Below are 43,167 nucleotides of genomic sequence, written 5' to 3'. Positions count from 1 at the left end.
GGGGGGGGGGCGGTTTGTGGTCGTAGGGGTGTAGCCAAGGCCACTGTGACCATATTGGCAAAACCCGGCCGTTCGGATAGTTTGGCGCCCGCCAAGGACGGTAGGGGGCCGCCTTTCGATGACTGCGATTTCAAGCGCGTTGATCGCGCTGGTGGCTATGGCGGGGGCATCGACGGTAGCCGGTGGTACAGCGCCGGGCGTCGTCGGCGAGTCGCGTCCGGCCAGTGTTACGGCTCTTGGCGAGGCGCCGTTGTCGCCCGCGGATCGGGCCGGCTCGGCTGACGCGGCGGTCGATACGGCGGTCTCTTCCGCGTCTGCAGCTGCGCCTGCTTCCCTGTCTGCTGCGGGCATTCCCGCCAACACCCCCGTCACGCTGGAAATCGCGGCCGCATTGAGTTCGGCGAAAGCCAGGCGCGGCGATAGGTTTCCGTTGCGCCTGGCGCAACCGCTGGTCCTGGCTGGAGCGACGGTGCTCCCGGCCGGCACGCCCGGCATCGGCGAGGTCGTGCATGCCGCGCGTCGCGGCGCCAGCGGCAAGCCGGGCGAGTTGCTGCTGGCGGCGCGCTATCTCGAGCATCAGGGCCGACGCGTGGCCTTGCGCGGTTTCAGCCTGGGCGGTATCGGCAAGAGTCGCGAAGGCGTGGCGGTGTCGGTCGGCATCGCGCTGGGTATCCCCGGCCTGTTCGTGACCGGCGGCGAGATCGAGATTCCGGCCGGTACCCAGGTCGGTGCGCGTACGGCGCGAGCCGTCGACTCGGAGCGAAGCGCTGCGCCGGCCGCCTCAGATTCCATCATCCCCGCAACGGCCGCGCCGACTGCGGGGGCCTCCATGTCCGCTGCATCATCCATTACCGGGGAAGTCGTTCAATGAAGTCGTCGTCGCTGCGCGTCCTGCCGTTCGTCGTACTGCTGCCGCTGTCTGCGGCGGCCACTCCGGCAGGTTGGAGCTACAAGGCCGTGGACCCGGCCAAGCAGGTGCAGGCGCAGAGCGCGCCGGTGGTGCCGGTGGCGTCGAAGGGCGATTCCGCGCGGGCTGCCGCGCCGATGGCCGCGCCGGCGCCCGGCGCGGCCACGACTGCGCCGGCGGCGACCGCCGACAACGCAGTGCAGACGTACGCGCTCGAAGGCGAAACCGAAGCCGAGCCGGCCGCGAGCGAGTCGGCGCCGGCGGCCGCTCCCGCAGCGGCCAGCGCGCCTGCGCCGATCGCCTACGCCGCTCCCACCGTCTCCAGCGGCCGGATCGCGCCGCCGCCGGCCGGCAAGGGCCAGGTGGTCTTCTTCCGTCCGTCGAACTTCGTCGGCGGCATGATCGGCTTCAAGGTCCGCGAAGGTAAGACCGAGCTGGGGAAGCTGCGCAGCGGCAAATACTTCGTCGCGGCGGTCGAGCCGGGCGCTCACGAATACGTCGTGCATTCGGAGGCCAAGGACGTGCTGAACCTGGAGGTCGAGGCCGGCGAAACCTATTACGTACAGGGCTCGATCACGATGGGTCTGCTGGTCGGCCGCCCCAACTTGTCGCCGTCCGATCGCGCCGCGTTCGAAGCGGTGGCCGACAAGCTCAAGCTCGCCCAGTAAGCCGCAGCCACGGAAGGCCGGAAACGCAAACGCCCCGCCTGGGCGGGGCGTTTGGTTTTCTCAGCGAGACGGCCAGGGACGGCCGTCAGGCCGGTTCGCGCGCGCCCTTTTTCCCGCGCTTGGCCCGGTACATCGCCTGGTCGGCTTTCTCCAGCAGTTCGCCCAGCTCCTCGCCGTCGTCGGGATAGACCGCATAGCCGATGCTGGCGTCCAGCGGGATTGGGCGGTGCTCGAATTCGAACGGCGGCTGCAGCGACTCGGCGAAGCGGCGGGCGCGGGTTTCGGCGCTGTCGCCGCGCTCCAGGCGCGGCAGGATCACCGCGAACTCGTCGCCGCCGACCCGGGCGACGGTGTCGCCGGCGCGCGAGCTGCGTTTCATGCGCTGGGCGAACTCGCGGATCGCGGCGTCGCCGGCGCGATGGCCGTGGCGGTCGTTGACCGGTTTGAGTCCGTCCATGTCCAGATTAAGCACGGCGATGCGGCAGGCGTCGCGCTGGGCCAGGGCCAGGCTGTGGCGCAGGCGGTCGTAGAACAGGGCGCGGTTGGGCAGACCGGTCAGGGCATCGTGAGTGGCCTGGTGGAACAACTCGTTGGTTTCGTACTTGGCGGCGTGGTACATGGCCGCGGCGATCAGCCCGGACATCAGGTCGAGGATATGCAGATCGGCATCGTCGAAACCGGCGACGTGCGCCGACATGACCTTGAGCACGCCGACCGTCGACTCGTGATGCTTCAACGGCACCACGATCATCGAGCGCAATCCGACCGCACGGCAGGCCGCGCGGTCCACCCGTGGATCGGTTTCCGAATCGTCGCAGCGCAGAGGCCGGCCTTCGGCGACGCACTGGCCGGACAGGCTGGCGCTGCGCCGCAGGCGCATGCCCAGGCTGGATTCGGCGATGCCGGCGGCGGCGCGATAGACCATGTCCTCGCCCTCGGCCAGTTCGACTACGGCGCCGATCGCGCCGGTCAGCGCCTGGACGCGCACCGCGACCAACTGCATCACGCCGCCCAGATCCAGGCCGAGTCGGGCGATGTCGGTCTGGGTCTGGATGACCTTGAGCAGGCGCTCGGAAGGGTCTTGCACGATCGGGTCCTGCATGTTCGCTACGCTGCCCGGACGACGGCCCAGTATAGACCGCGGGCTCGGCAGCGGAGGCGCGGACGCTGGGCCACATTCGGGCTGCGGCGTTCCAGGTAGGGGGTTGCGGCCGCCGTCGCACGCTCAAGGTGCACCAGCGCCAAGAAAGCACATTATCCGGGACGACGGACGGCGGTCTCCTGGCGCCGAATGGAAGGGCGGTGCGCGAGTGGTGGCGTTGAGTCGCCGCCGAGTGCTCGACCTGAGACTTGCCGGGGCGCGTTTGGCGGCCGGACAGAGTTCACACGGGATCTGGCTGCGCCGTGCCGCCCGCGACCTTCAAGCGCAGGCTCCCATGCACGCAGCCGGCCCGTAAGCGACGGGCGCTGCTGGCGGTATCGAAGGCGCAGCGATGCAAAGCTCGCCTGCGATCTTGCTCAATTTGGCGAAAGCAGGCCGGATTCCGCGGGCGTCTTCAAAAGCATCGCTGGACCGGCGAACCTTGGCCAAGGGAAAAGGGGCCGACATCCGTCTTCTATCAGGCCGGTGCGCCTGGCCGGTGCCGATCGGGCCTGGACGAAGTGGATTGAACGATACGCGCCGCGATCAGCGGCAGCGCGGCGCACGCCGCAACCGGAGAAGCACCGCAAGGACACAGCGACATGCCCGCCCCATATCGATAAACCTGACTTCGGCCGCCGTGTCGTTTGGCCTCCGCGCGTTTGTGCGCCTCGGCGGCGCGCGTGCGGCTGTGGATCGATCCGTCTCGGCCCGGCGCCGCTTCGCTGGCCGAGTTTTCGTATAGCTCAGTGAAGGACTCCACGTGACTTCCACACTTCGCCTGTCCGCCGCGGTCGCCGCCGCGCTCGCATTCGGACTCGCCGGGGCCGGCGGTGCCCGCGCCGAAATATCCAGTCCGACCGTGATCGAGGATTACGACGGTCTGACCAAAGGCGTGGCCGTGACCGCGCTTACCGCCGACGGCATGTTCGGCGACAGCACGAGCCTGTTCGATGGTGCGACCACGTTTACCGCGACCGATGTGGCGCTGAAGACCAACAGCGCGCTGACCGTGAGTATCGGCCGCAAGCTCAGCAACGCCGGTCTTTCGCTCAATACCTGGGCCAATACCGATCCGGACAAGGCGGTGTTCGGGCGCTACTGGGTGCTGGATATCCCCCATATCCACGGGGTTTTCGACCGCCGCACCGGTTGGGTTGTGCGCGATCGCGAATACCAGGGACCGGATTTTCCCGATAGTTGGCGAGGTTCGACCCAGCGCTGCAGCGTGACCGACTACACGCCCCCGACCGTGCCGGACAATGTTTCCAGCGGTCCGACCAAGACGCCGTCCTACGGCCCGACCGATTACTGGGCCGGCAACACGATCAATATTCCCGGGGCGGGCGAGGAACTCGTGCAAACCCTGTCTGGCGCTCACCTGCGACCGAGCGATGGGCTGGCTTACTACGGTGGCACCAAGTCGAACTGGAAGGTTTCCTGCCTGCCGAGCATCCGCAATGGCGCGGGCGAGGGATTCCTGGCCGTGCTGCCTAACGGCCACCGGTATGCGTTCGACTGGATGGTGGTGCGCAAGAGCAAGCGGATCATCGGTATCCCGACCGACACGACCGGATCGGTCGGCATCGACCGCGACGAAATTTTCCTGTACGCGACCCGGGTCGAGGATGGCCTGGGCAACTGGCTGAGCTACGAGTACGACCCGGCCAACCCGCACCGCCTGCTGTCGATCCGTTCCAACGACGGCGTCGAGGCCAGGCTGGGTTACAACGCCGCCGGAAAGATCGAGACCATTTCCAGCGCAGGACGGACCTGGACCTATGAGTACAGCAAGTACGGCAGCAACCCGGACGCCAACTATCTACTCGCCGCAGCGGTGCTGCCCGACGGAGGACGTTGGGGCTACCAGTACAGCGATCAGTTCGAGATCGTCAACGCCAACGTCAAGAACGTGTGGCAGCAGTGCTGGCCGAACGTAGGCACGATGAGTTCGGACAAGCAGCCGGGACCGGCCGAGACCAGTTTCTTGACCGTCAGCCACCCTTCCGGCGCGGTCGGCGAGTTCAAGTTCCGCAAGCTCATGCACGGCACCAACCGTACCGTGGGCAGTTGCATCACCCGGCAGGAGGCCAGTTGGCTTTCGGTGCGCCTGGTGGGGGCGCCGATGGCCTATACCGTGGAGTCGTTGTACTCGAAAACCGTGACCGGTCCCGGCATTGCGCCGCTGAGCTGGAACTATCGCTACAAGCCGTCCTGGAGTTGGCAGGCCGATTGCCAAGTGCCGGGCACCTGCTATGTCCCGTCCGAAACCACGGTGGTCAACCCGGACGGATCGATCAACGCCTACAAATTCAACAACGACTACACGTCCAACGTCGGCGAGTTGATCGAAGCATCGATCAAGGACGCCGGTGGCAGGGTACTGCGCACGGTCACGAACGCCTATGTGGAGAGCACGGAGGGCCAACCCTTCCCGGCGGCCAACGCGAACATTCCGGCATCGAATTCCATTTCGGGCAGCAAGGGCTATCTCGCCAACCGGCCCCTCAAGAGTCGCCAGATCGTCCAGGATGGAGTGACCTTCGTCACCGAGAACCAGATTTTCGACGGCCTGGCCCGGGTCCTGCGATCCACTGGGTACAACACGCTCGGCTATAGCCGCAACGAGGGAACCGAATACTACGACCATGCCGGCAAGTGGATTCTCGGTCAGGTATCGGCCACGTCGGTCAACGGCGTCGAGACCGCGCGTGCGGAATTCGATCCGGCCACCGCGTTGCCGATGCACGCTTTCGCCTTCGGCAATCTGAAGAGAACATTCGGCTACCGCGCCGACGGCACCCTGGAGTCGGTCAAGGACGGTAACGGCCATGTCACCTTCTATGCCGACTGGAAACGCGGCGTGCCGCAGAGCATCCGCCGGCCGGCCACCCCCGAGAGCCCGGCGGGCGCGACTGAAAGCGCGGTGATCGACGACCGCGGCTGGGCGACGTCTACGACTGACGAAAACGGATTCACCACCCAGTACAGCTACGACGGCATGGGGCGCCTGGCTGGCGTGGTCTATCCGCAGGGCGACACCGTCGACTGGCACCCGATGACGCAGGAGTTCGTGCGCGTCGCGACCTCGGAGTACGGTCTGGAAAGCAATCATTGGCGCCGGGTGTCGGTGTCCGGAAACCGTCGTAGCGACACTTACTACGACGCGTTCCTGCGGCCCGTGCTGGAAATGGAGTTCGATCTGGGCGATGCCAGCCGCAATACCCAGAAGCAAGTGTTTACGCGTTACGACAACATGGGGCGGGTCGCGTTCAAATCCTTGCCGACCCGGCACGTCGGCGACTTCCGCCAGTCGATGCCAGGCACGTCCTACGCCTACGACGCGCTGGGGCGCCAGACCGCCGCCGTCCAGGACTCGGAGTTGGGGCCTTTGACCACCTCCACCGAGTACCTGTCCGGCTTCCGGCGCAAGGTCACCAACCCCCGTGGCTTGGCGAGCGTAGAGACTTTCCAGGTCTTCGGCGAGCCTGGCTACGACGCTCCGGCGGTGATCGACGCCCCTGAAAGCGTGCGCACCCTGATCATGCGCGACGCCTACGGCAAGCCGCTGGAAATCCAGCGTACGTCGGTGGCTCAGTGAGGCCGCGCCATGGATAGCATCCGAGCGAACAGTAAAAACCGCTCCGCCGCCGCGCGTGGGGACCTGGTCCGAGTGGAGAACAAGGCGTTGAATTCTGCAGGAGTATTGGAGTGGGCGACCAACGCCAGGTCGTTGGCGTCGGCATGGTTGTTGGCGCTGCTGTCCGCGTTGCCGTCCTTGGCGACCGCGGCGCCGGCATGGATCAAACTCACGCCGCCGGTCCAAAGCAGCTATACGGTCCCGGTGTCGTACGAGATCGTGGCTTCCTCCGGCAACGGAACCAGCGGGTCGAGTGTCGAATCGATCGAGAACATCACGATCTATCGCAACGACCAGCCGGTAGCCAGCTACCGCAGGGGCGGAACCCTGGTCGAAGCCGGGCTGGCGCCGGGCACGTACACCTATCGGGCGACCGGCAAGGCCGTGAGCATCTATCAGGGCGAGGATCGGACCCGTAACCTGGCGACCCAGTCCTTCACCATTACGGTCAACCCGCCGCCTGCGTTGTACAACGAGGCCGAATTCGTATCGCAGACCTTCTCCGACACCTCGCCGACGATGTACTCGGGCGAGACCCGGACCCTGAGCGTGCAGATGCGTAATACGGGCACGACCACCTGGTCGCCGTCGCGCGCGTATGCGCTGGGTTCGCAGAACCCTCGCGACAACGGCAACTGGGGCATGGGGCGGGTGTATCTTCCGCACGACGTCGCACCCGGCCAAACCGTCGCGTTCAACATGACCTTGACCGCTCCGCAGGTCAGCAGCCGAATGGTCGGCTACTACGTGCAATGGCGGATGGTCCAGGACGGGGTAGAGTGGTTCGGTCAGCAGACGACCGCTCAGCATGTGTACGTCAATCCGGTTCCGACCGGCTCGTTGAGCGCGCAGCCCAATCCCTGCGAGTTGGGCAAGGGCGCCACCAGCTGCGGCACCACCTTGAGCTGGCAGGCCGTGGCCGGCTTGCCGGAGTTGTGGCGCAGCGACATCAACGGCAATGGCGCGGTACGGCTTCTGGCTCAGCCTGGAACCGGCGAGATCAAGACGTCGATCGCCGACATCACCGAGTCAGGCAGCCGCTTCGAGGTGCGCGGCGACGGCCGCGTACTCGCGTCCATCGATGTCTACGCACGTCGCCCGCAACCGGTGATCACCGGCAATATCGACGGCTTCACCGCCGACGGCAGCGCGTTGCTCGGTTGGGCCTGCGCGACCACCTACCAGGCGTCGGTGAACGTGCAGATGTACGTCGGCGGTCCCGCCGGTGCGACCGGCTCTGCACTGATCGGCACCTATCCCGCAAATCAGGCCAGCGAGGCGGGCGTCGCCGCGGCGTGCAAGGTCGATGGCGGCAGCTATCGCTTCGCGATTCCGATCAGCAATGAGCTGCGCAGCCAATACGCAGGCCGATTGGTCTACGTCTACGGCGTATCGCCGGTGGGCGGCGAGAACCTGGCGGTAGCCGCATCGGGCCGCTTCGGCGTTCCGGCGCCGCAGGTCCCGGTAGCCCAGCCGAACACCCGCCGCTACGTCTACGACGCGCAACAGCGCCTGTGCAAGGTCATCGAGCCGGAAACCGGGGCGACGGTGACGGACTACGACGGCGAGGGCAACGTCGCATGGTCGGCTTCCGGCCTTGACCTGCCGGCCACCGACAGCTGCAACCGCAGCGAAGCCGCGGCGTCCGGCCGCGTCGTTTCGAGAACCTACGACGCGCGCAACCGGCTCAAGGACCTGGCCTTCCCCGACGGGCGCGGCAATCAGAGGTGGGAATACACGCCCGACGGCCTGGCGAGCAAGGTCGTGACCTATAACGAACCGGACAACGGTGCGCCGGTCGAGAATCATTACAGCTACAACAAGCGCCGCCTGCTGATCGGCGAGGCGGTGGCGCAGCCGGGCTCGCATCGTTGGGACCTGGGCTACGGCTACGATCGAATCGGCAATCCGGCCAGCCAGGTCTACCCGACCGGTCTGGCGGTGACGTTCGAGCCGGATGCGCTGGGGCAGCCCAAACGAGTCAGCAGTCCTGGTGCGGTATACGCGTCGCAGATCGATTACTACCCGAACGGAGGCATGCAACGCTTCGTCTACGGCAACGGCGTGGTGCACACCATGTCGCAGAACCTGCGTCAGCTGCCGCAGCGCAGTACCGACGCCGGCGTGATCGACCTGGAAACCGTGTACGACGCCAACGGTAATGTCGGCGCCATTTACGACCGGGCACGAGGGGACAACTACAGCCGGACGATGGAGTACGATGGCCTCGACCGGCTCAAGTCGGCCGGCTCATGCAGTTTCGGCGGCGATTGCTGGCACCGATTTACCTACGATGCGCAGGATAATCTGCGTTCTTGGGTGTTGCCGGGGAGCAAGGACTATTCCGCCTACGTCTACGACGAGCGTTCGAGATTAACGAACGTTCGCAACAGTCGAGGCGAATCAATCGTTGGCTTGGGCTACGACCCGCAAGGTAACTTGGAGAACAAGAACGGGCAGGTCTATGCTTTTGACTATGGCAATCGCCTGCGCGTCGTTGCCGGAAAGGAAGGATACCGGTACGACGCCAACGGGCGCCGCGTTGCCAGTTTGTCGATGGCGAGCGCCGTGCGGGCGGTCTTCATCTACGATGCCTCAGGGCAGCCAGCGTACATCGAGAACAATGCCGCGGGCGCGACCAGCGTCAATATTTTCCTGGGCGGTAGCCTACTTGCTGCTCGCGAACTGGCGGGGGGCGTCGAAAGTACGAAGTACAGCCATAACGACGCATTGGGCAGCCCTGTGGCCGTGACTGCGGCGACCGGAGAGGTGCTTCAGCGCACCGACTACGAGCCGCTCGGTGAGACAATCGGAGATACGATCTACGATGGCATCGGTTACGCGGGGCACGTGATGGACGGGCTGACGGGCCTGGTCCAGATGCAGCAGCGCTACTACGACCCGCAGCTCGGGATATTTCTCAGCGCAGATCCCGTGTCTGCTCTGAGCGATCCTGTCGGAATGTTCAATCGTTACAGATACGCAGCAAGCAATCCCTACTCGTATGTCGATCCCGATGGACGTCAGTGTCAGAAGATAACCGGATCCAATATTTGCGGGGGAGAGAGCTGGGGCAAGCTCTCGATTACTCAGGTTAATCCAGCGGGCGAAGGGGAGGCGCAAAAAGGCGGTTCTTCGGCAGCCAACCAACGCACCGAAGCCGCGTCGCTCGCTAGGGCATCGTCTGGTGCACCGACTTCCGACGGCAGGATTCCGGTGCCGGGCGTTGTTGGGTGGAAGACCGGCGAGTACGACATGTCGAGGACTCCCGAACAGTTGGATTCCTCGGGCATGGTCATTACAGCGGCGGCAGCGTTAGGCGCAGGGGCTATGGCGTGGGAGGCCGGAGCCCCTTACGCCGCCGCGGCGACGAGCGGACTGATTTCCAGCGCCAAAGGTCTCTATAAGAACCTATCGTTTGATGGCCCGTCGGCGGGCGCTTGGCATGCTAATGGCCGGTTGTTCGGCGTTCGCTGGAAACAAAGCCAATGGGGCGCGCGTCTCGATCTGCACCCGCTCAAGCACAGTGGCAAGACTCCTATACTGCATATCAACTTTGGTCCTCCGTCGCGGGGCGAAGCGGCTCACCTGATTCTGTTCGATCCTCGTTGGATTAGAAGGGAAGGAAAATGACTGTTCAGGAAATCAAGCGGCAGCTCATCGCGATCGTGCGGGAGTTGTTGGATACCGAACCTGCCTCGAAAGCGGAAATGAAGGACTGGTACGAGAAGGCTCGCGAGGCTAAGGCCTTGATGGAGCTTGATGTCGGCGAGTTGGACGTGCCGCATGCGCTATGGCACTACTTGGAAGATGCCGATATTCGTCTGAAGGATCCGGAGTATTCGAAGGTGCAGATCGCCCATATCGAGGAAACCATCCGGGATTGGGCGACCAGGAGTTGATTGAGGCGACAGCGAGCGAGGACGATCGATAGGGGCCGTCGCCACCACATGACGATGATCGGGTCTTGATCAGGCATTGCAAACACAAAGGCCCCGCGCGAGCGGGGCCTTCGGTTCGAGCGAGATGGCTGCCGACGCTTACGCGGTTTCCTCTTCCTTGTACGCATCCACCGGGATGCAGGCGCACATCACGTTCTTGTCGCCGTAGACGTTGTCGACGCGCGACACCGGCGGCCAGTACTTCTGCAGCTTCAGCGAGGGCAGCGGGAACGCGGCCAGCTCGCGCGGGTAGGCGCGGGTCCACTCGCTGGCGGTGACCTGGGTGGCGGTATGCGGGGCGTGCTTGAGCGGGTTATCTTCGCGGTCCAGGCGGCCTTCCTCGACCGCGCGGATTTCGTCGCGGATCTGGATCATCGCGTCGATGAAGCGGTCCAGCTCGTGCAGCGATTCGCTCTCGGTCGGCTCGACCATCAGCGTGCCGGCGACCGGGAAGCTCAGGGTCGGGGCGTGGAAGCCGAAGTCGATCAGGCGCTTGGCCACGTCCTCGGCGCCGATGCCGGTGGCGTCCTTGATCGGGCGCAGGTCGAGGATGCACTCGTGCGCGACCAGGCCGTTGCGGCCGGTGTAGAGGGTCTCGTAGTGCGGGGCCAGGCGCTTGGCGATGTAATTGGCGTTGAGCAGCGCCACCTGGGTCGCCTTGCGCAGGCCGGCGGCGCCCATCATGGTGATGTACATCCACGAGATCGGCAGGATCGAGGCCGAGCCGAAGCTGGCGGCGCTGACCATGCCGACCGCGCCTTCGCCGCCGAGCGTGCGCGGTAGGAACGGGGCCAGGTGCGACTTGACCGCGCAGGGGCCGACGCCGGGGCCGCCGCCGCCGTGCGGAATGCAGAAGGTCTTGTGCAGGTTGAGGTGCGAAACGTCCGAACCCCACTTGCCCGGCTTGGCCACGCCGACCAGGGCATTCATGTTGGCGCCGTCGGTGTACACCTGGCCGCCGTGCTTGTGGATGATCTCGCAGATCTCGACCACTTCCTCCTCGAACACGCCGTGCGTGGACGGGTAGGTCATCATGATCGCGGCCAGGCGGTCGCTGTACTTCTCGGCGTTGCGGCGGATGTCGTCGACATCGACGTTGCCGTTGGCGTCGGTCTTGGTGACCACCACGGTCATGCCGCACATCTGCGCGGAAGCCGGGTTGGTGCCGTGCGCGGAGTCGGGAATCAGGCAGATGTCGCGATGACCTTCGCCGCGCGAGCGGTGATAGGCGCGGATCGCCAGCAGGCCGGCGTATTCGCCCTGCGCGCCCGAGTTCGGCTGCAGGCTGACCGCGTCGTAGCCGGTGCATTCCACCAGCATCGCCTCGAGTTCGTCGATCAACTGCTTGTAGCCCACGGCCTGGTCGGCCGGCGCCAGCGGATGCAGATTGCCGAACTCCGGCCAAGTCACCGGGATCATCTCGGCGGTGGCGTTGAGCTTCATCGTGCACGAACCCAGCGGGATCATGGTGCGATCCATCGCCAGGTCCTTGTCGGCCAGCGAGCGCATGTAGCGCAGCAGCTCGTGTTCGCTGTGGTGGGTGTTGAACACCGGGTGCTGCAGGAAGGCGCTCTGGCGGCGCAGGCCGGCCGGCAGGGCATCGGCGGTGGCGGCATCGAGCGCGTCGATGTCGTCGATGCGGGCGCCGAACAGCGCGGCCAACTGGACCACTTCGGCGCGGGTGGTGGTTTCGTCCAGGCTGATGCCGACCCGGTTCGGGTCGCCGGAGTAGTTGAGGTTGATCCGCGCCGCGGTCGCCTTGGCGCGCAGGGCGTCGGCGTCGACGCCGACCACGTCCAGGGTGTCGAAGAAGTCCGGACCGACGGTCAGCCCGGCCTGGCGCAACGCGCCGGCCAGGATCGCGGCCAGGCGGTGGACGCGGCGGGCGATCCGGGTCAGGCCTTCGGGGCCGTGGTAGACCGCGTACATCGAGGCCATCACCGCCAGCAGCACCTGCGCGGTGCAGATGTTGGAGGTGGCCTTCTCGCGGCGGATGTGCTGCTCGCGGGTCTGCAGGGTCAGGCGGTAGGCCGGCTTGCCTTCGGTGTCGACCGACACGCCGATCAGGCGGCCCGGCATCGAGCGCTTGTAGGCGTCGCGGCAGGCCATGAAGGCGGCATGCGGGCCGCCGAAGCCGAACGGCACGCCGAAGCGCTGGCTGTTGCCGACCACGATGTCCGCGCCCCACTCGCCGGGCGCGGCGATCAGGGTCAGGGCGAGCAGGTCGGTCGCGACCGCGACCAGGCCGCCGCGCGCGTGCACGGCGTCGGCCAGCGCCTTGTGGTCGCCGATCTGGCCGTAGGTGTTGGGGTACTGCAGCAGCACGCCGAAGCTGTCGCTGTTCAGCGCTTCGTTGTCGTCGCCGACCTTCAGCTCGATGCCCATCGCTTCGGCGCGGGTGTTCAGCACCTCCAGCGTCTGCGGGTGCACGTCCTTGGAGACGAAGAACAGGTTGGACTTGGACTTGGCCGAGCGCTTGGCCAGGGTCATGGCCTCGGCCGCGGCGGTGCCTTCGTCGAGCAGCGAGGCGTTGGCGATCTCCATCCCGGTCAGGTCGGCGACCATGGTCTGGAAGTTGATCAGCGCCTCCATGCGGCCCTGCGAGATTTCCGCCTGGTAGGGCGTATAGGCGGTGTACCAGGCCGGGTTCTCGAGGATGTTGCGCAGGATCACGTTCGGGGTCAGGGTGCCGTAATAGCCCTGGCCGATGAAGCTGCGGAACACCTGGTTGCGGGTGGCGATGGCGCGGACCTTGGCCAGCGCTTCCACTTCGCTGATCGCGGCCGGCAGGGCCAGCGGTTGGGTCGACTTGATCGAGCCGGGGACGATGGCGTCGGTCAGGGCTTCCAGCGAGTCGTAGCCGACCTGCTTGAGCATGTGGCCGATTTCGGCGTCGTTGGGGCCGATATGGCGCTCGATGAAAGCGTCGTGGTGCTCGAGGTCGCGCAGGGAAGTGGCGTTGTGGCTCATGGGCAGGGGCGTCCGTTGGCAGCGTGCGGTGCCGCACGCGAGGCGCCCCTCTGTCCTTTTGCCTGAGAGTTTGGAAGCGTGCCGCGGCTCAGGCCGCTTGGGGGAGGGGGGCGCTGTGGCCGCTCCTGTCCGCGCTCGCTTCGTGCACCTTCGGCGCCGGTTCCGTCGCGCGTGTCGCGTTGCGGGACGGTCGGTCTCTCCAGAGTTTTGTACCCGGCGGCGGTATGGGGCCTGAGCGATTACGGGCGTTGCGCCTTCGGCAGCGACGGGCCAGGGGGCCGGCCGCTTCTCCCACCGCGGGTTTCAAGCCGACGATTATAGCCGCTGGCGGGCAGCGAGGGGACGGTTCCCGTGCGGCCGCCCGAGGTCCCGCGGGCCGGGGAAAGGCTCCGTGCGCACCGCCTCCCGCGCCGGGGCGCACCGGCTTCGAACGGGCGGCTTGCGGGCGAATCCGCACCGGCGAGCCTGGGCACGCGGTTGCGGACAGATCGAAACAACTTCGGCGGCCATGCGGCGGGCCACGCGGGAGTATGCTGACGGCCCCCATTCATGCGATGAGGCCTGGCGATGTCCGCGCGACCGTTCAGCTTGCTGCAGCTCGACCATGTGGTGTTGCGGGTGCGCGATACCCCGGCGATGGTGGCCTTCTACTGCGACGTGCTCGGCTGCCGCCTGGAGCGGCGCCAGGACGAAATCGGCCTGGTCCAGCTGCGTGCCGGCCTGTCGCTGATCGACCTGGTCGATGTGGAGGGCAAGCTCGGCCGCATGGGCGGGGCGCCCGCCGGCGCCGAAGGCCGCAACATGGATCACCTGTGCCTGCGCGCCGAGCCGTTCGACCGCGCCGCCATCGTCGCTTACCTGGAAGCCCACGGCGCGCGCATCGGCGATTTCGGTTCGCGTTACGGCGCCGAAGGCGAGGGCCCCTCGCAGTACCTGTACGACCCCGAGGGCAACGTGGTCGAACTCAAGGGCCCTCCCGACGAGGTTCCGATCGATACCGACGCATCCAACGCCGCCAGCTGATGAGCGCACCTTCCGAATCCCCCACGGCGCCCGCGCGGGCCTTGCCGCTGTCGCTCCGTCGCCTGGCCTTGCTGCTCGGCGGCCTGGCCATGTTCGGCCCGTTCTCGATCGACACGATCTTTCCCGCGTTCCCGGTGATGGGCGCCGAACTCGGCGCCGACAAGCTGGCGATGCAGCAGACCATCAGCGTCTACCTGGTCGCCTACGCGCTGATGAGCGTGGTGCACGGGCCGCTGTCCGACGCGATCGGCCGGCGCAAGGTGATTCTCGGCGGGCTGGGGGTGTTCACCCTGGCGTCGGCGGCGTGCGCGCTGTCGGAGCAATTGTCGACGCTGCTTTTCTTTCGCGCGATCCAGGGGCTCTCGGCGGGCGTCGGCCTGATCGTCGGCCGCGCGGTGATCCGCGACCTGCTGCACGGCGACGACGCGCAGCGGCTGATGAGCCAGGTGATGATGATCTTCGGCATCGCCCCGGCGATCGCGCCGGTGATCGGCGGCTGGATTCTGGGCTGGGCGCATTGGCCGGCGATCTTCTGGTTCCTGGTCGGTTTCTCGGTGCTGTTGTGGATCGCGGTCGCGGCCGGCCTGCCCGAGACCCATCCGCCGCAGGCGCGGCTGTCGCTCAAGCCCAAGCGGCTGCTGCGCGACTACGTGGCGATCTGGCTCAATCCGCGGTTCCAGCGCCTGACCGCGGTCGGCGCGTTCAATTTCGGCGCGCTGTTCCTGTACATCGGTTCGGCGCCGGCGTTCGTGCTCGACATCCTCAAGCTCAGCGAGCGCGAGTTCGCCTGGTTCTTCGTGCCGACCATCGGCGGCATGGTGCTGGGCTCGTTCGCCTCCGGCCGCGCCGCCGGCAAGATCGGCGGCGACCGCCTGGTCGGCATCGGCTTTGCTTTCTGCGCACTCGCCATCGCCCTGAACCTGGGCTATAACCTGCTGGCGCCGGCGCCGCAGGTGCCGTGGGCGGTGCTGCCGATGTGCATCCTCGCGTTCGGCATCGCCCTGGTGTTCCCGATCGTGACCTTGTCGATCCTCGACATGTACCCGCACCAACGCGGCTCGGCCTCGTCGCTGCAGGCCTTCGGCGGCCTGGTGGTGAACGCGGTGTTGGCCGGCGTGATCTCGCCGCTGGTCAGCGGCAGCGCCATCGTCCTGGCGATCGTGTCCTCGGCGTTGACCGCGGCCGCCTGGGGCTTCTGGTGCTGGGAAGCCTGGGTCTCGCGCAGCGGCCGCTGCGCGCGGGTGCCGGAGGACGCGCCGGTGATCGAGCCGCAGGATTCGCTGTAAGCCGGCGCGCGGCGCGACGCGGATCGCAGAATCGCCGCGGTCCGGCCGGGTTTCCTCGTTTGCGGGGGCGCCTGGGCCCGGCCCTGGCCCCGACCGGCCGAGGCGCGGCTATACTCGGGCTTTCCACCATCGCAAAGGAATGCCATGACGCAGACGGCGATCCCCGACGTATCCCTGGTCGACAACACCGAACAGCGCACGCCGCTGGTGTTGGTGCTCGACTGTTCCGGCAGCATGAACGGCCAGCCGGTGCAGCAGTTGAACGAGGGCCTGAAGCTGCTCGAGCGCGAACTCAAGGACGATGTCATCGCGGCCAAGCGGGTGCGCGTGCTGGTGATCCGCTACGGCGGCTTCGATCACGCCGAAGTCGTCGGCGACTGGTGCGATGCGATGGATTTCGCCGCGCCGGCGCTGGAAGCCGACGGCACCACGCCGACCGGGCGCGCGGTCGAACTGGCCCTGACCGAAATCGAGAACGAGAAGCAGCGCTTCAAGCAGGCCGGCGTCGCCTATACCCGGCCGTGGTTGTTCCTGATGTCGGACGGTTCGCCGACCGATGCCTGGGAAGCGGCGGCCAAGCGCGCGCGCGAAGCCGAATTGGCCAACAAGGTCGCGATTTTCCCGATCGCGGTCGGCGAGGGCTCGCAGGAGCAGGCCATGGGCCAGTTCAGCAGCAAGGGGCTGGCCGGAGTGAAGCGCCTGCACGGTCTGCAATTCCGCGAACTGTTCCTGTGGCTCAGCGCGAGCATGCAGGTGGTGTCGCAGTCGCGGCCGGGCGGACAGGCGCAATTGCCTTCCACGGACACTTGGTCCGCGGTGCCGACCTGAGCGGCGCCGGGTCATGGGCTGGCAGGTACATGCGGCATCGGCGACCGGCAAATCCCACCTCGACAAAGGCATCCCGTGCCAGGACGCGTTCGCGTACCGGGTCGACGGCGAACGCCTGGTCGCGGCGGTATGCGACGGCGCCGGTTCGGCCGCGCACAGCGAGATCGGTTCGCGGTTGATCGCCGATGCGGTGGTCGCGGCGCTGGCCGAACGGTTGGCGGCGCAGCCGCAGTGGTTGCAGGCCGACGAGGACGGCTTCGCCGGGTTCGCGGGCGAGGCCGTCGCATTCGCCCGCGAGGTCCTGGTCGCGCGCGCGCGGCGCGACGGCGCGGCCTTGTCGAGCTACGCCGCGACTCTGGTGGCCTATGTCGGCGACGCGCAGCGCGGCTGGTTCGTGCATGTCGGCGACGGTCTCGGCGTGGCCGAGCCGGCACAGTCCGACGCGCCGGCGCGGATCTCGTTGCCGCATAACGGCGAATACGCCAACGAAACCTACTTCGTCACCGGCGAGGCCTGGCGCGGCTGCCTGCGAGTGCTTGCGGTGAGCGAGCCGGTGGAGCGGGTGGCGTTGATGTCCGACGGCGCGATGCCGTTCGCGATGCAGAAGGGCAATGCCGGTCTGTATCGTCCGTTCATGGACCCGGTCGAGCGCTATCTGCGCACGGTCGACGAAGCCGCAGGCAGCCGCGCCTTGCACGGCACGCTGGACGATCCGCGCACGCACGGCATCACGTCCGACGACAAGACCCTGCTGATCGCGCTGCGGAGTTGAACCGGTGACGACCAGTCCGGTCAGCGGCAGCGGCATCCGCATCGGCGACGGGCGCACCCGCCTGGGGGCGCTGATCAAGAGCGGCGGCGCGGGCAGCGTCTACCTGCTGCCCGAGTTTCCCGACCGGGTGGCGAAGATCTATCACGAGCGGGTCGACCCGCCGAGCTATACCGACCGCGTCGAGGCCATGCTCGAGCTGCGTCCGCAACTGCCCGACCAGTTCGAGGGCGGCAAACGCTACGTGCAGATCGCCTGGCCGGACGCGACCGTGCGCGACGAGCGCGGCCGCTTCGTCGGGTTTTCCATGCCGGCGCTGGACGTGCAGTCGACCTCCGAACTGGAGCAGGTGCTGCAGGAGCGGCAGGCGCGCGCCGCCGGCCTGCCGGTCGGGCTGGGGCCGAAGATCACCCTGGCGGCCAACCTCAGTGCGGTGCTCGCGGCTTTGCACGCGCAGCACCACTACGTGGTCGATCTCAAGCCGGTCAATCTGCGTTTCTACCGCGCCTCGCTGTACATCGCCTTGCTCGATTGCGACGGTTTCAGCATCCAGGGCCGCGGTCGGCGCTACTCCGCGCCGCAGTTCACCCCGGATTACCTGGCGCCGGAGTTCCAGCAACGCGGGCCCGATCCGCTCGGCGAGGAGGCGCAGGATCGCTTCGCTTTGGCGGTGGTGATCTTCCAACTGCTCAATTTCGGCCTGCATCCCTATACCGGCAAGCCCGCGGCCGATCGGGTGCCTACCGACATCCCCAGCCGCATCCGCGAGCGCTACTACGCCTACGGTCTGCGCGCGCACCGTTTGATGGCACCGAGCCCGGTCAGCGCCCACGGCAGCGTGCCGCGCGAACTGCGCGAACTGTTCGACCGCGCCTTCGGCGACGGCGGCGAGCGGCCCAGCGCGGCCGATTGGAGCGCGGCGTTGCGCGATTACGCCAAGCCCTCCAGCGGCAAACTGGTGGTGTGCAAACGCGAGCGCGAGCATCAGCATTACGCCGGCCAGGCCTGCGCCTCGTGCGCGCGCCAGGACTTGTTGGCCAAGACCGCGCGCAAGGCCAAGCCGCGGCCGGTGGTGGAACCGCCGCGCGCGGCGCCGCAAGCCGCGGCCGCCCGCTTGCGTGCGCCGCGTTTGGGCCGGCCGCCGCCGCCGCGACTGACGCCGGCACCGCCGCCGGCGCGCCTGCCGCAACCGGCATGGCTGACCAATCTGCGCCTGGCCACGCAATCGCGCGGCATGCTTGCGATTGCCTTTCCGGTGCTGTTCGCCTTCATCGCCCAGGGTCTGCACCGTCTGTATGCGGCCTTGCAACCGGACCCGGCCAATAAGCCGCTGGAAGCCTGGGTCGACGCGATGCTGATGACCGGATTGGGCGCGGTCTTCCTGGTGCTGTGCTGGGTATTCGCCGTGACCCTGCCGCGAATGCTGAAGAACCGATGATGCGCATCGTCCTGCCGATGCGTCTGCGTCCGTCGTGGTGGTCCTGGTTCAAACTGGGCGTGCTGGCGTTCTTCGTCGTACTGGTGTTGGCGCCGTATACCGGTTGGCTGATGTCGCTGCCGATGTGGGCGATGACCGTGTTCGGGCAATGGTTGTCGCCGCCGCAAGCGTCGAACGGCGAACGCTGGTTCCGCGCCGGTCTGGTATTGGCGGGCGTGCCGAGTCTGCTGGCGGTGGCTTGGCGCGCCTACGAGGACCGCGACCGCGAACTGGCCACGCGCACCGCGATCGCGGCCGCGGTGTTGGGCGCGTTGTTGCTCGGGCATGGCTATATGACGGTGCGGCGCGAGCGCGAGGCCGGGCAGGATGCGGCGCGCTCGCGCCTGACCGCGGCGCGCATGCAACAGGCCGGGGTCACGCCGGCGATCGAGATCGACCCGCCGCCGGGCCTGAGCCAGGCCGACTACGAAGCCGAAAGCGCGCGCCTGATCCGCGAGTCGGCGCGCAACGCGGCGCGCGGCGACGGGTTCTATCGCCAGCAACTGGCGTTGCTCGGCCAGCTCGCCCGCGACCGGCCGCAGTCGGGCGATGCTGCGGAGTATCAAGCGGCGATGGCGGCCTACCAGCGCATGGTCGCCGAAGACGAACGTCGCCCCGGCCGCGATCCGCAAGGCGATGCGCCGATCGAGCGGCAACTGGCGATCGCGGTCGACGCCGATCCGCGCCGCGCGCTGGCCGCGCGCGAACTCGGCATCCGCCGTTTGCGCCGTTTCATGGACGATCTGTCCGCGCCGTCCGAAGCCGGGGACATCGGCTCGCTGAAACCGGCGCGATTGCGGCGCGAGCGCGATGCGGCGCAGGCGCTGTTCGAGCGTGCGTTGCGCGTCGATCCGGACTTCGATGGGGCTTGGCGAGGCTGGGCCTGGACCTGGCTCTACCGGCAGCCGGAGTTGGCGCTGGGGGCCCTGGTCATCGACGCCGAATTGCGCAACGGCGGCAGCGGGTCGCGCAAGCTGCGCGAACGCGTCGACGCCGCCGGCGGCCGTGAGGCGCAGCCGTATTTCGCGATCCTGCAGGCGCAGGCGGAGGTCGTGGCGCTGAAACAACGCCGCTCTTCGTTGTCGCCGGCCCTGCTCGAACAGGCGCGCCGGCCGTTGCCGGCGGCGCCTTCGGCGGCGCGCGCGATCGCCGGCGAAGGCGACGCGGGCAAGCCGGACACCAACGCCCTCAGCCGCGCGCTCGACGATTTTCTGAGCGCTGCGGACGAGGGCGGGCCGAACGTGGTCGAGCGCTTCTCCGAAGCTTGGCAGCGCGGCGCGCTGGTCGTGGCCAGCGACCAGGATCTGTTCCAGTGGCGCGGCTACGGCGAAGCCGCCAAGCGCTTCGACCAGCGCTTCGCCGGCGTGCCGCGGTTCCGCGTGGTGCGCGGCTTCGAACTGCCGGCCGGGCTCGGCCGCAGTACCAGCGCGATCCTGTTCGTGCCGATCGGGGTCGAACCGCCGCGCGGCGATCTCGGCCAGTCGGTGCTGCTGCACGAAGCCAATCACGAGTGCGAGGGCAGCAACTGCCCGCGGGTGTACGGGCGGGGCTGAAGGGGGGGGCGACGCGGCGGCTGCGCCGCTTCCCGGGAATGCAGCGCCGGCGGCGGCGCCTCGTTCCGGGTTGCCGCGCGCCCGTTCCCGGCTCAAGCGTTCGGCAGTTCGCCGACTCCGACGCCGATGATCATCGGCACTTCCGAGGTCGTGGTGCCGGTAAAGGTGCGGGTGGCCGGATCGGCGCACCAGCCGGCGGCCCGGCTGCCGCCTTCGGCTTCGAAGGTGAAGGGCCCGATGCGCAGCCCGGTCGCGGCCTGGAAGGGATAGCCGAAGCGGCGGAAGGTCGAGGTGGTGGTGCGGATGGCGAAGCTGGGCTTGTAGCCGACGTACATCGAGCGTTTGACTAGGCCGAAGAAGCCTTTCTCGCCGAACACCGCCTGGCTGCGCTCGTCGCCGAACGCGCTGTAGCCGTGCGCGAATGGGCCGTCGATCAGGCTGCGGGCGAAGTCGCCGTCGTACCAGTCGCCGGGTGCGATGGCGATGCGGTCGATGGCGCGGAAGTCCAACGACAGTTCGAGCTGGTGGTCGTATTCGAACTCGTCGATGCGTTCCCAGCGGCCGTCGATGCGCAATTGCCAGAACAGCCGGCGGACCTTGTTCTGTCGGCCGGCCCAGGTCTGGCTGAAGTCGTAGGGCGCTTCGCGGTTGCTGAAGCCCAGGGTCACGCCGGCCGGGGCCTCGCCGCGGCGGGCGCGTTCGGTCCAGCGTTCGGCGTGCTCGGCGATGCGCCAGTCCGGCACCTTCGGCATGCGCAGCAAGTCCAGGTCGGCCAGGCGCACCCGATGGGCTTCGTCGCAGCAGCGGCGCTGCGCGGCGCCGAGTTCGGCATGGTCGCACTGCGCGACCAGGGCGGCGTAATGCGCCTGTGCCTGGTTCATCGGCACTTCGGCGGCGACGATGCGATTCTGGTACGGGCGGCCGTCGCGGCTGCCCAGCCATTGACTGAAGCTCGGCGCGTCTTCGCCGCCGCGGGTGGCGTGCACCGATGCGGCCGAGGTCGTGGCCAGGGTGTACTGATTGGTCGCAGCGACCAGTTCGTCTTCGGCGTCGATCAGGTGCCGGCGCAGGCTCGGGTATTCGGTCTGCGTCTGGGCCACGTTGAGGCACTGCTGATAGGCCTGGTGCACCGTGTCGCCGCTGGAGACGAAGGCGGCGATCGCGCTCCATTGCGGCACGGTGGCGCAGAAATCGAACTGGGCGCCGGAAATGAAGCCGGCCTGGGTGCGCTTCCAGTCCCAGGGCTGGGCCGGGTAGATCAGCTGGAAGTCGTCCGGCGAGGCGTACAAGGAATCGATCAGGGCGCGATACAGCAGGCCCCAGGGCTTGTCGTCGAAGTCGACGTTGGCGGCCAGGCCGGCGTCGAGCCGGGCCAGTTCGAGCAGACGCCGGTCCTGGGCGCCGTGGCGGAACTGCGAGAGCGGACCGAGATCGTCCTGCACGTCGAGGGCCTCTTCGGCGTCGGGCGCCAGGTAATCGGACTGGGACATGAGCGGCTCCTTGCTGCTGCCGCGCGGTCGGCGGCCGTGCCCGGCCTCGCGCGCCGGACGGCGGCGCGATCCCGGCGGCGGCACGCGGCGGACCGGTGTCTCAGCGTTGCTTGAACCGGACACGTCCCACCTTACGGCAACCTTACGGTTGCTCTTTTTGAGATGGATCAATGCTTTAGGGGATCGTGCGCGACTGCGACGCCGCGTGCCGGCGATCGTAAGTTGTCGGTAAGGCGCGAGGTGCGCGGCGCCGTCATGGTCGATCTGCGGACGCCGATCCCCGGCGTCGCGGACCGCGCGGCCGGTCCGCTCGCACCCCAGCAGGGAGGCGGCCGTCCTCGTGTGCCGTATGTCGTCGCGCGCTGCCGACCGCTGCAGCGACCTCCAGGAGAACGGCCATGAACGCCAAGCTCGCCACCCCCGTGCTGCTCGCCGTACTGGCCGCAGCGCCCGCCCTGGCCCAGGCCGATGCGGCCTAGCCGCCGGGCTGCCGCAGCCTGCCGCCGGACATCAAGCAAGCCATGCGCAACATGTCGTGCTGCATCGCCAATCCGAATCCGATCCCGGAGTGCGCCCGCGCCGGCATGGACGTGCGTGCAGGTCTGCAACAACGACCCGGCCAAGCTGCAGCGCGCGGCCAGCAGCATTGGGAGGGCAAGATCCGCAAGGACGACGGCGCTGCCGGCGCGCGGCGGCAGGTCTATCTGGTGACCATGGGCGAGCGCAAGAACGTCGTGGCGATGCGCTATTACACGCCCGACCATTACCGGACCTTCTGCGAGATCCAATGATCGACCGGGCTACCGGCCCCAACCCGGGCCCGGCGCGGCTCGCGCCGGGCCTTTCCCGCGTTGGCCCGATGTGGGTCGCGCTGGGCCTTTCCAATGTTCGGGGTAGGAGCGGGCAAGTCGCACCCCCGGGGACGCGTAGATAAACCAGCGCCTTCTCTATCGATCGAAGCCCGAAACCATCGCGGGGTAGGAGCGGCGCAAGCCGCGACCTCGTTCTCGCGGCGTTTGTCGTTCGCAGGTCTGTGAAGCTTCAAAACTATAAGGCTCCAAAGCCAAGCTTCCGTCCGCAAGCGGCCGGGTCACTTTCCTTGTCCAAGGCGACAAAGTCCTGCTGGATTTCCTTCGGTCAAAAGTGACCAAAGAAAACGCCATGGCGGTTTCGGTATGGGACTGGGGTTGCGCAGGGCTGCTCCGCACAGGCCCTCCCTGGCCTGGCTGCGCACGGCCCGCCTCCCTGCGGGCCGCCCTCCGGAGCTCCAGGGCGTTCTCGCAAGTTCGCTGCGGCGCCAAGCTCTTACGGCAACAGCAACAGCAACAGCAACAGCAACGTCCTGGCATCCGGCGAAGGACGCGACGAGGACGACCGAACGCATTCGCCGGGGGGATGGCGATACCGCCTGCGCAAACGGCGACGCCGGCCGGGAGGCCCGGCCGGCGTCGCTTCGGTTTCTCCGCAGCGCGGTCGCGCCGGGTTTGCGCTCAGGGCAGCTTGGAGATCGTCACGCCGATGATCAGCGCCTGGTTCGAGCTGGTGGTGCCGCTGAAGGTCTGGCCGGAGGCGCTCGCGTTCCAGCCGGCATGTTCGCTGCCGCCGGCGGCTTCGAACACGAACGGCCCGATGCGCAGTCCGGTCGCGGAACTGAACTTCTGCCGGAACGAGTCGAAGGTCGACTTGCTGGTACGGATCGTGAAGGCCGGCTTGAAGCCGACGATCATGCCGGTCTTGAGCAGGGTGAAGAAGCCCTTCTCGCCGAACACGGCCTTGTTGCCGTCGCCGCCGAACTCGCTGTAGCCGCGGGTGTAGGGACCGTCCGACAGGCTGCGCACCACCGGGCCGTTGTACCAGTCCGCGGGCTGGATCTGGATCTGGTCGATGGCCTGGAACTCCAACGAGACTTCGAGCTCGTTGTCGCTCTCGAACTGGGTCACGCGTTCCCACTTGCCGTTGACCTGCACTTCCCAGAACCACTGCAGCACCGCCGCCGAGCCGCCGGCCCAGGTCTTCTTGTAGTCGTAGGACGAGTCGCGCGAGGTGAAGCCCATCGTCGCCCCGGCCGGCCCTTCGTTCGCCATCACCGCATCGACCCAATCGGCCGCGTTCTGGGCCACGGCCCAGTACGGAACCATGGGGTAGTTCTGCAGCCCGGGGGACTCCAGGTGCGCATAGAAATCCTGGTTGGCGTACTGCTTCTGCGCTTCGGCCAGGCCGGGCGTGTTGGCTTCCGCGACCAGGGCGTTGTAGGTCGTCTGTGCCTGGGTCAGCTTGGTGTCGGCGGTGGCGAGCTTGGTCGCCCAGCCCTTGCCGGCGAGCGAGCCGAGCCAGTCCGAGAACGAAGGGTCGTTGTCCTTGACCTGGTCGCCGTAGCGGATTTCGGCTTGGCGATAGATGCTGTCGTAGTTGTTGCTCGCCGAGGTCATCTGCTGGTCCGCGTCGCGGATCTTCTGGCGCAGCTTCGCATCGTCGGTCGCGGCGACGATCACGTTGAGGAACTGCTGGTAGGCGTCGTTGAAGCGATCGCCGCTGGAAATGTAATTGCCGACCGCGCTCCATTGCGGCATGGTCGAACAGAAGTCGTATTGCGCCGAACCGATGAAGCCGGACTGGGCGGTTTCCCAGTTCCACTTGGTGAACGGGTACACCAGCTGGAACGTCTCCGGCGTCACGCCGAGCGAGTTGACCAGCGCGCTGTACAGCAAGCTCCACGGCTTCTGGTTGTAGTCGGCCGCGGCGGCGGCGTCGCCGGTGAGCGCGCGCTGTTGCACTCGACGCTCGTAAGCCTGATCGCGGAACGCGGAGACGATTTCGTCGTTGCCGTTGTCGCCCGGTTGGGCGCTGTTGGCGTCCTGAGGTTGGTTCTTGAGCATGGCCCTGACTCCCTGAGCCCGCGCTTGGCGGGTCCGTGCGGATGCCGCGCGCCGGACGGCGCCGCGGTCCCGGATGCGGCACGGCGCCGTCCGAGGACGCCGACTGTGCGCAGTCGCGCCGCGCGGCGCCTTACGGCAACCTTACTGTTCCAATCGGCCCGCGATTTCATGCGCTTGCGGCGATGTCCGCGCGTGTCGGCAAGAAGCGGTGATTAACGGTGATTTCGCGCAACGGCCATTGCGGAAGCGATCGTCAGTTGCCGGTAAGGCGAGGTGCGGTCTGCGTCGCCAAAGTCGCCTTGCGATACCGCCAGGCGGTACGACGCGACGGTGTTGGCCGTCGCGAAATTTTTTGCCGATGAGAGAACTCGCCATGAAAACATTGCGATTGCTGGCGTTGCCGTGGCTGATGGCGTTGGCGACGGCGCCGGTTGCGGCGTCGCCGCGAATCGAGGCGTACGAGACGACGTCGCAGGCCGGAGACAGCGACGATCTGGACAAGAAGGACGTGGAGCGGCGATCCAAGCTCGAGGGCTGCCAGTTGGTTCCCTATGCATCGCGGCGCGATAACTGCGTCACGGAAAGCCTGGGGCTGGACGGGGGGCAGGCCTGCGGCGCCAGGCCGTGCTCGCGCGATACGCCCAAGCTGAATCCGGTCCTGTTGCGGGCGTGGAAGAATTGCGCGGACCGGCGCGGCTTCATCGTCGACGACTACCGCGATACGCTGGCCGCGATCGACCGCTACAAGGCGTCGGCGAAGTACAAGGATTGGACCGAGGACGAGCGCGCCGCCCTCGATATCCTGACCGGCAAGATCGAAACCGCGCGGCGCGCGAATACGAAAGGGCTGAGCAACGCCCACACGATGGCGTTCCAATGCGAGCGCCTGATCCGCGGCAGCGGCGGCTGAGCGCGGCGAAGGGCGTTCCGGGCATTTCCGTGCCCGGAACGCCGCGTACGGCGACTAGTTGGCTTTATTGCCGGCCTTCCTGACCTGGCCCGCCTGCGGAGTGATCTCCGGGTCGTTGCCGACTTGCGGATCGCAGGCCACCAGCACGCCGCGCTTGCCGTCGCGCACCAGCACGGAGAAGAAGATCAGGGTGGGGGTGTCGTTGCGGTTCATCATGCTGACGCTGCGGCCGTCGGAGGCGATCTTGATGTCGTAGATCTGGTTCTTGGCGTCCGAAGTGAGCAGGCTCTCGATCACGAAATGCTTGGAGACGCCTTCGTCGAGTTGGTAGACCATCTGCACCGGGCTTTGGCCCTTGTAAGCCATGACCACGTCCGGCGAGAAGCTGTAGAAGTATTCGCCGCGGCCGGCGTTGCCGCCGAACACGACGTAGGCGACGGTGAATTCGATGACGATGGGGGTCTTGGAGGCGGCTTGGGCCTTGGGCATGGTGGAGCTTCCTAGCGGGTGGATGAACTAGTGGGGGGATGCGTCGTAGAAGGCGATGAAGTCGGGGTGGCGATAGCCGCTGCTGTGCAGCCATTCGAGCTGGCGCGTCGCCGCGTCGCGCGCGCCGAGATGGATTTGCGCGCGGCTCCAGGCATCCAGCAGGGAACGGTCGCTGGAATCGGCGACGCGTCCGGCGACCAGATCGCGCACCCGGGTCCAGTCGTTGCGGGCGAGTTCGGTCTGGCCGCGCGCGGCGAGCCGTTCGCCGCGCCAGGCCAGGGCCCAGGCCAAGGCGGCCAGGCTTTTGGCGTCGCCCGGCGCCTGCGCCTGCAGCGCGGCGAGTTCGGCGACGGCGCGATCCACCAGTTCCGGCTGAGTCGCTGTCTGCGGGTCGACCTCGGCCAGGCGCAGGTTCAGCAGCGCGCCGACCCGACGCCACTCCGGCAAGGGCTCTTGCTCGGTCAGCAGCGGCGCCAGACTGTCGCGCCCCTCGCGCAGCAGCGCGACCGCGCGTTGGCGCGCGCCGCGCAAGGTCTCGATCCGGCCCGCATGCGCATAGGCGTGGGCGAGATCGCGGCGCCAGGTACTGTTGTCGGGTTGCTGGCGGACCAGCGCGCGCAACAGGCTCAGGGTTTCGCCGACTTCGGCCGCGGCCTGCTCGGTATGGCCGCGGTCGATGGACAGGATCGAGGTGCGCAGCAGCGATGTCGCCAGTTTGCGCCGCCAGGCGTCGGCATCGGGTTCGCTGGCGACCAGTTCGCGCAGCATCCGGTTCTGCAGTAAATAGCCTTGCGCGGCGTCGTCCAGTTGTCCGCGCGCCTCCTGCGAACTGCTGAGCCAGGACAGGCTGTCGACCAGATCGAAGCGCAGCGGCTTGTCGTCGGGCTTGTCCGCCAGCAACCGCTGCTTGATCGCCACCGAGCGCGCGAACAGGTCGGCGGCTTCGGCGCTGCGCTGGCGGGTGTGGGCGAGGGTGCCGAGATTGTTGAGCGCGTAGGACAACTCCAACTGCCAGCGCGGGTCGGCCGGCGCGCGCGCGACCAGCGTCTCGCTGGCGCGCAGATACTCGCGCCAGTGGGCTTGCGCAGCGTCGAGGCGCTTTTGCCGGAAGTCGTAATAGCCCTGCCAGTAGGCGACCGTGCCCGATTCGGCCAGCATCTCCGACGAGTCCGGGGTCGCTCGGCGAGCCTGGCGCAAGGCGGCCGCGGCGCGCTCGAAGGCCTGGTGGGCCTCGTCGAAACGCCCCTGGTTCATCAGCACTTCGCCCACCGTGCGCAGGGCGCGCACGTGGCTGAGCAGTTCGCGCGGCTGCATCCGCGCGTCCGGCATGCGCTCCAGATAGCGCAGGGCCTGGCTGCCGACGCTGTCGAGCAGCTTGAGATTGCCGAGCGGCCGCAGTTGCTCGGCCAGGTCGCCGAGCATGAAGCCGACCAATTGCTGGGCCTGGTCGCGATGGCGTTCGGCTTCGCGCCGCGCCTGCCAGGCCTGCAGGCCCAACCCGGTCGCGGTCAAGGCCAGGGCGCCGAGGCCGCCGAGAGCGGCGGTGCGCAGCCAGCGTTTGCGCTGTTGCTGGCGTTCGCAGGCGCGCAGGAACTCGCGTTCGCCGGGGCCGAGTTCGGCCGGCAGCCGGCGTGCGGCTTCCTGCGCTTCGGCCAAGGGGCGGCCCGGGTTGAGCAGGTGATCGGCACGGCGTCCGCCGTCGACCCAGCGCCGGGTCGCGCGCTGCAAGCGTTCGCGCGCCTGCAGCAACTGGCGGTTGTCGTGCGCCCATTCGCGCGCGCGCGGCCATTGCCGCAGCAGGGCCTCGTGGGCGACGCCGAAGCCGGGCTCGCCGCCGCTGAGTTCGCCGACGAACAGGCGCGCGCGGATGAAGGCCTCGGCCAATTCGCGTGCCGCCGGCGCTGCCAGCGACGACCACGATACCCGGCGCGCGGTGACCGCATCGCTGTCCGGGCGGATCACGATCAGCGCCGCCAGCACCTGTTCCAGGCTGGCCTGGGCATCGCTGGGCAGTTCGCTGTAGACCTGTTCGGCGCGGTGGGCGAGGGCGCCTTCCAGCCCGCCGATCTCGCGGTAGGCGGCCAGGCTCAACACGCCGCCCGGGGCCTGGCGTTCGTACAGCGCCTGCAGGGTGTGCTGCAGCAGCGGCAGCGAATCGGGGTGCTGGGCGGCGGCGTCGCGCAGCAGGTCGTCCAGGCGCACCGAGCTGTCGGGGTCCTCTTCGAAACTCAGGCCGGCCAATGCGGCCGGAGCGCGGATGATCTGGCCGATTTCGCCCAGGCGCGGGGTCAGCAGGTCGATATGGCCGTCGCCGGCCTTGAGCTCGGCGACGCCGGGCACCTCTTCGATCAGGCGCGGATAGAAGTCGCTGCGGGTGATCGCGATCGCGGCCACGCCGGCGCAGCCGCACAGGTTGCGCAGCGCGGCGCCGAGTTCCTCGCGATCGCGATCGAGGATCGCCGGCTCGGCCACCGCCGCTTCGGCGTGGTCGATCACCAGCAGCAGGTGCGCATCGGCGGCGCGTTGCCCGCTCAGGCGCACGAAGGCGTCGGCGATGCGCGCCTGCACCGCGTCCGGCGCATCGCGCAACTGCAGCGCCAGCGTTGGCGCCTCCAAGGCCAGGAACACCGGGCGGCCGCCGATGCTCCAGCCGCACAAGGCCTGGGCCAAGCGCGCGAGCACGTCGCCGCCGCGGCAGATGCCCAGATCGAAGTACACCGTCGACAGTGCGTGCAGGCCGTCGAAGCCGCCGGCCTGTTGCAGCAGCGGCATCACCCCGGCGCGCAGCAGCGAGGTCTTGCCGCAGCCGCTGGCGCCGGAGACCAGGACGAAACGGCGCTGGTTCTGCACCTGTTCGCGCAGGGTCGAGAGCAGGTCGGCGGTGGCGCGGGCACGGCCGAAGAACACGCCGGCATGGGCTTCATCGAACGAGCGCAGGCCGACGTAAGGGCTGCCCTCGGTCCAGGCGGCAGCGCGCGGCAGCCCGCTGCGGTAATCGTCGGGAAAGGCCACCGGCGCGACCAGTCGATAGCCGCGCTTGCGGATGGTCTCGATGTACTCGGGTTCGCGGCTGCTGTCGCCGAGCCGGCGCCGCAGTTGGGCGATGGTCTTGTGGACCGGATTGTCGCCGTAGAAGGTGCCGCGCCAGATCTCGATCAGCAACTGCTCGGCGCTCACCACTTCGCCGGCGCGCTCGGCCAGCGCGACCAGCACTTCCATCATGCGCGGTTCCAGCGCGGTGGTCGTGCCGTCGCGGACGATGGCCAGGCGGTCGGGCTGGACCAGCAGGGCGCCGATGCGGAACTGCGACACCGCGGCGAGGTTTTTGATCCGATCGATGCGTTGTGGCATCGCAGCGCACGCTCGTGGTTGGTCGTCGACGAGGGGAGGGCGCATGCCGGTGCATGCCCGCCCCGTCGTCCGCGCGACCCGACATCGGTGCGGCAGGCGAGAGGCCGCGGCGCAGCGCCCCATCGCTAAGCCGGCGGAATCGGTGGAGCGCTAAAACTAGCAAAACCGTCGCTGCCCGTGTGTGTCCGCAAGCGGACTTTGCCGGCTGCGCCGGAATCGCGGGCGGTGGCCGCTATGGGGTCCGGTTTGCGTGAGCGCCGCGCGAGCGCGAGTGACGCGGCGGGATAAAAAAAGCCGGCCCGGGGCGGCGCCCCGAAGCCGGCAGACGCTGGCGGCCGAGGGGGATCAGCCGCAGCAATAGCAGACCAGGGGACGGCCGGGGCCGCCGGGGCCGAGATCGCCGCCGAATTCCGGACACTCGCTGCGGCAGGCGAACGAGCTGCAGGATTCCGATTGCGCCGGCTCGGCGCCGTTGCCGGCGACGACCTGGAAGGCGCCGAATCCCATCGCAGCGGAGAACAGCAGGGCCGCGAAGACGACGCGGACGCCACGGTTACGCTTCTTCATTGCAGAGCTCCTGTCGAGGTACGCCGCCGGTCCGTCGGGGCCGGCGGCAGGGAACGCCGGAGCCCGGCACATGCCGGTCCGGCCGGAACGGTGCGGCCGCGACCGCACCGCCTGCGGACGCGGTTGCGTCCGCGCAGCCGTCGCAACCGCCGACGGCGCAGTCATGGCCGCGCCGCCGCAGCGGCGACGGCCGGGGAGGACGCCGCGCGCGGCGGCGCGGGCCGTACCGCGAGCAGCAGCTCGCGCAAGGTCCGTTTGTCGTTCAGGGCCCCGACATGGCGATAGCGCACCCGGCCGTCGCGGCCGATCACCAGCAGCGCCGGCACGTTGCGTGCGCGGAACAGCGCGGCGGTGCGGCGGTCGTCGTGAGCGACCAGCGGGAAGTCGAGTGCGTGTTCGCGGGCGTAGGCGCGCGCCTGCCCGGGCGAGGCCAGGGCGACGCCGATCAGTTCGGCGCCGCCGGCGGAGGCTTGCGGCAACTGTCGCGCGACCCGTTTCAGTTGCGGCAGCGAGGCGCGGCAGTAGGGGCAGGTGGTGGTGAAGAAGAACAGCACCTGACTGTCGCCGCGCGGCTGACCGAGTTCGATCGCCCGGCCGTCGAGGCCGTGCAGGGCCACCCGCGGCACGTACATGCCGACGTAGGGCGCGACGACGCGGTCGGCCAGCCAGCGCTGGTCCTCGCGCATGCGCCCGACCTGCCAGCCGAGGGCGACGACGAGAACGCTGGCCAGAGCCAGCGCGGCCCACAGCCAACGCTGGCCGGTCGGCGAAACCGGTCGGGGAATGTCGGGTGGCGACGACATGCCGCCGACCCTAGCAGCGGGTTCCGGCGGCGAACTTGACGCGCCTCACAATGGCGAGGAGTGCGCGCGATTGCGGTCGCAGCGTTTTCGCGCGCTGCGGCGCCGCTGCGTCCGCCCCGCTCAGTGCGGCCGGCTCAGCCGGCGCACTCGCGCGCTTCCAGCGGCGGAGCCGGACGTTGCTTCAGCATCTGCGCGACTGCGACCCCGAGCAGGGTCAGCACGCCGCCGACCCAGTGATAGGCCTGCAAGGGCTCGCCGAGGAACAGCACCGCGAAGGCGGCGGTGAACACCGGGGTGAGGTTCATCAACACCGCGGTCTTGTCCGGACCCAGGCGCAGCAGGCCGCGCATCCAGAACCACGGCGCGACGGTCGAGGCGAGCAGGCCGGCGTACAGCACCAGCGGCAGGTTGTGCGCGGTCAGCGCCACCGACGGCGCCAGCAGGAAGCCGGGCAGGAGCAACACCGTGCCGCACAAGATCTGCAAGTACAGCGATTCGCCGTTGCCGATCGGCAAGGCCCAGCGCTTCACCAGCACGCCGTAGGCGGCGTAGGAGGTCGAGGCCAGCAGCATCATCAGTTCGCCGCGGCCCAGGCCCTGCTGCAGCAATTGCGCCGGATGGCCGGCGCTGAGCAGCCAGCTCAGGCCGACGAAGGAAATCAGCGCGCCGATCAGCATGCCCGGCGAGGGGCGGGTGCGCAGTACGATCATGCCGATCACCATCGTCATCGGCGGAATCGCGGCGATGATCAGGCCCATCGACATGGCGCTGACGCTGTGCGCGGCGAAGTAGGCCAGCGACTGGTACATGACCATGCCCAGCGCCGCCAGCACCACCAGCTTGCGCCAGTAGGGGCGGACCTGGACGCGCATCTTCCAGACTTTCGGCAGCATGAACGGCGTCAGCGCCAGCAGCGCGACCAGCCAGCGGTAGAAGGAAATCGCGGCCGGCTCGATCGCGCCGGCGGAGAGCTTGCTGACGATCGTGTTACCGGCCCAGATCAGCGTGGCCAGGATCGGCAGTAACAGGCGCATCGGGTACATCCATACGACAACGTGGGGCGGCTCATTCTAGAATGTCGGGTAATCGACAGATATAGATAACCAGACATCGCATAGCGAGCTTCCGACAATGCCGCGCAAGCACCGTTTCCATTACCCCTACCGGACTCTGCCGGGCCCGCTGCTGCTGCGCTATGAGGCGCTGGCGGTGGACACCGAAAGCGCGTTGCACCGGCACCCCTGGGGGCAGTTGGCCTTCGTCGAGTCCGGCAGCATGGCCTTCCTGGTCGAAGGCCGGCCGTTCTTCGCCCCGCCGGGCTATGCGGTGTGGATTCCGCCGCGCATGGACCATAGCTCGCACAACCGGCGCGAGGTGCATTGCCGGCTGATCAACATCGCCGAGCGCTACACGCCGCTGCTGCCGGCCGCGCCGGGCATCGTCCGCCTGCATCCCTTGTTCATAGCCGGGGTTGAGGACTTGTTCGCGCGCGGGGTGGAAATCCCCGATACTCCGGCCGACCGGCGCCTGGCGCGGGTGCTGATCGACAAGTTGCTGGCCACTCCGATGCTGGCGCGCTTCGTGCCGCAGAGCGAGGACCGCCTGTTGGCGCCGATCCTGGACGCGCTGCAGCACCGCCCCGGCGACAACACCACCCTGGCGCAATGGGCGCAGCGCGTGCATACCACCGAGCGCACGCTGAGCCGGCGCTGTCGCGACGAGTTGGGCATGTCGTTCAGCCAATGGCGGCAGCGACTGCGTTTCCAGCAGTCGATCCCGCTGCTGGAGCAGGGGCGCAGCGTGCAGCAGGTGGCGGCCGACATGGGGTATGCCAGCGCCTCGGCGTTCATCGCCATGTTCAACGAACTCAGCGGCAGCACGCCGCTGAAGTTCCGCCAGGGAGCGGGGCGGTAGGGGGCTTCAGGAACGAGTGCGGGAAAGACAAATGCGCAGTGCGGCGGCTGTCGCTCGTTCGTCGTTTCTTCGCATGGGCTCCGGCTTCAACGCTCGTCCGTCTTCGCCGCGGCCTGCGCCGCCTTCGCCGCCGCGCGTTGCTCGGCGACTTTGCGCCTGACTGCGTCGAGCAGCGCGTCCAGCGCCGCGCGATCGTAGACCTTGCCGCGCAGCACGAAGGCGTCGATGCGGCGGGTGGCGGCGATGTCGCGCAGCGGGTCGGCGTCGAGCAGGACGATGTCGGCAGCCTTGCCGGTATCGAGCGAGCCATAGCGGTCGTCGCGGCCGAGGAAGCGCGCGCCGTTGATGGTCGCCGCCTGCAGGGCCTGCAACGGACTCAGCCCGCTTTCGACGAAGCGCTGCATTTCGTCGTGCAGGCCGATGCCGGGGTAGTTGAAGGAGTTGAGGAAGCCGGCGTCGGTGCCGGCCAGGATGCGCACGCCGGAGCGCTGCAGCAGCGGCAGGATCGCCGCGTTGCGCCGGTAGCGCTGGTGGCGGCGCTCGATCGCCGCGGCGTCGTCCTTGGCCGCGCGCTCCACCCGCCAGGCGTAGGTCGCCTCCAGCCCCGGGCCGATGTATTGCAGATAGGCGTCGTCGCGGTGGTCGTCGCGGTCCAGGTAGGTGGTGACGTAGCTGCCGTTGAGGGTCGGGGTGATTGCGGTGCCGCGCGCGGCCAGGCGCCGGTAGGCGGCGAGGGCGGTATCGCGGTCGAAACTGGCCTGGACCCGGTTCCAGCCTTCCTTGGCGTCGATCTCGCCGCGGCGGACCATCGCCCCGATCTCGGCTTCCTTCGTCGAGCCGGCCTTGTAGGCGTATTCGATGTGCTCGATCGAGCTCAGCCCCGCGGCGCTGACCTCGTCGACGTTCAGCACGAACGGCAGGTGCGCCGACACCTTCAGGCCGCGCGCACGGGCTTGTTGCAGCGCGTCCACGAACAACTCCGGGCTGAGCGTGTTGTCGGTGATCTTGACGAAATCGACCTTCCACCCCTGCAGGCGGTCGAGTGCGGCGGAGATTTCCGCCGGGTTGCCGACCTCGATGTCGCCAGGCCAGATCGACTCGTAGCCTTCCAGTTTCGGCCCGGAGGTGAAGATGGTCGGCCCTTCGAGCCGACCGGCGGCGACGGCGTCGCGCCACTCGAACACGCTCGGGCTGAGGTCGCCGGCGGCGTCGCGTACCGCGGCGATGCCGTGGGCCAGATACAGCGGCAGCAGGTTCATGTTTTCTTCGATCAGCGCTTCGCCGCCGCCGAAGTGGACGTGCATGTCCCACAGCGCCGGGATCGCGTACTTGCCGCCCGCGTCGAGGCTGCGCTCGGGCGCGTAGTCGCCGGCGCGGGCATCGTCGACGATGCCCGCGATACGGTCGCCGCGCACGGCGATGGCGCGGTCGCGGCGGATCTTGCCGGCGACCACGTCGACCACCGCGGCATGGCGGATCAGCAGATCGACGGGTTCGGCGGCGCCGGCCCCGGCAGCGAAGGCGCAGGCCAGCGTGGCGACGAGCAATCGGGTCGGTCGGAACATGCGCGTACTCCGGAATGCGGTGGCCGCCGCCGCAACGGTCGTGGACGACGGCACGGCGAGGGCAGGGCGGACCCATTCTGCCCCAGCCCCGTCGCCGCGGTCCGTCGCGACCGCCAACCCCGTCTTATTCCGCCAGACCCGGCCACTTCATAATGCCGTCCACGCCGCGGCGGGCGCGGCCGCCGGCGCCCAGCGGAGGGGCGGAATGAGGAAAGTCAAACGGATCGCCACGCCGCCGTCGCTGCGACGGCCCGAGCTGCTGGAATGGGCGCAGGCGCTGACCGAGTTCTACAGCCGGCCGGCCGACGAGCGCCAGCGCCAGCGCGTGCCGTTCGAGCGCTATGCGCGGCTGTTCCTGGCCGGGGACGTGCGCGAGGCCTTGCTGGCCCAGTTCGAGGGCAAATGCGCGTATTGCGAGTCGCGTCTGTCGGCCGAGGCGGCGATCGAACAGTTCCGGCCGGTGTTCGCCGCGGCCGATGCCGACGGCGGCGCGAGTCCGGACCATTACGGCTGGCTCGCGTTCGAATGGCGCAATCAGATGCTGGCCTGTCGCGAATGCAGCGCGGCCAAGCGCAACCGCTTTCCGGTCGACACGCCGCGCGCCCTGCCGATGATGCCTTGGCGGCAGGTGGTGGCGAGCGAAGGCGCGATGCTGATCGACCCTTGCCGGGACGATCCGAAACCGCATCTGGGCTTCCATCCGCGCGGCGAGCTGCTGGCCCTGAGCGATCGCGGCACGGTCGCGATCGAAGTGCTGGCGCTGAATCGCCCGGGCCTGATCGCGGCGCGGCGCGAGGCCGTGGAACGGATGCTGGAAGCGATCGTCGCCCAGCCGCACCGCCTGGACCAGGGCTTCGCGGTGTCCGAGTTGGACGCGCTGCGGCGCCGGGCCCATACCGCAGCGGTCGACCAGGCCCTGTTCTCGGTCTATCTGCTGTTCGCGCGCCGGGTCGGCTTGCGCGCGGAACGCGATTTCCGCCTGGCACGCGACCTGCCGCGCCTGCTCGGCCACGAGCGCGAGTGGGAACGGGCCGCGCAGGCTTACCTGGACGATCGCTGGGAAGCGGGGCTGGACGAGCCCGGCCCCGAAGCGCCGGCGTCGCCGCGCGCGGCGCAGGCGCACGAGCCGCGCTGGGCCCCGTCCTATGTCGAGCGGGTGCGGATCTTCCATTTCAAGGGCATCGAGCAGGTCGAACTGCGCTTGGGCAGCGTCGCCGCGCGCGACGGCGGCGCGCCCGGGGCGATGTTGCTGGGCGAGAACGCCGCGGGCAAAAGCACCGTGTTGCAGGCGCTGGCGCTGGCCCTGATGGACGACCGACAGCGCAACGGCAGCCGCGCCCAGGGGTTGGAATTCCTGCCGCGGCAGCGTGCATCCTGGGACGTATCGACCGAACGGCCGTATGTCGAGGTATTGCTGTCCTCCGGCGAGAGCAAGCGGGTCGAGATCGATTCGCTGGGGCGGTTTCGTTCCCATGCGGGCGGTCCGCCGACGATGGTGCTGGCCTATGGCGCGCGCCGGTTCTTCCGGGCCCACGGCCGCATCCCGCACCACGGCCTCCACCGCAGCCTGTTCGATCCGTTCGCGGTGCTGGAGGACCCGTCGAACTGGCTGACCGAAGCGCCGCGCGCCGCCTTCGACGCCGTCGCCCGGGCCATGCGCGAAATCTTCGCCCTGCACGGCGACGACGACATTTTCCGCAACCACAGCGGCCACGTGCTGGTGCGCGCGCACGGCCGGGTCACGCCGATCGAGCGCATGAGCGACGGCTACCGCGCCTTGTTCGCGATGGCGGTGGACATCATGCGGCGCATGGTCGAGGCCTGGGGCAACCTGGAATACGCGCAGGGCACGGTGCTGATCGACGAGATCGACGTGCACCTGCACCCGCGCTGGAAGATCGAAGTCATGTCGGCGCTGCGCCGAGCCATGCCGCGGGTGCAGTTCGTGGTCAGCGCGCACGATGCGCTGTGCTTGCGCGGCATGCGCGACGGCGAAGTGCACGTGCTGTACCGCGACGGCGACGACAGCATCCGCGCGCGCGAGGACCTGCCCAACATCGAGCTGCTGCGCACCGATCAGTTGCTGACCTCGGACATCTTCGGCCTGGCCAGCACCGCACGGCCGGAGACCGAAGCGGCATTGAACCGCTACGCCTACCTGCTGGGCCTGCCCGAGCCGCTTCCGCCCGAGACGCAGGAGCGCCACCGGCTGGCGGCTGCGCTGCAGGCCTTGCCGCGCGGCGACACGCCGGCCGAGCAACTGATCGGCGAAGCCACCGAGCGCTACATCGAAGGCCGTCGACGCGGTTCGGCGGTCGAACGCGAGGCGATGCGCGAAGACGCGTTGGACGAGATCGTGCGCCGCCTGGAACGGCAGCTGGGCGTGGAGGCGGGCGAGTGAGGCGGGTGGATCGCGAGCGGGTGGCGCCGCCGGCTTCGTTGACCGCAGCCGATGGCGCCGGGCCGCGCGAGCTCAAGCGCGCACGCGGCCATTACCGCGACAAGAACGCCGCCGGCTTCGCCTTCGCCGCCTACAAGGGCGCGGACGTGGCCGAGGCGATGCGGGCTTTGTTCGGCGGCAAGTGCGCGTACTGCGAGTCGTTCCATAGCGCCAGTTCGCCTACCGACGTCGAGCACTACCGGCCCAAGGGCGGGGTCGAGGGCGAAGCCGGCCACCGCGGTTACTGGTGGTTGGCCGCCGACTGGCGCAACCTGCTGCCCAGTTGCGCGCTGTGCAATCGCCGCAACGGCCTGCGCATCGCCCAGCCAGGCATGGCGGGCGCCGACGTGGCGGCGTCGAAGCCGGTGACGGTGGGCAAGGGCAATCTGTTTCCGATCCGCGGCCGCCGCGCGACCGGTCCCCGCGGCGACTGCGAGGCCGAGGACCCGCTGCTGATCGATCCGACCCGGCGCGATCCCGCCGCGCATCTGGATTGGCCGCAGGACAAGCTGTCGTTGGTGACGCCGCGCTTCCTAGGCCGCGACCCCGACCCTTACGGCCGGGCCACCATCGATATCCTCGGCTTGAACCGACAGGACCTGGTCGAAGCGCGCACCCGGCATCTGGACGCGGCGCGCGTTCTGCTGGCCAACGCCGAATTCGCACTGACCGTCGCGAGCGTGCTGAGCGGCGACGCGTTGCAGGAAAGCCTGCGGCGTTTCGACGAGACCATGGCCTTGCTCAGCGGGATGTGCGCGCCCGACCGGCCGTATTCGGCCATGCTCGAGGCGCATCTGAAACAGCGATTGAGCGATCTGCTCGCGCAGTACCGCGCCTTGCGCGCGCAGCGGCGATCGGAGGCGAGCGTGCCGGCGGCGGGCGAACGGGAGCTCGCCGAAGACGCGATGGACGCCTGAACCGCGTCGGTTTTTTGGCGCTCTGGTCGCGGCTTACGCCGCTCCTACAAGGGCCGACTTCGCTTGGGGTAGGAGCGGCGCAAGCCGCGACCGCGGGGTTGCAGGTCGCGGCGCGGCCGGATGCGGGTTCGATGTCGCGACTTGCGTCGCTCCTACCCTGAGCGGCGGAGCGTCGCGCGTTCCAATCCCCAATCCCCAATCCCCAATCCCCAATCCCCAATCCCAAATCCCCAATCCCCAATCCCCAATCCCAAATCCCAAATCCCAAATCCCAAATCCCAAATCCCAAATCCCAATCCCGCCCCAAAGAAAAACCGGCCGAAGCCGGTTTCTCTTTGTCCGCATCGCGCGGCCGCAGCCGCGTCGTTTCAGCCCTGGGCCGGCTTGGCGGCCGCCACCGGCTTGGTCGGGGCCGCGGCGCCCGCCGCGGAGGCCTGCCAGCCGCAGCTCTTGCCTTCGTTCTGCTGCTTGAGCCAGGTCTGCAGCGGGGCGAAGTACTCCAGCACCGCCGAGGCGTCCATCTTTTCGCCGCCGGTCAGTTCCTTCATGGTCTGCTGCCAGGGCTGGCTGGCGCCCTTGCTCAGCATCGCCTGGAACTTCGCGCCGGCGGCCTTGTTGCCGTAGAAGCTGCATTCGTACAGCGGGCCCTTGTAGCCGGCCGCGTCGCACAGCGACTTGTAGAACTGGAACTGCAGCACGTGCGAGAGGAAGTAGCGCGTGTACGGGGTGTTGCCCGGTACGTGGTACTTGGCGCCGGCGTCGAAGAATTCTTCGCCGCGCGCCTCGACCGGGGCCACGCCCTGGTACTTGGCCTTCAGGTCCCACCAGGCCTTGTTGTACTCGCCCGGCTTGATCGAGCCGTCGAACACGCCCCAGCGCCAGCGGTCGATCATCAGGCCGAACGGCAGGAACGAAACCTTGGCCAGGGCCATGCGCATCTGCGCGTTGATCAGGGCTTCGTTACTCTGTTGCTGGGCGCCGACCAGGCCGATCGACTGCAAGTACTTCGGCGTCATCGCCAGGACGATGGTGTCGCCGATGGCTTCGTGGAAGCCGTCGTGGGCGCCGGTCTGGAACAGCGGCGGCTGGTTGTTGTAGGCCAGGTAGTAATAGACGTGGCCGAGCTCGTGGTAGATGGTGGTGAAATCTTCCTCGTTCGGCTTGATGCACATCTTGGTGCGCACGTCGCCGGACATGTTCATGTCCCAGGCGCTGGCGTGGCAGACCACGTCGCGGTCGCGCGGCTTGATGAACTGGGTCTTGGTCCAGTAGCTGTCGGGCAGCTTGGGCATGCCGAGTGAAACGTAGAAGTCTTGCGCGCGCTCGGTCATCTGCTTGGCGTTGGCCTGGGCGGCGTCGACGTCGACCTGCGCCTCGGCGCTCGGGCTCAGCTCATCGCCGGCCTTGGCGCGCTGGGCGTCGAGGTGCTTCTGGTACTGAACCGCCAGCGCGCCGGTGATGTCGAGGTTGCCGGCCTGCTGTTCGCTGTAAGGGGCGAGGATGTCCCACAGATTGCCCCAGTCCTGCTGCCACATGTTGCCGAGCAGATGCGCCGGCAGCAGGCCGCCCGCGACCTGGCCCTTGTCGGCGCCGTACTTGGTCTCCAGACGGGTGCGGGTGTAGCAGTGCAGTTGCTCGTACAGCGGCTTGACCTGGCCCCAGAGGCGATCGGTTTCGGCGGCCAGTTCGGTCGGGCTCATGTCGTAGCCGGAGCGCCACAGTTCGCCGGTGTCGGCGTAGCCCAGGTTGTGCGCGCCCTCGTTGACCAGTTCGACGAAGCGCGTGTAGTCCTTGCGCATCGGCTTGGAGATGCTGTGCCAACCCTTCCAGGCGTCGAGCTGGGCGTCGTAATCGCGGGTGGTGCTGCGCAACACGTCCTCGAGTTCGCCCAACTGGCGGCATTCGCTGTCGTTCGGGCCGGTGCAATAAGTGCCCGATCCGTACATGCCTTCCATGCGGGTGGCGATCTGGGTCAGCTCGGCGAGCTTGGCCGGATCTTTCGGCGCCGGCATCGCGGTGCCGATCTTCAGCAACTGGATGGCGCGCGCGGTGGCCGGCGACATCGGCTGGCCTTCGAACTTCTTGGATTGCTCGATCCAGCTGTTGAGCTGGCTGAGATAACGCTCGTTGGCCTTGGCCGAGAGCAACTGGCTGTCGTCGTTGATGTAGGTGGAAGACAACCACTGCGCCGCGGTCATCTCCGGGTACATCTTCTTGTACTCGTCGTTGACTCGGGCGATGAACTGGTCCGCGGTCTCGCCTTCGGGGGCGGCGGGCTTGGCGTCGCTGGAGGAGGGGACGGGTTCCTTCTTGCAGGCGCTCAGGCCGAGGACGGCCGCCGCGATGCCAAGCGCCAGCAAGGCGCGAACGTGTTTCATGAGTGCTCTCTCCGGGGATGTGCCGCGCTGCTCGCGCGAGCCAGAAGGCTAGAGGCCGGTTCGGCCGGACGCAAGCCGTGTCGCGCGAGTGTGCGAGACAGCTCCCGTCGGTGCTGCGCCGCGCCGGATGCGACCGATGGTTTCGCGCAAAGTCGGCATGGATCGGCGACTGGAAACGTTTACTCGTGAGGCGCCGAACCATGATGGTTGGCTGATTCGGGCGAGTCGCCGAATTTGCGGTGACGGCGAAAAGGTTATTTTTTGGTTATTTGTAAGCTCTGTTTCGTTAATTTTTTGGAAACTCATGGGCGGTGTTGCAACGATGTGGGCAAAGTCGCAGTGTTGTTCAGCTTTCGAAACGCCGGTCGCGCTCCTGGATCGAACGCTGTCACACAAATCGATTTGACCCATGACGCGAAATTGGAAAAAGTGACGTCCAGCGACAGCTGCCCGGCAGCTGCGCCACCGGCGGGGAAAGGCCGGCGGCCGACCAAGCTTCAACGTGGGAACGACATGAATCAGACGACCGGGGCAGCGCGCGAGCGACGCCCGACCGCATGGGTGCGCGGCCACGACGGCGGCGAAAGCCTGTTCAGCCAGGACCTGGAATGGCATCGGGAGGAACCGGTCGCGGTGTCTTCGCGCCGTACCGCCGATCTGGGACGGGTGTTGTTCACCGCCTTGCTGGCCCTGGCCGTGGTGGGCATCGTGATGATGAACGGTCCGGCCGATGCCGGTCCGGTGCGCCGGACCTCGTCCGCGCTGCCGGCGCCGGTGCTCGATGCCGAACCGGCGACGGTAAAGGTCCGCGGCGCGCGCTGAGCGCGGCCGCGACAGGAACTCGGTGGGGGTAGCGCCCGGAGGGGCGCAGTCAGGGGAAGGGAAGCAGCAAGAAGCGATGCCGGTTATGGGGATAGCCGGGTACGCACAGTTCGAATGGCGTCGACGCCACGGAGGGCGTCGGTGACCGCTGGCGTGGATCGTCCGACGGCCGCTCCCTGACGGTTCTGCGCCGCTCCGCCCGACTTGCGAAACAGCGGCGTGCGGCCGGCCGGTCGCGCGGGACGATCCGCCGCGGCGGCCCCGCTCAGAAGATCAACGTGCGCTCCGGCATCCGCACCAGGCCGTGCTCAGCCAGCCATTGCCAGGCGCTTTCCGCGTCCTGTTCGACATAGGCGCGCGCCGAGCCGAGCCGGAAGCTGTAACCCCAGGCGTCCATGTCGGCGAGGATGCGCTCGCGCCCGGCGCCCGGGATGGCGTCGCCGAGCAGGGTCTGCAGCACGCACACCGCGTCCTCTTCGGCGACCGAATCGGTGGCGTCGGTATGCACCGCGGCGCGGCGCTCCGGCGGCAGCACGATCAGATGGCCGGCCTCGTGCAGCAGCGAGTGCACGGGCGTGTCGCCGCGCGCGTACACGGTGCTGCCGATCAGGCCGGCCTCGCTGTCGCCCCAGTAGCTGCCGGGGATGGTTTCGCCGTCGGCGACGCGTTCCAGGCGCAGGTCGTAGCGCGCCAGCAAAGCGGCGACATCGTCGAAGGCCACATCGGCGAGAGTGAGCATGAGCGGAGAGCGGCGGCGCGATGACGCCGCGGTAGCGGGGGAGAGGGCGGGCAGGCGAGCCAGGGCGGAGGGGGCAAGCGTGCTCGCCCCCTCCGTTCTCGGATGGCGCGGGCTCAGGCCTGGGCCGGCGTGCCCGGGTTTTCCGGCAAGGCCACCGAGATGTCGAGGACCTTGTTGTCGCCTTCGCCGATCAGGTCGACCTTGACCGATTCGGTATCGACGTTGACGTACTTGCGGATCACTTCGAGCAGTTCGCGCTGCAGCATCGGCAGATAGTCGGGACCGCCCGGGCCGCCGCGACCGGCGCGTTCGTGGGCGACGATGATCCGCAGGCGATCCTTGGCGACCGCGGCGGTCTGCTTCTTGGCCAGCAGGAAGTCGAACAGACCCATGAGCTCAACCTCCGAAGATCTTGCTGAAGAAGCCCTTCTTTTCCACCTGGGTGAAGCGCATCGGGCGCGAGTCGCCGAGCAGGCGGGCGACGGCGTCGTCGTAGGCCTGGGCTGCGTCGGACTCGGTCTCCAGGATCACCGGCTCGCCTTTGTTGGAGGCGTTGAGCACGTCGCCGGATTCGGGGATCACGCCGATGGTCTTCAGGCCGAGGATTTCCTCGACGTCGCCGATGCTGAGCATTTCGCCCGATTCGACCCGCTTCGGGCTGTAGCGGGTCAGCAGCAGGTGTTCCTTGACCCGCTCGCCGGCCTCGGCGCGGCGGGTCTTGGACGAAAGCAGGCCGAGGATGCGGTCGGAGTCGCGCACCGAGGAGACCTCCGGATTGACCACGACCACCGCCTGGTCGGCGAAGTACATGGCCAGGAACGCGCCTTTTTCGATGCCGGCCGGCGAGTCGCAGATGATGTAGTCGAAGCCGTCGGCGACCAGGTCGTCGAGCACTTTCTGCACGCCTTCCTTGGTCAGCGCGTCTTTGTCGCGGGTCTGCGAGGCGGCCAGGATGAACAGGTTCTCGAAGCGTTTGTCCTTGATCAGCGCCTGCTTGAGGCTGGCTTCGCCGTTGACGACGTTGACGAAGTCGTACACGACCCGGCGCTCGCAGCCCATGATCAGATCGAGGTTGCGCAAACCGACGTCGAAGTCGATCACGGCGACCTTGTGGCCGCGACGGGCGAGCCCGCAGGAGAGGCTGGCGCTGGTCGTGGTCTTGCCGACGCCGCCCTTGCCCGAAGTGACTACGATGATCTCGGTCAAAACACGTTCCTCCAATGGTGCGGCGTCAATCGAGCGCCGCAATTCTGATTTGCTCGTCTTCCAGCCAGACCTGCACGGCCTTGCCGCGCAACTCCTTCGGGATGTCTTCAAGCACCTTGTAATGGCCCGCGATCGCGACGAGTTCGGCATGGAACTCGCGGCAGAAGATGCGCGCCTTGTTGTTGCCCTGGGCGCCCGCCAGCGCGCGTCCGCGCAGCGGGCCGTAGATGTGGACCGAGCCGTCGGCGATGACCTCGGCGCCGGCGCCGACCGTGGTCAGCACGGTCAGGTCGCGGCCGTCGGCGTAGACCTGCTGCCCCGAGCGTACCGGGGCGGACTGGATCAGGCCAACCGAAGAGGACTGAACCCCGGCCGCTGCTCCGCCACCCGAACGCGACGCGCCGTCCGGCCCCGCGTTGCCGCCGCGCGCGGCCCCCTCCGCGGCGACCGGCCGCGCCCGCTCGGGCTCGGCGGCCCGTGCCGGCTCGGCGGCCCGC

33 protein-coding genes and 1 riboswitch are annotated in these 43,167 nt (G+C 68.1%); of the genes, 18 read left to right on the top strand and 15 right to left on the bottom strand.

Features of this window, described 5'->3' with window-relative positions:
• The first annotated feature begins 118 nt into the window (after positions 1 to 118).
• Together TX83_RS23070 and TX83_RS21835 are read left to right on the top strand one after the other, a co-directional pair.
• Positions 119 to 871, top strand: a complete 753-nt coding sequence (locus TX83_RS23070) for a hypothetical protein (RefSeq protein WP_141233639.1) — start codon at positions 119 to 121, stop codon at positions 869 to 871.
• A complete protein-coding gene (locus tag TX83_RS21835) occupies positions 868 to 1,575 on the top strand; it encodes a DUF2846 domain-containing protein (protein ID WP_064750087.1) in 708 nt (235 codons plus the stop codon). Before TX83_RS23070 ends, TX83_RS21835 begins: the two co-directional genes overlap by 4 nt.
• An 85-nt stretch (positions 1,576 to 1,660) precedes the next feature.
• Here the strand turns inward: TX83_RS21835 and TX83_RS21830 are convergent, their stop codons facing one another.
• Positions 1,661 to 2,662 carry a sensor domain-containing diguanylate cyclase gene (locus TX83_RS21830; RefSeq protein ID WP_222423808.1) on the bottom strand — a complete coding sequence of 334 codons (1,002 nt, stop codon included), beginning with the start codon at positions 2,660 to 2,662 and terminating at the stop codon, positions 1,661 to 1,663.
• An 817-nt stretch (positions 2,663 to 3,479) separates the two neighbouring features.
• Between TX83_RS21830 and TX83_RS21825 the strand changes: the two genes are divergently transcribed.
• Genes TX83_RS21825 through TX83_RS21815 form a run of 3 tightly spaced genes read left to right on the top strand, consistent with a single transcriptional unit; the run spans position 3,480 to position 10,258 of the window.
• Positions 3,480 to 6,317, top strand: coding sequence for an RHS repeat domain-containing protein (locus TX83_RS21825; protein WP_064750082.1), 2,838 nt, complete (start codon positions 3,480 to 3,482; stop codon positions 6,315 to 6,317).
• 9 nt (positions 6,318 to 6,326) lie between these two features.
• Positions 6,327 to 9,989 carry an RHS repeat domain-containing protein gene (locus tag TX83_RS21820; RefSeq protein WP_079248382.1) on the top strand — a complete coding sequence of 1,221 codons (3,663 nt, stop codon included), beginning with the start codon at positions 6,327 to 6,329 and terminating at the stop codon, positions 9,987 to 9,989.
• The gene (locus tag TX83_RS21815; RefSeq protein ID WP_064750079.1) at positions 9,986 to 10,258 is read left to right on the top strand and encodes a hypothetical protein; all 273 of its coding nucleotides are present in this window, start codon (positions 9,986 to 9,988) and stop codon (positions 10,256 to 10,258) included. The genes TX83_RS21820 and TX83_RS21815 overlap by 4 nt, the downstream gene beginning before the upstream one ends.
• Before the next feature lie 138 nt (positions 10,259 to 10,396).
• Here TX83_RS21815 and gcvP read toward each other — a convergent pair whose 3' ends face one another.
• Positions 10,397 to 13,267 carry an aminomethyl-transferring glycine dehydrogenase gene (gene gcvP, locus TX83_RS21810; RefSeq protein WP_064750078.1) on the bottom strand — a complete coding sequence of 957 codons (2,871 nt, stop codon included), beginning with the start codon at positions 13,265 to 13,267 and terminating at the stop codon, positions 10,397 to 10,399.
• A gap of 210 nt (positions 13,268 to 13,477) precedes the next feature.
• A riboswitch (glycine riboswitch) is annotated at positions 13,478 to 13,571 on the bottom strand.
• A gap of 263 nt (positions 13,572 to 13,834) precedes the next feature.
• On the opposite strand from gcvP, the gene TX83_RS21805 reads away from it, so the two are divergent.
• The 6 genes from TX83_RS21805 (at position 13,835) to TX83_RS21780 (ending at position 20,203) form a co-directional block, all read left to right on the top strand.
• Positions 13,835 to 14,290 (top strand): VOC family protein, encoded by a 456-nt coding sequence (locus tag TX83_RS21805; RefSeq protein ID WP_064750077.1) that lies wholly within the window; start codon positions 13,835 to 13,837, stop codon positions 14,288 to 14,290.
• Entirely contained in the window at positions 14,290 to 15,576 is a 1,287-nt protein-coding gene (locus TX83_RS21800) for a multidrug effflux MFS transporter (RefSeq protein ID WP_064750076.1), read from the top strand. The genes TX83_RS21805 and TX83_RS21800 overlap by 1 nt, the downstream gene beginning before the upstream one ends.
• Positions 15,577 to 15,720: 144 nt before the next feature.
• On the top strand, positions 15,721 to 16,404 hold the full coding sequence (locus TX83_RS21795) for a vWA domain-containing protein (protein ID WP_064750075.1): 684 nt from the start codon (positions 15,721 to 15,723) through the stop codon (positions 16,402 to 16,404).
• Between the two features lie 13 nt (positions 16,405 to 16,417).
• Entirely contained in the window at positions 16,418 to 17,176 is a 759-nt protein-coding gene (locus TX83_RS21790; RefSeq protein WP_064750074.1) for a PP2C family serine/threonine-protein phosphatase, read from the top strand.
• A gap of 4 nt (positions 17,177 to 17,180) precedes the next feature.
• Positions 17,181 to 18,611, top strand: coding sequence for a hypothetical protein (locus tag TX83_RS21785; protein WP_064750073.1), 1,431 nt, complete (start codon positions 17,181 to 17,183; stop codon positions 18,609 to 18,611).
• A complete protein-coding gene (locus TX83_RS21780) occupies positions 18,608 to 20,203 on the top strand; it encodes a hypothetical protein (protein WP_064750072.1) in 1,596 nt (531 codons plus the stop codon). Before TX83_RS21785 ends, TX83_RS21780 begins: the two co-directional genes overlap by 4 nt.
• 92 nt (positions 20,204 to 20,295) lie before the next feature.
• Here the strand turns inward: TX83_RS21780 and TX83_RS21775 are convergent, their stop codons facing one another.
• A complete protein-coding gene (locus TX83_RS21775; RefSeq protein ID WP_141233638.1) occupies positions 20,296 to 21,693 on the bottom strand; it encodes a hypothetical protein in 1,398 nt (465 codons plus the stop codon).
• A gap of 521 nt (positions 21,694 to 22,214) precedes the next feature.
• Between TX83_RS21775 and TX83_RS21770 the strand changes: the two genes are divergently transcribed.
• On the top strand, positions 22,215 to 22,484 hold the full coding sequence (locus TX83_RS21770; RefSeq protein ID WP_064750071.1) for a hypothetical protein: 270 nt from the start codon (positions 22,215 to 22,217) through the stop codon (positions 22,482 to 22,484).
• Positions 22,485 to 23,183: 699 nt separating this feature from the next.
• Here the strand turns inward: TX83_RS21770 and TX83_RS21765 are convergent.
• Positions 23,184 to 24,569, bottom strand: a complete 1,386-nt coding sequence (locus TX83_RS21765) for a hypothetical protein (protein ID WP_064750070.1) — start codon at positions 24,567 to 24,569, stop codon at positions 23,184 to 23,186.
• 388 nt (positions 24,570 to 24,957) lie between these two features.
• Between TX83_RS21765 and TX83_RS21760 the strand changes: the two genes are divergently transcribed.
• Positions 24,958 to 25,479, top strand: a complete 522-nt coding sequence (locus tag TX83_RS21760; RefSeq protein WP_064750069.1) for a hypothetical protein — start codon at positions 24,958 to 24,960, stop codon at positions 25,477 to 25,479.
• Between the two features lie 54 nt (positions 25,480 to 25,533).
• Here TX83_RS21760 and TX83_RS21755 read toward each other — a convergent pair whose 3' ends face one another.
• From TX83_RS21755 to TX83_RS21735, 5 genes are all read right to left on the bottom strand, one after another.
• Positions 25,534 to 25,968 carry a hypothetical protein gene (locus TX83_RS21755; RefSeq protein ID WP_064750068.1) on the bottom strand — a complete coding sequence of 145 codons (435 nt, stop codon included), beginning with the start codon at positions 25,966 to 25,968 and terminating at the stop codon, positions 25,534 to 25,536.
• 27 nt (positions 25,969 to 25,995) lie between these two features.
• On the bottom strand, positions 25,996 to 29,319 hold the full coding sequence (locus tag TX83_RS21750; RefSeq protein WP_064750067.1) for a winged helix-turn-helix domain-containing protein: 3,324 nt from the start codon (positions 29,317 to 29,319) through the stop codon (positions 25,996 to 25,998).
• Positions 29,320 to 29,664: 345 nt separating this feature from the next.
• Complete coding sequence (locus tag TX83_RS21745; RefSeq protein ID WP_064750066.1) at positions 29,665 to 29,886, bottom strand: hypothetical protein; 222 nt, start codon at positions 29,884 to 29,886, stop codon at positions 29,665 to 29,667.
• 161 nt (positions 29,887 to 30,047) lie between these two features.
• The gene (locus TX83_RS21740) at positions 30,048 to 30,689 is read right to left on the bottom strand and encodes a peroxiredoxin family protein (RefSeq protein WP_064750065.1); all 642 of its coding nucleotides are present in this window, start codon (positions 30,687 to 30,689) and stop codon (positions 30,048 to 30,050) included.
• A 134-nt stretch (positions 30,690 to 30,823) separates the two neighbouring features.
• The gene (locus TX83_RS21735; RefSeq protein ID WP_064750092.1) at positions 30,824 to 31,723 is read right to left on the bottom strand and encodes a DMT family transporter; all 900 of its coding nucleotides are present in this window, start codon (positions 31,721 to 31,723) and stop codon (positions 30,824 to 30,826) included.
• Positions 31,724 to 31,820: 97 nt separating this feature from the next.
• On the opposite strand from TX83_RS21735, the gene TX83_RS21730 reads away from it, so the two are divergent.
• Complete coding sequence (locus tag TX83_RS21730; RefSeq protein ID WP_064750064.1) at positions 31,821 to 32,603, top strand: helix-turn-helix domain-containing protein; 783 nt, start codon at positions 31,821 to 31,823, stop codon at positions 32,601 to 32,603.
• A gap of 86 nt (positions 32,604 to 32,689) precedes the next feature.
• On the opposite strand, the gene TX83_RS21725 is transcribed toward TX83_RS21730, so the two are convergent.
• Positions 32,690 to 34,168: an amidohydrolase family protein gene (locus TX83_RS21725; protein ID WP_064750063.1), complete on the bottom strand. Its 1,479-nt coding sequence runs from the start codon at positions 34,166 to 34,168 to the stop codon at positions 32,690 to 32,692.
• A 205-nt stretch (positions 34,169 to 34,373) separates the two neighbouring features.
• Here TX83_RS21725 and TX83_RS21720 point away from each other — a divergent pair, with 205 nt between their 5' ends.
• Positions 34,374 to 36,569 (top strand): AAA family ATPase, encoded by a 2,196-nt coding sequence (locus tag TX83_RS21720; protein ID WP_064750062.1) that lies wholly within the window; start codon positions 34,374 to 34,376, stop codon positions 36,567 to 36,569.
• Positions 36,566 to 37,525, top strand: coding sequence for an HNH endonuclease (locus TX83_RS21715; RefSeq protein WP_141233637.1), 960 nt, complete (start codon positions 36,566 to 36,568; stop codon positions 37,523 to 37,525). The genes TX83_RS21720 and TX83_RS21715 overlap by 4 nt, the downstream gene beginning before the upstream one ends.
• 368 nt (positions 37,526 to 37,893) lie before the next feature.
• Here TX83_RS21715 and TX83_RS21705 read toward each other — a convergent pair whose 3' ends face one another.
• Positions 37,894 to 39,903: a M2 family metallopeptidase gene (locus tag TX83_RS21705; protein WP_064750060.1), complete on the bottom strand. Its 2,010-nt coding sequence runs from the start codon at positions 39,901 to 39,903 to the stop codon at positions 37,894 to 37,896.
• A 136-nt stretch (positions 39,904 to 40,039) separates the two neighbouring features.
• On the opposite strand from TX83_RS21705, the gene TX83_RS23065 reads away from it, so the two are divergent.
• Complete coding sequence (locus TX83_RS23065; RefSeq protein WP_141233636.1) at positions 40,040 to 40,309, top strand: hypothetical protein; 270 nt, start codon at positions 40,040 to 40,042, stop codon at positions 40,307 to 40,309.
• A gap of 107 nt (positions 40,310 to 40,416) precedes the next feature.
• The gene (locus TX83_RS21700) at positions 40,417 to 40,725 is read left to right on the top strand and encodes a hypothetical protein (RefSeq protein ID WP_064750059.1); all 309 of its coding nucleotides are present in this window, start codon (positions 40,417 to 40,419) and stop codon (positions 40,723 to 40,725) included.
• 265 nt (positions 40,726 to 40,990) lie between these two features.
• Here TX83_RS21700 and TX83_RS21695 read toward each other — a convergent pair whose 3' ends face one another.
• The 4 genes from TX83_RS21695 to minC all read right to left on the bottom strand — a co-directional run.
• Positions 40,991 to 41,464 carry a hypothetical protein gene (locus TX83_RS21695; RefSeq protein WP_064750058.1) on the bottom strand — a complete coding sequence of 158 codons (474 nt, stop codon included), beginning with the start codon at positions 41,462 to 41,464 and terminating at the stop codon, positions 40,991 to 40,993.
• A gap of 113 nt (positions 41,465 to 41,577) precedes the next feature.
• Positions 41,578 to 41,856 carry a cell division topological specificity factor MinE gene (gene minE, locus TX83_RS21690; protein ID WP_064750057.1) on the bottom strand — a complete coding sequence of 93 codons (279 nt, stop codon included), beginning with the start codon at positions 41,854 to 41,856 and terminating at the stop codon, positions 41,578 to 41,580.
• Positions 41,857 to 41,860: 4 nt separating this feature from the next.
• Positions 41,861 to 42,670 (bottom strand): septum site-determining protein MinD, encoded by an 810-nt coding sequence (minD, locus tag TX83_RS21685; RefSeq protein WP_064750056.1) that lies wholly within the window; start codon positions 42,668 to 42,670, stop codon positions 41,861 to 41,863.
• Between the two features lie 25 nt (positions 42,671 to 42,695).
• Positions 42,696 to 43,167: septum site-determining protein MinC (minC, locus tag TX83_RS23060; RefSeq protein ID WP_141233635.1), on the bottom strand; the 472-nt coding region annotated here is incomplete at its 5' end.

It is taken from the genome of Lysobacter antibioticus HS124 (assembly GCF_000336385.2).
Taxonomy (GTDB): Bacteria; Pseudomonadota; Gammaproteobacteria; order Xanthomonadales; family Xanthomonadaceae; genus Lysobacter; species Lysobacter firmicutimachus.
The sequence above is the reverse complement of the archived record's forward strand: the minus strand, read 5'-3'. Positions and strand labels throughout refer to the sequence as shown.

What these genes read in the sequence shown, in the direction of transcription:
- TX83_RS21695 (WP_064750058.1), bottom strand. Translation starts at nt 41,464, where the DNA reads ATGCTCACTCTCGCCGATGTGGCCTTCGACGATGTCGCCGCTTTGCTG.
- TX83_RS21765 (WP_064750070.1), bottom strand. Translation starts at nt 24,569, where the DNA reads ATGCTCAAGAACCAACCTCAGGACGCCAACAGCGCCCAACCGGGCGAC.
- TX83_RS21820 (WP_079248382.1), top strand. Translation starts at nt 6,327, where the DNA reads ATGGATAGCATCCGAGCGAACAGTAAAAACCGCTCCGCCGCCGCGCGT.
- TX83_RS21800 (WP_064750076.1), top strand. Translation starts at nt 14,290, where the DNA reads ATGAGCGCACCTTCCGAATCCCCCACGGCGCCCGCGCGGGCCTTGCCG.
- TX83_RS21740 (WP_064750065.1), bottom strand. Translation starts at nt 30,689, where the DNA reads ATGTCGTCGCCACCCGACATTCCCCGACCGGTTTCGCCGACCGGCCAG.
- TX83_RS21725 (WP_064750063.1), bottom strand. Translation starts at nt 34,168, where the DNA reads ATGTTCCGACCGACCCGATTGCTCGTCGCCACGCTGGCCTGCGCCTTC.
- TX83_RS21735 (WP_064750092.1), bottom strand. Translation starts at nt 31,723, where the DNA reads ATGCGCCTGTTACTGCCGATCCTGGCCACGCTGATCTGGGCCGGTAAC.
- TX83_RS21805 (WP_064750077.1), top strand. Translation starts at nt 13,835, where the DNA reads ATGTCCGCGCGACCGTTCAGCTTGCTGCAGCTCGACCATGTGGTGTTG.
- TX83_RS21720 (WP_064750062.1), top strand. Translation starts at nt 34,374, where the DNA reads ATGAGGAAAGTCAAACGGATCGCCACGCCGCCGTCGCTGCGACGGCCC.
- TX83_RS21755 (WP_064750068.1), bottom strand. Translation starts at nt 25,968, where the DNA reads ATGCCCAAGGCCCAAGCCGCCTCCAAGACCCCCATCGTCATCGAATTC.
- TX83_RS21795 (WP_064750075.1), top strand. Translation starts at nt 15,721, where the DNA reads ATGACGCAGACGGCGATCCCCGACGTATCCCTGGTCGACAACACCGAA.
- TX83_RS21745 (WP_064750066.1), bottom strand. Translation starts at nt 29,886, where the DNA reads ATGAAGAAGCGTAACCGTGGCGTCCGCGTCGTCTTCGCGGCCCTGCTG.
- TX83_RS21775 (WP_141233638.1), bottom strand. Translation starts at nt 21,693, where the DNA reads ATGTCCCAGTCCGATTACCTGGCGCCCGACGCCGAAGAGGCCCTCGAC.
- minE (WP_064750057.1), bottom strand. Translation starts at nt 41,856, where the DNA reads ATGGGTCTGTTCGACTTCCTGCTGGCCAAGAAGCAGACCGCCGCGGTC.
- TX83_RS21835 (WP_064750087.1), top strand. Translation starts at nt 868, where the DNA reads ATGAAGTCGTCGTCGCTGCGCGTCCTGCCGTTCGTCGTACTGCTGCCG.
- TX83_RS21750 (WP_064750067.1), bottom strand. Translation starts at nt 29,319, where the DNA reads ATGCCACAACGCATCGATCGGATCAAAAACCTCGCCGCGGTGTCGCAG.
- TX83_RS21700 (WP_064750059.1), top strand. Translation starts at nt 40,417, where the DNA reads ATGAATCAGACGACCGGGGCAGCGCGCGAGCGACGCCCGACCGCATGG.
- TX83_RS21730 (WP_064750064.1), top strand. Translation starts at nt 31,821, where the DNA reads ATGCCGCGCAAGCACCGTTTCCATTACCCCTACCGGACTCTGCCGGGC.
- TX83_RS23070 (WP_141233639.1), top strand. Translation starts at nt 119, where the DNA reads ATGACTGCGATTTCAAGCGCGTTGATCGCGCTGGTGGCTATGGCGGGG.
- TX83_RS21790 (WP_064750074.1), top strand. Translation starts at nt 16,418, where the DNA reads ATGGGCTGGCAGGTACATGCGGCATCGGCGACCGGCAAATCCCACCTC.
- TX83_RS21815 (WP_064750079.1), top strand. Translation starts at nt 9,986, where the DNA reads ATGACTGTTCAGGAAATCAAGCGGCAGCTCATCGCGATCGTGCGGGAG.
- TX83_RS23065 (WP_141233636.1), top strand. Translation starts at nt 40,040, where the DNA reads ATGGTTTCGCGCAAAGTCGGCATGGATCGGCGACTGGAAACGTTTACT.
- gcvP (WP_064750078.1), bottom strand. Translation starts at nt 13,267, where the DNA reads ATGAGCCACAACGCCACTTCCCTGCGCGACCTCGAGCACCACGACGCT.
- TX83_RS21770 (WP_064750071.1), top strand. Translation starts at nt 22,215, where the DNA reads ATGCGCAACATGTCGTGCTGCATCGCCAATCCGAATCCGATCCCGGAG.
- TX83_RS21780 (WP_064750072.1), top strand. Translation starts at nt 18,608, where the DNA reads ATGATGCGCATCGTCCTGCCGATGCGTCTGCGTCCGTCGTGGTGGTCC.
- TX83_RS21705 (WP_064750060.1), bottom strand. Translation starts at nt 39,903, where the DNA reads ATGAAACACGTTCGCGCCTTGCTGGCGCTTGGCATCGCGGCGGCCGTC.